The sequence below is a fragment of the Lysinibacillus sp. CNPSo 3705 genome (genome assembly GCF_028674935.1).
Taxonomy (GTDB): Bacteria; Bacillota; Bacilli; order Bacillales_A; family Planococcaceae; genus Lysinibacillus.
On sequence record NZ_JAQZSD010000018.1, the window covers coordinates 57,672 to 115,342 of the forward strand.

General features: G+C 37.3%; 57 protein-coding genes and 1 pseudogene (2 of these 58 cut by a window edge). 43 read left to right on the forward strand and 15 right to left on the reverse strand.

Going from position 1 to position 57,671, the window contains the following annotated elements:
- The 6 genes from cobA to rnz all read left to right on the forward strand — a co-directional run.
- On the forward strand, positions 1 to 600 hold the 3' portion of the coding sequence (gene cobA / locus PVA17_RS10055; RefSeq protein ID WP_274067607.1) for a uroporphyrinogen-III C-methyltransferase. 168 nt of this gene lie to the left of the window's left edge; only the last 600 of its 768 coding nucleotides appear in the window; the start codon falls outside the window, past its left edge; the stop codon is at positions 598 to 600.
- Between the two features lie 32 nt (positions 601 to 632).
- A complete protein-coding gene (locus tag PVA17_RS10060) occupies positions 633 to 1,193 on the forward strand; it encodes a nitroreductase family protein (protein ID WP_132359962.1) in 561 nt (186 codons plus the stop codon).
- 14 nt (positions 1,194 to 1,207) lie between these two features.
- A complete protein-coding gene (locus PVA17_RS10065; RefSeq protein ID WP_274067608.1) occupies positions 1,208 to 1,744 on the forward strand; it encodes a cob(I)yrinic acid a,c-diamide adenosyltransferase in 537 nt (178 codons plus the stop codon).
- Between the two features lie 264 nt (positions 1,745 to 2,008).
- Positions 2,009 to 3,508, forward strand: coding sequence for a cobyric acid synthase (locus PVA17_RS10070; RefSeq protein ID WP_274067609.1), 1,500 nt, complete (start codon positions 2,009 to 2,011; stop codon positions 3,506 to 3,508).
- Positions 3,505 to 4,341 carry a class I SAM-dependent methyltransferase gene (locus PVA17_RS10075; protein WP_132359956.1) on the forward strand — a complete coding sequence of 279 codons (837 nt, stop codon included), beginning with the start codon at positions 3,505 to 3,507 and terminating at the stop codon, positions 4,339 to 4,341. The genes PVA17_RS10070 and PVA17_RS10075 overlap by 4 nt, the downstream gene beginning before the upstream one ends.
- A gap of 99 nt (positions 4,342 to 4,440) precedes the next feature.
- Positions 4,441 to 5,373: a ribonuclease Z gene (rnz, locus tag PVA17_RS10080; protein ID WP_132359954.1), complete on the forward strand. Its 933-nt coding sequence runs from the start codon at positions 4,441 to 4,443 to the stop codon at positions 5,371 to 5,373.
- A gap of 161 nt (positions 5,374 to 5,534) precedes the next feature.
- Here the strand turns inward: rnz and PVA17_RS10085 are convergent, their stop codons facing one another.
- Entirely contained in the window at positions 5,535 to 6,068 is a 534-nt protein-coding gene (locus PVA17_RS10085; RefSeq protein ID WP_132359952.1) for a TetR/AcrR family transcriptional regulator, read from the reverse strand.
- 169 nt (positions 6,069 to 6,237) lie between these two features.
- On the opposite strand from PVA17_RS10085, the pseudogene PVA17_RS10090 reads away from it, so the two are divergent.
- From PVA17_RS10090 to PVA17_RS10120, 7 genes and pseudogenes are all read left to right on the forward strand, one after another.
- Positions 6,238 to 7,402, forward strand: a pseudogene (locus tag PVA17_RS10090) (MFS transporter).
- A gap of 176 nt (positions 7,403 to 7,578) precedes the next feature.
- A complete protein-coding gene (locus PVA17_RS10095; protein WP_274067610.1) occupies positions 7,579 to 8,127 on the forward strand; it encodes a DUF6434 domain-containing protein in 549 nt (182 codons plus the stop codon).
- 217 nt (positions 8,128 to 8,344) lie between these two features.
- Positions 8,345 to 8,575, forward strand: coding sequence for an acyl-phosphate glycerol 3-phosphate acyltransferase (locus tag PVA17_RS10100; RefSeq protein ID WP_132359946.1), 231 nt, complete (start codon positions 8,345 to 8,347; stop codon positions 8,573 to 8,575).
- A 564-nt stretch (positions 8,576 to 9,139) separates the two neighbouring features.
- The gene (gene cdaS / locus PVA17_RS10105; protein WP_274067611.1) at positions 9,140 to 9,760 is read left to right on the forward strand and encodes a sporulation-specific diadenylate cyclase CdaS; all 621 of its coding nucleotides are present in this window, start codon (positions 9,140 to 9,142) and stop codon (positions 9,758 to 9,760) included.
- A gap of 98 nt (positions 9,761 to 9,858) precedes the next feature.
- Positions 9,859 to 10,302, forward strand: a complete 444-nt coding sequence (locus tag PVA17_RS10110; protein WP_274067612.1) for a MarR family winged helix-turn-helix transcriptional regulator — start codon at positions 9,859 to 9,861, stop codon at positions 10,300 to 10,302.
- Positions 10,303 to 10,354: 52 nt separating this feature from the next.
- Complete coding sequence (locus PVA17_RS10115; RefSeq protein WP_132359941.1) at positions 10,355 to 11,296, forward strand: ring-cleaving dioxygenase; 942 nt, start codon at positions 10,355 to 10,357, stop codon at positions 11,294 to 11,296.
- Positions 11,297 to 11,311: 15 nt separating this feature from the next.
- Positions 11,312 to 12,370, forward strand: coding sequence for an LLM class flavin-dependent oxidoreductase (locus PVA17_RS10120; protein ID WP_274067613.1), 1,059 nt, complete (start codon positions 11,312 to 11,314; stop codon positions 12,368 to 12,370).
- Positions 12,371 to 12,891: 521 nt separating this feature from the next.
- Here the strand turns inward: PVA17_RS10120 and PVA17_RS10125 are convergent.
- On the reverse strand, positions 12,892 to 13,917 hold the full coding sequence (locus PVA17_RS10125; RefSeq protein ID WP_274067614.1) for a DUF2332 domain-containing protein: 1,026 nt from the start codon (positions 13,915 to 13,917) through the stop codon (positions 12,892 to 12,894).
- 412 nt (positions 13,918 to 14,329) lie between these two features.
- Between PVA17_RS10125 and PVA17_RS10130 the strand changes: the two genes are divergently transcribed.
- From PVA17_RS10130 to PVA17_RS10150, 5 genes are all read left to right on the forward strand, one after another.
- Complete coding sequence (locus tag PVA17_RS10130) at positions 14,330 to 14,941, forward strand: hypothetical protein (RefSeq protein ID WP_274067615.1); 612 nt, start codon at positions 14,330 to 14,332, stop codon at positions 14,939 to 14,941.
- Positions 14,942 to 14,962: 21 nt separating this feature from the next.
- Complete coding sequence (locus PVA17_RS10135; RefSeq protein ID WP_402932196.1) at positions 14,963 to 15,634, forward strand: response regulator transcription factor; 672 nt, start codon at positions 14,963 to 14,965, stop codon at positions 15,632 to 15,634.
- Positions 15,635 to 15,716: 82 nt separating this feature from the next.
- Entirely contained in the window at positions 15,717 to 16,640 is a 924-nt protein-coding gene (locus PVA17_RS10140; RefSeq protein ID WP_132359933.1) for an ABC transporter ATP-binding protein, read from the forward strand.
- Entirely contained in the window at positions 16,633 to 17,415 is a 783-nt protein-coding gene (locus PVA17_RS10145) for a hypothetical protein (protein WP_274067617.1), read from the forward strand. Before PVA17_RS10140 ends, PVA17_RS10145 begins: the two co-directional genes overlap by 8 nt.
- Before the next feature lie 23 nt (positions 17,416 to 17,438).
- Positions 17,439 to 18,317, forward strand: coding sequence for a sensor histidine kinase (locus PVA17_RS10150; RefSeq protein WP_274067618.1), 879 nt, complete (start codon positions 17,439 to 17,441; stop codon positions 18,315 to 18,317).
- A gap of 713 nt (positions 18,318 to 19,030) precedes the next feature.
- Here the strand turns inward: PVA17_RS10150 and PVA17_RS10155 are convergent.
- The 6 genes from PVA17_RS10155 to PVA17_RS10180 form a co-directional block, all read right to left on the reverse strand.
- Entirely contained in the window at positions 19,031 to 19,990 is a 960-nt protein-coding gene (locus PVA17_RS10155; protein ID WP_274067619.1) for a DUF2167 domain-containing protein, read from the reverse strand.
- A gap of 27 nt (positions 19,991 to 20,017) precedes the next feature.
- The gene (locus PVA17_RS10160) at positions 20,018 to 20,227 is read right to left on the reverse strand and encodes a hypothetical protein (RefSeq protein ID WP_248716291.1); all 210 of its coding nucleotides are present in this window, start codon (positions 20,225 to 20,227) and stop codon (positions 20,018 to 20,020) included.
- Between the two features lie 912 nt (positions 20,228 to 21,139).
- Positions 21,140 to 21,472, reverse strand: a complete 333-nt coding sequence (locus PVA17_RS10165; protein ID WP_274067620.1) for a hypothetical protein — start codon at positions 21,470 to 21,472, stop codon at positions 21,140 to 21,142.
- Between the two features lie 893 nt (positions 21,473 to 22,365).
- Positions 22,366 to 23,376, reverse strand: a complete 1,011-nt coding sequence (gene namA, locus PVA17_RS10170; RefSeq protein WP_274067621.1) for an NADPH dehydrogenase NamA — start codon at positions 23,374 to 23,376, stop codon at positions 22,366 to 22,368.
- A 46-nt stretch (positions 23,377 to 23,422) separates the two neighbouring features.
- A complete protein-coding gene (gene proC, locus PVA17_RS10175) occupies positions 23,423 to 24,229 on the reverse strand; it encodes a pyrroline-5-carboxylate reductase (protein ID WP_274067622.1) in 807 nt (268 codons plus the stop codon).
- Between the two features lie 23 nt (positions 24,230 to 24,252).
- Positions 24,253 to 24,432, reverse strand: coding sequence for a hypothetical protein (locus PVA17_RS10180; protein WP_274067623.1), 180 nt, complete (start codon positions 24,430 to 24,432; stop codon positions 24,253 to 24,255).
- Between the two features lie 295 nt (positions 24,433 to 24,727).
- Between PVA17_RS10180 and PVA17_RS10185 the strand changes: the two genes are divergently transcribed.
- The 10 genes from PVA17_RS10185 (at position 24,728) to PVA17_RS10230 (ending at position 35,551) form a co-directional block, all read left to right on the forward strand.
- Entirely contained in the window at positions 24,728 to 25,675 is a 948-nt protein-coding gene (locus PVA17_RS10185) for an MBL fold metallo-hydrolase (RefSeq protein ID WP_274067624.1), read from the forward strand.
- Between the two features lie 8 nt (positions 25,676 to 25,683).
- Positions 25,684 to 26,439 carry an SDR family NAD(P)-dependent oxidoreductase gene (locus tag PVA17_RS10190; protein ID WP_483308016.1) on the forward strand — a complete coding sequence of 252 codons (756 nt, stop codon included), beginning with the start codon at positions 25,684 to 25,686 and terminating at the stop codon, positions 26,437 to 26,439.
- A gap of 248 nt (positions 26,440 to 26,687) precedes the next feature.
- Positions 26,688 to 27,143, forward strand: a complete 456-nt coding sequence (locus PVA17_RS10195; protein WP_274067625.1) for a MarR family winged helix-turn-helix transcriptional regulator — start codon at positions 26,688 to 26,690, stop codon at positions 27,141 to 27,143.
- Positions 27,130 to 28,470: a serine hydrolase domain-containing protein gene (locus PVA17_RS10200; protein ID WP_274067626.1), complete on the forward strand. Its 1,341-nt coding sequence runs from the start codon at positions 27,130 to 27,132 to the stop codon at positions 28,468 to 28,470. The genes PVA17_RS10195 and PVA17_RS10200 overlap by 14 nt, the downstream gene beginning before the upstream one ends.
- Before the next feature lie 662 nt (positions 28,471 to 29,132).
- Complete coding sequence (locus PVA17_RS10205) at positions 29,133 to 30,326, forward strand: argininosuccinate synthase (protein ID WP_274067627.1); 1,194 nt, start codon at positions 29,133 to 29,135, stop codon at positions 30,324 to 30,326.
- 82 nt (positions 30,327 to 30,408) lie between these two features.
- Positions 30,409 to 31,782, forward strand: a complete 1,374-nt coding sequence (gene argH, locus PVA17_RS10210) for an argininosuccinate lyase (protein ID WP_274067628.1) — start codon at positions 30,409 to 30,411, stop codon at positions 31,780 to 31,782.
- Positions 31,783 to 31,994: 212 nt separating this feature from the next.
- Entirely contained in the window at positions 31,995 to 32,372 is a 378-nt protein-coding gene (locus PVA17_RS10215; RefSeq protein WP_274067629.1) for a carboxymuconolactone decarboxylase family protein, read from the forward strand.
- A 412-nt stretch (positions 32,373 to 32,784) separates the two neighbouring features.
- Positions 32,785 to 33,162: a GntR family transcriptional regulator gene (locus PVA17_RS10220; RefSeq protein WP_274067630.1), complete on the forward strand. Its 378-nt coding sequence runs from the start codon at positions 32,785 to 32,787 to the stop codon at positions 33,160 to 33,162.
- A gap of 7 nt (positions 33,163 to 33,169) precedes the next feature.
- Entirely contained in the window at positions 33,170 to 34,249 is a 1,080-nt protein-coding gene (locus PVA17_RS10225; RefSeq protein WP_274067631.1) for a DUF1648 domain-containing protein, read from the forward strand.
- A 12-nt stretch (positions 34,250 to 34,261) separates the two neighbouring features.
- Positions 34,262 to 35,551, forward strand: a complete 1,290-nt coding sequence (locus PVA17_RS10230) for an alpha/beta hydrolase (RefSeq protein WP_274067632.1) — start codon at positions 34,262 to 34,264, stop codon at positions 35,549 to 35,551.
- Positions 35,552 to 35,931: 380 nt separating this feature from the next.
- On the opposite strand, the gene PVA17_RS10235 is transcribed toward PVA17_RS10230, so the two are convergent.
- Positions 35,932 to 36,513, reverse strand: coding sequence for an AAA family ATPase (locus PVA17_RS10235; RefSeq protein WP_274067633.1), 582 nt, complete (start codon positions 36,511 to 36,513; stop codon positions 35,932 to 35,934).
- 326 nt (positions 36,514 to 36,839) lie between these two features.
- Here PVA17_RS10235 and PVA17_RS10240 point away from each other — a divergent pair, with 326 nt between their 5' ends.
- The 7 genes from PVA17_RS10240 (at position 36,840) to PVA17_RS10270 (ending at position 43,603) form a co-directional block, all read left to right on the forward strand.
- Positions 36,840 to 37,694, forward strand: a complete 855-nt coding sequence (locus PVA17_RS10240) for a MerR family transcriptional regulator (RefSeq protein WP_132359897.1) — start codon at positions 36,840 to 36,842, stop codon at positions 37,692 to 37,694.
- Between the two features lie 87 nt (positions 37,695 to 37,781).
- Positions 37,782 to 38,882, forward strand: coding sequence for a C45 family autoproteolytic acyltransferase/hydrolase (locus PVA17_RS10245; protein WP_274067634.1), 1,101 nt, complete (start codon positions 37,782 to 37,784; stop codon positions 38,880 to 38,882).
- Positions 38,883 to 39,544: 662 nt separating this feature from the next.
- Positions 39,545 to 41,191: a sensor domain-containing diguanylate cyclase gene (locus PVA17_RS10250; protein ID WP_274067635.1), complete on the forward strand. Its 1,647-nt coding sequence runs from the start codon at positions 39,545 to 39,547 to the stop codon at positions 41,189 to 41,191.
- A 216-nt stretch (positions 41,192 to 41,407) separates the two neighbouring features.
- On the forward strand, positions 41,408 to 42,193 hold the full coding sequence (locus PVA17_RS10255; protein ID WP_274067636.1) for a nucleotidyltransferase domain-containing protein: 786 nt from the start codon (positions 41,408 to 41,410) through the stop codon (positions 42,191 to 42,193).
- 90 nt (positions 42,194 to 42,283) lie between these two features.
- Entirely contained in the window at positions 42,284 to 42,436 is a 153-nt protein-coding gene (locus tag PVA17_RS10260) for a YpzG family protein (protein ID WP_082172689.1), read from the forward strand.
- Between the two features lie 268 nt (positions 42,437 to 42,704).
- Positions 42,705 to 43,229 (forward strand): GNAT family N-acetyltransferase, encoded by a 525-nt coding sequence (locus tag PVA17_RS10265; protein WP_142507042.1) that lies wholly within the window; start codon positions 42,705 to 42,707, stop codon positions 43,227 to 43,229.
- A 14-nt stretch (positions 43,230 to 43,243) separates the two neighbouring features.
- The gene (locus PVA17_RS10270) at positions 43,244 to 43,603 is read left to right on the forward strand and encodes a cupin domain-containing protein (RefSeq protein ID WP_274067637.1); all 360 of its coding nucleotides are present in this window, start codon (positions 43,244 to 43,246) and stop codon (positions 43,601 to 43,603) included.
- Between the two features lie 25 nt (positions 43,604 to 43,628).
- Here PVA17_RS10270 and PVA17_RS10275 read toward each other — a convergent pair whose 3' ends face one another.
- On the reverse strand, positions 43,629 to 44,093 hold the full coding sequence (locus PVA17_RS10275; RefSeq protein ID WP_483308017.1) for a GNAT family N-acetyltransferase: 465 nt from the start codon (positions 44,091 to 44,093) through the stop codon (positions 43,629 to 43,631).
- 90 nt (positions 44,094 to 44,183) lie between these two features.
- Here PVA17_RS10275 and PVA17_RS10280 point away from each other — a divergent pair, with 90 nt between their 5' ends.
- Positions 44,184 to 44,612: an NUDIX hydrolase gene (locus tag PVA17_RS10280; protein ID WP_274067639.1), complete on the forward strand. Its 429-nt coding sequence runs from the start codon at positions 44,184 to 44,186 to the stop codon at positions 44,610 to 44,612.
- A gap of 81 nt (positions 44,613 to 44,693) precedes the next feature.
- Here the strand turns inward: PVA17_RS10280 and PVA17_RS10285 are convergent, their stop codons facing one another.
- Together PVA17_RS10285 and PVA17_RS10290 are read right to left on the reverse strand one after the other, a co-directional pair.
- Positions 44,694 to 45,860, reverse strand: coding sequence for an aminotransferase class I/II-fold pyridoxal phosphate-dependent enzyme (locus PVA17_RS10285; protein ID WP_274067640.1), 1,167 nt, complete (start codon positions 45,858 to 45,860; stop codon positions 44,694 to 44,696).
- Entirely contained in the window at positions 45,844 to 46,977 is a 1,134-nt protein-coding gene (locus PVA17_RS10290) for a methionine biosynthesis PLP-dependent protein (protein ID WP_274067641.1), read from the reverse strand. The genes PVA17_RS10285 and PVA17_RS10290 overlap by 17 nt, the downstream gene beginning before the upstream one ends.
- A gap of 192 nt (positions 46,978 to 47,169) precedes the next feature.
- On the opposite strand from PVA17_RS10290, the gene PVA17_RS10295 reads away from it, so the two are divergent.
- Positions 47,170 to 47,472, forward strand: coding sequence for a Rossmann-fold NAD(P)-binding domain-containing protein (locus PVA17_RS10295; RefSeq protein WP_274067642.1), 303 nt, complete (start codon positions 47,170 to 47,172; stop codon positions 47,470 to 47,472).
- Positions 47,473 to 47,771: 299 nt separating this feature from the next.
- Here the strand turns inward: PVA17_RS10295 and mscL are convergent, their stop codons facing one another.
- A complete protein-coding gene (gene mscL / locus PVA17_RS10300; protein WP_274067643.1) occupies positions 47,772 to 48,161 on the reverse strand; it encodes a large conductance mechanosensitive channel protein MscL in 390 nt (129 codons plus the stop codon).
- 168 nt (positions 48,162 to 48,329) lie between these two features.
- Between mscL and PVA17_RS10305 the strand changes: the two genes are divergently transcribed.
- Positions 48,330 to 49,025: a lytic transglycosylase domain-containing protein gene (locus tag PVA17_RS10305; RefSeq protein WP_132359867.1), complete on the forward strand. Its 696-nt coding sequence runs from the start codon at positions 48,330 to 48,332 to the stop codon at positions 49,023 to 49,025.
- 306 nt (positions 49,026 to 49,331) lie between these two features.
- Here PVA17_RS10305 and PVA17_RS10310 read toward each other — a convergent pair whose 3' ends face one another.
- The gene (locus PVA17_RS10310; RefSeq protein WP_132359865.1) at positions 49,332 to 49,589 is read right to left on the reverse strand and encodes a GlsB/YeaQ/YmgE family stress response membrane protein; all 258 of its coding nucleotides are present in this window, start codon (positions 49,587 to 49,589) and stop codon (positions 49,332 to 49,334) included.
- Between the two features lie 194 nt (positions 49,590 to 49,783).
- Positions 49,784 to 50,329, reverse strand: coding sequence for a cysteine hydrolase family protein (locus tag PVA17_RS10315; RefSeq protein ID WP_132359863.1), 546 nt, complete (start codon positions 50,327 to 50,329; stop codon positions 49,784 to 49,786).
- A gap of 408 nt (positions 50,330 to 50,737) precedes the next feature.
- Between PVA17_RS10315 and PVA17_RS10320 the strand changes: the two genes are divergently transcribed.
- From PVA17_RS10320 to ilvN, 5 genes are all read left to right on the forward strand, one after another.
- Positions 50,738 to 51,913 carry an amino acid deaminase/aldolase gene (locus PVA17_RS10320; RefSeq protein WP_132359861.1) on the forward strand — a complete coding sequence of 392 codons (1,176 nt, stop codon included), beginning with the start codon at positions 50,738 to 50,740 and terminating at the stop codon, positions 51,911 to 51,913.
- A complete protein-coding gene (locus tag PVA17_RS10325) occupies positions 51,901 to 53,223 on the forward strand; it encodes a D-arabinono-1,4-lactone oxidase (RefSeq protein WP_132359859.1) in 1,323 nt (440 codons plus the stop codon). The genes PVA17_RS10320 and PVA17_RS10325 overlap by 13 nt, the downstream gene beginning before the upstream one ends.
- Positions 53,224 to 53,588: 365 nt before the next feature.
- Positions 53,589 to 55,259 carry a dihydroxy-acid dehydratase gene (ilvD, locus tag PVA17_RS10330; RefSeq protein ID WP_132359857.1) on the forward strand — a complete coding sequence of 557 codons (1,671 nt, stop codon included), beginning with the start codon at positions 53,589 to 53,591 and terminating at the stop codon, positions 55,257 to 55,259.
- Between the two features lie 568 nt (positions 55,260 to 55,827).
- Positions 55,828 to 57,594: a biosynthetic-type acetolactate synthase large subunit gene (gene ilvB / locus PVA17_RS10335; protein ID WP_274067644.1), complete on the forward strand. Its 1,767-nt coding sequence runs from the start codon at positions 55,828 to 55,830 to the stop codon at positions 57,592 to 57,594.
- Positions 57,591 to 57,671, forward strand: partial view of an acetolactate synthase small subunit gene (gene ilvN, locus PVA17_RS10340; RefSeq protein ID WP_132359853.1) — the 5' end (the start) only. The gene runs 435 nt beyond the window's last position; only the first 81 of its 516 coding nucleotides appear in the window; it begins with the start codon at positions 57,591 to 57,593; its stop codon lies beyond the right edge, outside the window. The genes ilvB and ilvN overlap by 4 nt, the downstream gene beginning before the upstream one ends.

Consider the following 57,671-nt stretch of genomic DNA (forward strand, 5'->3'; position numbering starts at 1 on the left):
GGTAAATTACCTGGGAAGCATCACTTCATTCAAGATGAGATTCATACATTACTTGTCGAAAAAGCGCATGAAGGCAAGATTGTCACACGTTTAAAAGGTGGCGATCCATTTGTTTTTGGTCGTGGTGCAGAAGAAGCGGAAATTTTAAAAAATCATGGTATTGCTTATGAAATTGTACCAGGTATTACAGCTGGAATTGCTGCCCCAGCATATGCTGGCATCCCTGTAACACACCGAGATTTTGCGACAAGTTTTGCGCTTGTAACAGGTCATGGTCGTGAGGAAAAAGGACAGGACTTTTTAAATTGGCCCGCACTTGCAACAGGCATCGATACAGTTGCCTTTTATATGAGTGTTGGTAATATTGCTTATATTTCTAGAAAGCTCATCGAAAATGGTCGCAAGGCAACTACTCCAGTCGCCGTTATTGAATGGGGAACAACAGAGCAACAGCGTACCATCACAGGTCAGCTTGATGAAATAGCTAGCATTATTGAACGAGAAGGCTATCATAATCCTTCCATGATTGTCGTTGGTGAAGTCGTCAATGTACGCGAGAAAATTCAATGGTTTGAGGAACAGGGACTAGCCTTTACATAAAAACGTATTTAAGCATAAGGAGGAATTACATCATGACAGTAATCGAGGCATTAAAAAATCGTCGTGCGATTCGCAATTACACGACACAGCCTGTTGAAAAAGAAAAGATCGAGAAAATTTTACAAGCTGCAACTTATGCTCCAAATGACCGTATGCGTGAGCCTTGGCATTTTTATGTTATTCAAGATGATGCGATGAAACGCTACGAGGAAATGGCGAATGCCTATTTGCAAGAGCGATTCCCAACAAAACCAAATTTAGTAGAAAGCTCGTTAAAAGTTGTTCAAACAACGCCTGTGGCCATTGTTGTGACAGCAGATATTGTAGAGGACGATGCTGATGCGACAGCAGATAATGTTTTTGCCGTATGTAGTGCTATTATGTCTATGTGGCTTGCTGCAGAAGAGCTTGGGCTAGGTTTTGTATGGCGTACACGTGGTGTAGGACTTGTTCATGATCCACGAATGCATGCATTCATTGGCGCGAGTGAATCACAAAAGGTAGTAGGAACGATCTTTATTGGCTACCCAGAAGAACAGGAGCTTAAAGACAAGAAACGTACCTCATTTGAAGAAAAAACAACATGGCTTTAAGGGAGGCATGAAAAATGGCTAGAAAAGGCTTGTTTTTAGTGTACACGGGTGAAGGGAAAGGCAAAACAACTGCTTCTCTTGGTGTCACATTGCGAGCAGTTGGTCGAGGCCTGAATGTACGCTATATGCAATTTATTAAATCACCAGAGCGTACATACGGAGAGCAAATTGCTCTTCGTAAGCTTGGCGTAGAAATGGAGCAATTGGGAATCGGCTTCACTTGGACAAAAACACCAGACGAGCATCGTGCTGCATTAGCAAAAGCATGGGAAAAAACAAAGGCTGCCTTGCAAGACGACAATATCGATGTACTCGTATTAGACGAGCTCAACAATGCGCTGGCTATTACAAAATTTCCAATCGATGATGTGCTCCCATTAGCCGAAGTCATTGAAGCCATTCAGCAGCGTCCATCTACAATGCATTTAGTCGTAACAGGACGTAGCGCGAATCCAGCGCTAATTGCAATGGCCGATTTAGTATCAACAATCGATGCGACAAAGCATTATTATGATGAAGGCATTCCAGCTGTAAAAGGTCTTGAATTCTAATTAGAGATTCTCACTTTTGTGAGAATACCTGTGGAACGTGGCAATACTCGCGCTTCGGCGGAAATACCCACAGAACGGGGGAGAATACCGGAAGCAAGCTGATCCCCGGTATCAAGGTGATCTTCGCACGTTTGTGAAAATGCTCGCAGAACGTATCAGAATATTCTCGCTTTGAAGTAAATATACACGAAAGCAAGAAAAACACACGCGCAAGGACCCTGACTTGCTCCCCTGCTTCAACTATAAAAAAGGAGGGAAAAGACTATGCCAGCAAAATCTATCATGGTTCAAGGGACGGCATCTGATGTAGGGAAAAGTATGATTTGTACTGCGCTATGCCGTATTTTCTCTGATGATGGGCTAAAGGTAGTACCGTTTAAATCACAAAATATGGCCCTTAATTCGTTCGTAACTCAAGACGGCGGAGAAATTGGCCGGGCACAGGGTGTACAAGCAGAGGCAGCACGAGTTGTCGCAACTACGGATATGAATCCTATATTGCTAAAACCAAAGCAGGATATGGTATCGGAAGTAATTGTTCATGGCAAGCATTTTTTAAATATGGACGCCAAAAGCTATCGCAATCAATTCGTCCAAGAAGCGATGCCGATCGTTGAAAAATCAGTACGAACTTTACAAAATACATATGATGTCATTGTCCTTGAAGGTGCGGGTAGCCCTGCAGAAATTAATTTGAAAGACCGTGATATAGCAAATATGCGCATGGCTCATCTAGCAGATGCAGCGGTTGTGCTAGTGGCTGATATCGATCGAGGTGGCGTATTTGCATCGATCATTGGCACACTCGCATTACTGGACGATGCAGAACGTGCACGTGTGAAAGGGCTGATTATAAATAAATTTAGAGGGCTACGAGAATTACTCGATGATGGCATTGAATGGGTAGAACGTGAAACGGGGATACCTGTCCTTGGCGTAATACCATATGTAGATGTCAATATTGAGGCTGAAGACTCGCTAGCATTATCTTCATTGCGCTTTAAAAAGCCAAAGCAAGGAGAGTTTGGCGTGGATGTGGCAATGATTCGACTGCCGCGCATTTCAAATTTTACGGATGTTGATCCATTTTTTGACGAGCCAGAGGTTGGTGTGCGTTTAATTGGCAATGTCAATGAGCTTGGTACGCCCGACTTACTTATACTACCTGGAACAAAAAGTACAATCGATGATTTAGCGTGGCTAAAGGAACAAGGCTTCGATCATGCGATAGCAAATTTACGCGCACGGGGGACAAAGATTATTGGCATTTGCGGTGGCTTCCAAATGCTCGGTGAAACATTACTTGACCCAGATGCAGTAGAAGGTAATGGGGATTCAGCGCGAGGTCTAGAATTATTACCGATGGAAACGGTTTTTGTCGGTGATAAAAAAACAGTGCAAATGACAGGAACAAGAGGCCAGGATACGTTTACTGGCTATGAAATTCATCTTGGACGTACGAAAATTTTACGTGAGGAAGCATCCCCATTTTTACAGCTTGCAGATGGGCGAGAAGATGGTGCAGTAAGTGCTGATGAGCAAGTGATCGGAACATATTTCCATGGTTTATTCCATAATCGCACTTTTACACGACAGCTTGTCAATGACATTCGCATGAAAAAGGGGCTCACTGCTTTAGCAAGTGATGTGAAAAGTGACGCAGAACGTAGAGAGGACGCTTACAATATGCTTGCAAAGCATGTGCGTGCTAATCTCGATATGAAAAAAGTATACGAAATTATGGATATAGAGGTACCTGTATGACAAGAAAAGGACCATTAGCTATTAATTATGAGGCGTTATGGCAGGAAGGTATGAAGGACTGGCATGGTCAAATGCCAGAAAGAATGGTCAATGATCAATTAGAGGAGCAGTTTTGGGCGCAGTCAATCGCACGTAAAAAGGCCGGACAAACTGACCCTTATGCTGCAAAAATTTTTCAAGAAATTAAAAAAAGTGTTCAATCTGAGGACTCGGTATTGGAAATTGGTCCAGGTTGGGGGAATTATACGTTTCCACTAGCTGATCATGTGCGAAAGCTAACATGTGTAGATAGCTCAGAAAGTATTCTTAGTTATTTAAAAAATTGCATGGAGGATAAGCAACACGTTTCCTATATTCATGCAAAATGGGAGAACCTTGCTGAAGATGAAATAGATGCGCACGATATAGTCATAGGTGTTAATTGCTTTTATCGTATGTATGAAATCAAATCAGCACTTTACCATATGAATCGTCTAGCTAAAAAGCGTGCAATTATTGGCATGACAACAGGGCCGATTCAACCTCACTATGAAATTTTATACGAAAAGTATGGCTACGATATTAAATTTCCACGAAGAGATTATATAGAATTTTTAAATTTGCTCTATGAAATGGATATTTATGCAGAGTGCAAAATCATTCCTTTAGAACGAGTGTATGAATATGAAAGCTATGAGCAGCTTATCACAACACAAAGTAAAAAAATAATAAATAACACTTTTAATAGAGAGCATGTTGAAGAATCGATCTTGCCGTTTATGGAGAAAAAGAACGGGCGTTATTATTATCGTCATGATTTCCATGCAGCACTCGTATCATGGGAGCCGAAATAATTATGAAACCTTTGGACAAAACTAGTGACCAAAGGTTTTTTTTATTGGAAGCGATAGGGTACAATAAAGCGATATAGAAATAGAAGTGAGGTGGCATATGTGCAACTACATTTTTTAGGAACAGGCGCAGGAATGCCTTCAAAGGAACGAAATACAAGTGCCCTAATGGTAAAGCTATTGGATGAAGTGGGGGAAATGTGGCTTTTTGATTGTGGGGAGGCGACCCAACATCAAATTTTGCATACATCATTAAAGCCACGTAAAGTAACGAAAATATTTATTACACATTTACACGGTGACCATATTTTTGGATTACCTGGCTTTTTAAGCTCTCGTTCATTTCAAGGCGGGGATGAGCCATTAACGATATTTGGCCCACAAGGTTTGCAGCAATGGATTGAGCAAACTTTAGCCTTGTCAAAGACGCATTTAACATATTCATTACAATTTGTGGAAGTTCATGAAGGTATTATTTATGAAGATGAACATTTTACAGTAAGTGCAAATGAATTGCGACATGTAGTTCCATGCTATGGCTACCGTATTGAGCAGAAGGATTTGCCTGGCGAACTATTAATGGAAAAAGCACAGGCTCTTGGTGTGCCAAAAGGTCCTTTGCTAGGACAATTAAAAGCAGGGAAAGATATTGAGCTAGCGGATGGCACCGTTGTATATGCGAAAGATGTTGTCGCCCCATCTAAAAAAGGCTTTACGCTTACTATTTTAGGAGATACTAAATACTGTCCAGAGGCTGTTTCATTAGCTAATGGAGCAGATATTGTGATTCATGAAGCGACCTTTGATGGTACTACGACAGATTTAGCAGCGAACTACGGACACTCTACAAATGTCGAAGCAGCCAAGGTGGCACAACAGGCAGGAGCGAACTATTTATTGCTAAACCATTTAAGTGCTCGCTTTTTACCACATGATTTACCAAAATTTTTAGCAGATGCACAGGAGGTTTTCCCACAAACCATCCTGACATCCGATCAATCTGTATTCTCTTGGAATAACAACAAATTAACTTAAGCAAAAACCGAAAGTACCCTTTAGATGACGTTTCATTTAAAGGGTACTTTTATCGTTATTCAGCGCATGTATTTCTGTGTGAAAGCGAAGCGTCAGCAAAAAAGTTTTCATAGCGAAATACACCCAATATTTTAAATTCAGCCATTTATTAGTACGACTAATTAACGATATAATTCGATAATTTGACTTGCTATATATTCGGAGCTAAAGTGAACCCCGTTTCTGAGCCACCACATGATAATGCCAAGTATTGAGGATGCGAGAATATCCATAGATAGAGTTGTATTAGCTCCTTCACTTTTACGTTGGATGACAATCAAATCCTTTAATGTCCTATGCATTTTTTTAATGAAACCAGGGTGCTCAAATAAAACAGCTAAAATTTTTCTGTGCTTATAAAAGTAATCTAAAAATGTAATTAATTGTTCTTGATTATTTAAATTATCAATTTGTAAAGAAGGAGAGATCTCCGACAACAAGTCGTCGAACATATCGTAAACTACTTGCTTTAATAAATCATTAATATCTATAAAATGTAAATAAAATGTTGCTCGATTTAGCTCTGCACGTTGGGCTATTTTTTGTACTGTAAGTTTCGAAATATCTGGGTTTTCGATTAATATATCTACGACAGCTTCTTTAAATACCCGTTTAGAGCGAATAGCTCGTGGGTCTTGCTTTTTGTGTGTGGTCAATTTAATTCTCCTTTATCTATTAAATACAAATTTAATGAATAGTATTTTTAACTTTGTTGTTTAATTGACAGTTCTTAAAAAATTGTAAATAGGAATCAAAAAATAAACGTGTTATTATCTATTTTATTGACATAGTGTTAATAAAACAAGTAGAAAGAGGAAGAATGTCATGTCGGAATCGATCAATAAAAAAGTGCTATTAACAGTTTTAATTTTTGGGTGTTTTTTATCTACACTAAATCAAACGCTGTTAAACGTTGCATTAAGTAATTTAATGGACGTATTTTCTGTTTCTGCGACAACCGTTCAGTGGTTAGCTACTGGTTTTATGTTAGTAAACGGGGTGCTAGTCCCTATTACAGCATACTTAATGAAACGCTTCTCAACAGCGTTGGTTATTTATCGGCATCATTCCATTTGTCGTGATTATTTTATTTATGGCAATGAAATATTTAATGAATGTTTCAGAAACCTCAAAGGAAAAGTTAGATGGTATCAGTGTTATTTTATCAACAATTGGCTTTGGTCTTATTTTGTATGGTTTTAGTAATGCAGGAAGCCATGGCTGGGATGATAAAGTTGTAATAAGTACTATACTTGTAGGGATACTGACTACGGCAATGTTTTGTCTTCGTCAAATGAAATCATCTGATCCACTTCTTAACTTATCCGTTTTTAACAATAAATTATTTACACTCACGTCTATCATCAACATTATTGTTACAATGATGATGTATGCGGATATGATTTTATTACCAATATATTTACAAAACGGAAGAGGGTTTACAGCTTTAGATGCTGGTTTATTATTATTACCGGGTGCACTTGTAAATGCCTTTATGTCTCCAGTGACAGGAAAAATGTATGACCGCTTTGGAGCAAAGCCGTTATTTATTATCGGTTTGATTTTTGTCATTCCGTCAATGTGGGTTGTAACGGATTTATCAGCAACAACAACCTATAGCTTTATCATGATACGTACTATTTTCCTACGTATAGGGTTAAGTTTTATCACAATGCCATTAAATACAGCTGGTTTAAATGCCTTACCGAAGAAACTTGTTACACATGGTACAGCAGTGAATAATACATTACGTCAAATCGCAGGCGCAATTGGATCTGCTGTCGTTATTACAATTTTCACAGCACAAACGACAAACCATGCGAAAACATTGCTAGTAGAAACACCAAATGCTACGGCTGAAGGTATTCGTACACTTGCTTCAATTTTAGGTTCAAGTGATGCCTATTATTTCATGACAATCTTAGTGATCATCGCATTTGTGTTAACTCTATTTGTGCCAGCTAAAAATAAGTTTAAACAACAAGCATAATGATTAAGCATTCAAAGAACATTTTAAGAGCCTTACTACAATAAACTGTAGCAAGGCTCTATGTTTTTACAATTGGCTGTTTTCGTAATGTTTGTTGCTCTTTTTAATAAAAATTTGCTTACATTTACGAGCAAATGTTCTATAATATGGATGTGTACATATAAGGAGTGTTATGCATGAGACCTATTCTTACAAAAGAAATTAGTAGTCAAGATTTTTTGAATTTTTATTGGTTAAAAGAAGAATTGCAATTATTTTGTAGAGATAATGGCATAAGCGCGTCGGGCTCTAAGATTGAGATTTCTGATAGAATTGAAACTTTTCTTCGGACAGGAAAGATAAAAAAACCACAAAGAAATTCAAAAGCTAGTGAATTAAGTCTTGATACAGTCATTACGGAAAATCATCGTTGTAGTCAAGATGTGAGAGCATTTTTCAAGAAGGTAATTCCAAAGTTTCATTTTTCTACCTATATCCAAAACTACATTAAAAACAATATTGGAAAAACGTATCGTGATGTTGTGGACGCTTGGTATGAAGAAGAAAAACGCAAAAAAGACCCATCACACCAGAAAAAAATTCCACCTCAGTTTGAATACAATCAATTCATTCGTGACTTTTTCTCTGATTCAAAAAATAAAGGGAAAAGTCGTGCAGCAGCAATTGAAGCTTGGCATAAAATTAAGAAACTCCCTGGAAGTAACAAATATATACCTGAAAATTAAGTTGAGATAATTTTCAACGAGTGGAATTAGCATGCAAACTAGCGAAACTAATACGTCATTCTCTATTAGTAGGTAATTTAAGAAAACAGACCATATAATTAAGTAGTCTCTGCCTTTCAAGTTAGTAATAGTTAGAATGGAAATTTGGAATATAGAAGAATTATAATGCGATTAATAGTTAATTTTTGTATAATTGATTAAAGGGGAGTGGTTTTATATGAATCAGCAAAAGATGCCACCAGCACTATTGCGTTTAATCGTTATTTTTCCCAATGTGCTGAGCTATTTATTATTATTTGGACTAATTATGTTTGTTATCTCCAATTATGACACATTAAAAGCGACGGACAACTTAACGGTTTGGCTTATTTTTATTGTAGTGCTTGCACCGGCCGCTGCCTACACAACATTTAGTATCGTCAAGAAAATTCGTTCTGGACAAATGTAAGCAATAACAACACGTGTATTCTTTAGTTTATCTAATGGATACACGTGTTTTTTTTTTGAAGTCTTTATTGTCATATTGTTAAAGTTATTACTGATAGTAGAAGTCAAAACTCTAAATCCTCCAATTTAGAAAATGGCCCCCACAATTATTTGGGAAAAAATAAGAATACCGTTTAATTTACGATATTTGTGAAAAAAGTGTGGCTCATTATCCTCTGGAAAATTGTGGCAAGGAATTGCGATGTTATGAGAGAATCCAAGTAGTACTAATACGGAAAAACGGATTTACATCCATTATCTCTATAAATAAAGATTATAAAAAAATTTATCAGTAGAAGATTAGTGTGCGTATTCAATTACAATTTGAATACGCTTTTTAACTTGAAAGAAAACAGCCATACTGTTACCTGCTTCTTTATTACGCTTCACTTGGCGTGAAAAGGATGGATTAATCTACAACTTATGTAGTGTGTATGTTGAATTCAAGGCGAATAAAATAATTACATAGAGAGAAACTAAAAATACAAGTTTTTTCATGTTAAATTTGAAAAGCGGGGTGTTTTTTATGGATCCAACAAATTGCGATTTTTCACCAATGAAACAAACATTAAAGGAAGAGCTTTTGCAGGTCATACACTCATTACAGCAAAGTGTAGAAGCTATGGATACGGATACAAACTGTCTTCTTGGGAATTTTGAAAAAATAAAAGAGAAATTTGTAACGATTGAAATGAAGGCTGCTACGTTTTATTTGAATTGCTATCTTTCGCCGTTTACTGAAAAATATCCTGAGCTTTCGCATAGCGTACAAAATATGTCTAAAAGAAGACACGGCGGACTAATTGTTATTGAACGAGAAGATTCAGTATCATCTTTTATACAGCCTGGTATTCATATTGGTGCAGAAGTAACGCATTCCTTATTAGAATCTATTTTTTTCCCTGGAAATCCACTTCATGATGGCGCCGTTTTAATAAGCCAAAATCTAATTAAATCAGCAGCAAATGTACTGCCACTGTCAGAGAGATATACGGGGGAAAAGAAATTAGGCACAAGGCATCGAGCAGCATTAGGGTTAAGTGAAGTAAGTGATGCGCTTGTCATGATAGTGTCTGAAGAAACAGGGAGAATTTCCTTTGCCTTTAAAGGAAACTTATATCCAATTACGACGCATGGCATTATATAGTGTGAGCTTCACACTGAAAAATATTTTGAATTCGAGATATTTTTCTTGCTTGTACATCACTTGCGTGGTAAAGTGACAAATGAGAGGGGGAGGAAGCGATGCGAAAACATACGCTCGGAACAGTGACGTGGATTCGGATGATGCGCTTTACAAATCAAAGTAATCAGCTATCCAATGAGTTTTTAAAGCGCTTTGGTTTAACGACTGCACAATTTGATGTCCTAATCCAAATTAAGACATATGCACCGTTAACGCAATCCCAATTAGCAGAGAAAGTGATAGTGACGCAAGGTGGTATGTCTAGGATGCTTGCTCGTCTTGAAAAAGATGGACTTATTGAACGCAAGCAAAATTGGAAGACCAAAACAATCTCACTAACAGCTAAAGGCGAGCAGATGATTGATATGGCAACACCAAGTCAGCTACAATTTCAATCTTCATTTTTTGAAGAAGTATTAACAGAAGAAGAACTGAAAACTTTAAATACACTAATGTCGAAAATAGAGAAGCATAGTCGTAATAAAAAATTACCACCAGCGTGATTTTTTTACACTATCACTTGCTTAGTCAAGTGAAAACAAGGAGGAAACATTCATGAACAAATTAAGTGGACATCATCATATATCAATGCTAACAAAAAACGGTAAACGTAATAATGATTTTTACACAAAACTTCTCGGCTTACGTCGTGTAAAGAAATCAGTAAACCAAGATTCGCCTTCCATGTATCACTTGTTTTATGGAGACTTAACTGGAGCACCAGGTACAGAATTAACATTTTTTGAAATGCCAGTAGCAGGTCGGACAGTGCGCGGAACAAATGCCATTACACGTATTGGATTACTAGTGCCAAGCTATGACAGTCTGCAATATTGGAAAAATCGTTTTCAAAAGTTAAAGATTGAGCATAGTGAAATAACAACTTATGCAGGGAAAGATGCATTGTTTTTTGAGGATCATGAAGGGTTAAGAATGGTGCTGTTAAACAATCATGGTCATGAAACACCAGCTCATTGGCAACCATGGGACGGCTCTGATATCCCTGCAGAACATCGTATTTTAGGGATGGGTACAGTTGAAATGACAGTTCGTTACTTGCAACGGACAGTAAGCTTATTAAAAGAGCTATTTAATTACACAGTTGTAACAGAAAGTGAAAAAGAAGCAGTATTGCAATCGATTCCTGGTGAAGTGCTTGGAGAAATCGTCGTTCAAGAATTAGAAGGGCCAAGTGAGAAACCTGGACGTGGTAGTATTCACCATCTTGCACTACGTGTTGGAACAGTGGAGGAATTGCAACAGTGGGATCTCAAAATTAAGGAGCAGGGCTTTGATAGTACTGGCATTGTGGATCGTTATTATTTCCAAAGTCTTTATTTTAGAGATCGTAATGGCATTTTATTTGAAATGGCAACAGATGGCCCAGGATTTACAGTTGATTCGGCAATAGAGGATCTTGGCAAAGAACTTGATCTTCCACCATTTTTAGAAGAAAGACGTGCAGAAATCGAAGCTATTTTAGAGCCGCTAGATTAAGGAGAGATATTCATCATGGATAAATACCGTATTGATCAATCGAAAGGCATCGAATTTGGCCTATATTCATTAGGGGATCATATTCCAAATCCATTAACCGGTGAACGTATTTCAGCTCAACAACGAATCCAAGAGCTAATTGAAGCAAGTCAGCTTGCAGAACAAGCGGGTATTGATGTCTTTGCTGTTGGCGAAAGTCATCAATCGTACTTTACGACACAGGCACACACAGTTGTTTTAGGAGCAATTGCACACGCTACATCAAAAATTAAATTAGCAAGCTCTGCAACAGTCCTTAGTGTCTCTGATCCTGTACGCGTATATGAAGATTTTGCAACGATTGATCTAATTTCAGATGGACGTGCAGAAATAGTTGCAGGGCGTGGCTCTCGTGTTGGAGCATATCAATTACTAGGCGTGGATTTAAAGGATTATGAAGAAATTTTTGAAGAAAAATTAGCGTTACTGAAAAAAATAAATGACAACGAGCTGGTCACTTGGGAAGGACAATTCCGTGCACCTCTTCACAATGCACAAATTTTGCCACAACCTAAAAATGGGTCGTTACCAATTTGGCGAGCTGTTGGTGGACCACCTGCAAGTGCCATTAAAGCAGGCTATATGGGCATTCCGATGATGCTAACGACATTAGGTGGTCCCGCTGTTAACTTTAAGCCATCAGTTGATGCCTACAGGGAGGCAGCCGAGAGAAATGGCTTTGATCCGAAAGAGTTACCGATTGCTACAACAAGCCTATTCCACGTTGCACATACGACGGAAGACGCACTACAAGGGATGTATCCCCATTTAAATGGTGGATTCCAAGCAATTCGCGGCGCAGGTTATCCAAAGCAACAATTTGCGGAAGCACCGAATACAAAAGATGCCTTAATGGTCGGAAGTACGGAGCAAATTATTGAAAAATTACTGTATCAATACGAGCTCTATGGTATGCAACGATTTATGGCACAAATTGATTTTGGCGGTGTGCCATTCGATAAATTAATGAAAAATATTGAAATTATCGGGAACGATATTTTACCAGCAATTAGAAAATATACTGCAAAAAAATAGAAGTGATATACTATAAGATACTTGCTTAATAAAGCGGTTGATTGGAGTGTAGGCTGGGCGACTCCTTGGGGATCAGCAATAGAGGAACGAAGGCTAAAAGCATCACATCCTGTGATAACGCCTTCGTGACCAACATCTTGCTGCTGTCGCTACGTTGCACTCACGCTTTCGCGCAAAAAACATCTGTTGGCCCGAGACCCTACAGCGGAGCGAAGCGGCTCATCGGACGCCCCTAGGAAGCTCTGCTCTGCAAAAAAGCGAAGTGTCAGCGGCAAATGTTTTCTGTAGAGAAAGCGAAGCGGCAGCAACAAATGTTTTTTCTGTGCGAAAGCGAAGCGGCAGCAACAAATGTTTTTTCTGTGCGAAAGCGAAGCGGCAGCAACAAATGTTTTTGCCCAGCCGGAACGGAAATCACCCCCTCGTTTTACCGAGAAAACTTAATTTCATTGATTTAATAGTTTTTAATCAACATGACGTTGCATGAGAGAAAAATCTCATGTAGCGTTTTTTCGTGGCAACTTTTATTTTTGGTTGGCCCACTTGAACCATCGAGCATGACCATCAGGGCGTTCCATTATTCGGATAGATTCTATTTCACCTTGATCCATAAAATCTTGATGCAGTTGTATATCAAATAAATTGTTATAACAATGATAGAGAGGGCGTTCCATGCTGATCTCTTTTAATTGTTCAATTAGTTCAAGGCGTAACTCCATTGGGATTTGATTGGCCACATGCGTATGATAAACAACTAATTGCGCATCTTGATTAACATCTCTACTAATTTCTTTTATCAGTTTGAAAGCATCTCCTTTTATCAGTTCTAAATCAAGTTCTTTTAAAATAGGGAGTGCTTGATGTAATAAAAGTCTACGTTCTTGATGCTCAGGCCAAATTAATGCTTGGAGCCATCGAAGCTCTTCCTCATTATGAATATCAATCGGATTTAAATCGATCCCAATACGTTTACAAACAACAGGAGCATTTGTAATGGAAGCTGGAAGCGGTTCTCCGCGATTTTCTGAGGACAAAACGAAAGCGCTGTTTGAATGGTTTATATGAAGCTGTTGATTATAGCAGTAATTATATTGATCCATCCCAAGTTGAAGTCCTGCACTTGCCCCGATTTCTATTAAGGCTAAAGGTTTTTGATGGCGTTCATAAATTTCTGTCATCATCGGATAAAGGTAAGTACAACGGCGAATCTCATTAGTCTGAACTAGTTTTTCTTGAAATAAAGTCTTTAATTCATCTAAATGGGATAAGACGAACGCTTTAAAAACAGGATACACTTCATTTATTGGCTTTGGTGTTGTCGTTAAGGATGGATAAAAATTAACTAAATCGTCTTTGGTTGATGATAGTAAATACTGAACGCCAGCTAATAATAAATTAGGTACAGGTTGTCCTTTAGGGATAAATGCGGCAACTGTTAATATTTCATCATCATCGGCAATCTTATTGGCTAAATATTCATATAGTGGACTTGAATTTTCACATTCATTTTTGGCAAAAGTACGGAATTGCTTACTTAATTTAGCTAACATACGATTTTCCCCCTTTGTTAAAAGTAAACGAGCTAATTTTAGTTTATTATTGTCGGATAATTTAGTAAATTAAATATAGTTAATGAAGTTGATTAAAAAGATTAATCTTTCAGCGGGTGTTCAAATATCCGCTTAAACATACGGACGCAATTATGCCTAGGCATAAACGATTGAAAGAGGTAAGCGTTTGGATTATAAATGGATACAGTCTTTTGTAGCTGCCGCTAAAACTTGTAATTTTCGAGTAGCCACAGAAGAACTTCATTTATCGTAGCTAAGTATTACAGTTCATATGCATCAGTAAGAACAATAGGGTGATAGTTAATAAAATTATTTAATGTTTATTAACATGAATTCCCATATAATATTAATAGGAATATTTTAACTTTTTTCTACAAAGAAGGTAAAGCCATTGGCGGATGTCAGGAATCGAAAAGGAGAAGAGACGGAAAGAAAAAGCGAAGCGACGGAAGTTCCGAGCATAACGACGGAAGGAAAAGGCGAAGCGACGGAAAGAAAAGGCGAAGCGACGGAAGACCCGAGCAGAACGACGGAAGGAAAAGAAGGCGACGGAAAGTCCGCGCAAAACGACGGAAAGAACAGAAGAAGCGACGGAAGGCCCGAGCAGAACGACGGAAGGAAAAGAAGGCGACGGAATGCTCGAACAGAACGACGGATGGAAAAGGCGAAGCGACGGATGGAAAAGAAGGCGACGGAAGGCCCGAGCAGAACGACGGAAAGAAAAGACGAAGCGACGGAAGGCCCGGGCAGAACGACGGAAGGAAAAGGCGAAGCGACGGAAGACCCGAGCAGAGCGACGGATGGGAAAGAAGGCGACTGTAGTCCCGAGCAGAATGAGGGAAAGAAAAGGCGAAGCGACGGAAGACCCGAGCAGAACGACGGAAAGTCCGGGCAGAACGACGGATGGAAAAGGGTCCTGCTGCTGACACTACGCTTTCGCGCAAAAACTATTTGTAGGCCTAAGCGCAAAGCCGATTCTGGACGCAATTATGCCGAGTCATAATTTATTAAAGGTGTGGTTGTATTGAGAATTTTAATGGTTGAGGATCATGAAGATGTAAATGCAATGTTAACAGAATTGTTTGAGCAGGCAGATTATCAGGTAACAAGTGTGATGGATGGAATAGAAGGACATCGAGCATTTCTACAAAATGAATTTGATATTGTGCTTCTTGATATTATGCTTCCCTATAAAAGTGGTGATGAATTATTAAAAGAAATTCGCGCTATTTCGGATGTACCTGTTGTTATGATTTCAGCAAAAGATTTAGTGTCAACAAAAATTGATTTGCTTCGTTTAGGAGCGGACGATTATATTACGAAACCTTTTGATCTTGGTGAGGTTCTCGCTCGTATTGAATCGATATTACGTCGTGTTAAAAAAGCTACACCAATGAAGCAGCTGCAATACAAGGATATAGTGCTGGATGATGTCGCTAAGCGGGTTACAGTGGGTGGTGAGGAGGTCTTACTAACTGCAAAGGAATATTTACTGCTAGAATTGTTTATGGCAAATCAAGAAAAAGTATTCACGAAAGCAAATTTATACGAATCCATTTGGCAAGAAGAATATTTAGGAGATGAACATATTATTAAAATTCATATTAGTAATCTTCGACATAAATTGAAGACAAAAAATCCACAAGCAGATTATATCGAGACGCTTCGTGGTCTTGGCTATCGTTTACGTCCATAAATCATCCGTAATCTATACGTCATCTTTACTTTATCTATACCTTTCATGAGTAATCTATGAATATGAAAGGGAGGTGCTTAATATGGGAGAAACCATATTAAAAACAAATCAATTAACGAAAACATATAAAAAGCATACAGTACTTCACGACGTATCAATCGAATTAAAAGAAGGACGTATTTATGGGCTTATTGGTGAAAACGGTGCGGGAAAAACAACCTTAATGAAGATTGTTTCAGGGATTAGTTTTCAAACAGAAGGTTCATTTGAGTTATTTGGGAAATCATCTGACAAGGAAATACAGCAGCAACGAAAAAGGATTGCCAGTATGATTGAACAACCAGCGATTAGCCCTGATATGACCGCAAAAGGAAACCTTAAATATCATCGTTTAATGCGGGGGATTCCGAATGAGGAGCTAGAAGATGAAATACTGCAATTGGTTGGATTGACGAGTACAAACAATAAGAAAGCTAAGCATTTTTCACTCGGCATGAAACAACGTTTAGGCATTGCTATTGCGTTATTAACTAATCCAGAGCTATTGATTTTAGATGAGCCAGTGAATGGGTTAGATCCTATAGGTGTTGTTGAAATTCGTCAGCTTTTAACACGTCTTTGTGAAGAGCGACAGATGACGATTTTAATTTCGAGTCATAATTTACCAGAACTTTATCAAACAACAACTGATTATATCATTATTCATAAAGGGAAAATTATGAAACAAATGACGCAACAACAGCTCGACGAAGAATGTAGACATTATATTCGCATTGGTTGTACAGCTCCCGAACAATGTGCACATGTATTAGAAACAATTCTTAAAACACAAAATTTTCAAGTCATGCCAAATAAAACGATTAAATTGTATGATTTCTTAGAGAATCTTGGGGACGTATCAACCGCCTTATTTGAAAATGGGATAACACTTACGGAATTTAGTCTACAAGGAGACACATTAGAGAACTACTTCCTTACGTTAATTGGAGGTGAGCGCCATGTTTAATTTAGTACGTGCTTACCTCTATAAAACAACTAAATCCAAAATATTTTGGGTCTTACTGGCTCTTACAACATGTTCTGCAACAGCAATGTTTAGTATTGCTTATGGTATAGGCAATAACTCAATAAATGAAAGCATCAGCAACGTTGGTTTTTTACTATCTGATATGAATACGATGTCAATAGTAGGAGCAGTACTTGCCACTACACTTATTTGTTCAGATTTTGATACAAAAAATATCCATCATCCGATTATAAGCGGCTTTGCAAGAATCCAAATAGTCATAAGTAAAGCGATTGTTTTTTGGATCTTACTTATTGTTCTTGTAAGCCCTTATATCATCGTGACAATAATTGGTTTATCCATGGACAGCACGTTTAGTATGGGCGGGAAAGCAGCAGGTTTTTTAAGCATTCTAACGGCGACTACTAGTGGCAGCTTTGCCGATTACGTAACAATAATGAGCACTATGACAATAGTCTATCTTGCGCAGTTAACGACTTGTATTTTACTGGCGTTTGCCTTCAGAAAATCGGTGCTTGTAGTAGCTGCGTATTACATGATGTCCATGTTCTTTGGGCAAGTTGCTAGTTTTCAGGATTCATTTAAGATGGTAGATAAAGTATTGTCCTTCACACCCTATTCAGCGGAGTATCTTGCGATTAATGTAAGCATGAGTAAAGGTGATTTAATTTCGGCCGTCTCCATTTGTGTCGTATTTATAGTAGTCATTTTATATGTAACATTCATGACATTTAGAAAAGTAGAAATCAAGTAAGGAGATGGTAGGGGATGTGGATTGTGGCAATTGTAATCATTGTAGGATTACTATTTTATATTTTTTATATACAAAGGCAACTACAATTGATGAACATTCAATTGTCACAACGTCTACATGAGCAATATACACAGCCAATTAGCGTAGAGCTATTAAACAAAGAAATAAATCAACTAGTGGCAAATATAAATCGCATATTAATAGAATCACAAAAATCAAGGTCGTATATTAAGCGGGAAGAAAAATACTATAAGGAAATGATTTCAAACATTTCGCATGATTTTCGTACGCCACTCACTGCGATAAAGGGCTATCAACAAATGCTTTTAAAAGAACCCTTAACAGAAAAGCAGCTTGCAAAGCTTGAAATCGCACAAAAACATGTTGGAAGACTAGAGCAATTATTAGCAACATTTTTCGAATATTCCTATTTGCATAGTAATGAAGATAAGCCCAAAAAAGATCGTATTAATATTTCAAACATAGTATTTGAAGAGATTGCTGGTGCCTTTGTACAATTTGAACAAAAAGGAATAGCCGTCAACTTACCAAATTTTGAGCCGCTCATTATTCACTCTGATGAAGAAATGCTTTTACGCATTGTACAAAACTTAGTACGAAATAGTATCATGCATGCGCAAGGGGATGTAACGATCAAGATGTGGTTAGAAGAAGAACATGCATATATCTGTTTTCAAAATCCGATTGATGAAAATAGTCAACTAAATCCTAACCAGCTCTTTGATCGATTTTATACAACAGACAATTCCAGACGTAAAAATACTGGACTAGGGTTATCTATTGTCAGGCTGCTAGCAGAAAAATTAGGTGGAAGTGCAACAGCCAAAATAGAAGATGGCATGATTGAGTTTTTAGTGTGTTTAAAAAAGGATTTGAAATAGAAATAGCCATGCAGCTTAGTGCATCTTGGCAATAAGCCATTCTTCCACTTTAATCAGCGATGTTCGTGGTTCTATCAGCGATACTTATACTTTTATCAGCGATGTTCAGGGTTCAATCAGCGATACTTGAACTTTAATCAGCGATGTTCGAGGTTCAATCAGCGATACTTGAACTTTAATCAGCGATGTTCGAGGTTCAATCAGCGATTCTTATACTCTTATCAGCGATGTTCAGGGTTCTATAAGCGATTCTTGCACTTTAATCAGCGATGTTCGAGGTTCAATCAGCGATACTTCCGCTTTAATCAGCGATGTTCAGGGTTCTATCAGCGATTTTTGCACTTTAATCAGCGATGTTCAAGGTTCTATTAGCGATTCTTATACTTTAATCAGCGATGTTCAGGGTTCAATCAGCGATACTTGAACTTTAATCAGCGATGTTCGAGGTTCTATCAGCGATACTTGCAATTTAATCAGCGATGTTCAGGGTTCTATTAGCGATTCTTATACTTTAATCAGCGATGTTCGGGGTCCCAACAGCGATACTTGCATTTCTATCAGCAATTTTTTAGCTGGAAAAACAATGTTATAACTGTTGTATGGATATAAAACCATTGATAAAAAGCCCCTCCTAAGCACTCAGTTATCGTGCTAGGAGGGGCTTTTATTATTCTTATTTTTGGAACAAGGCATTAACCATTCCTTAGTAGTTATTACTCATGTGAATTAACCTTGCTGCGTTCACTTGCCTGGTCTTGTGCCGGTTGTTCCGACTGTTCCTGTTGCTCCAATTGTGTCGGTTGCTGCTCTGACTGCTCATTCTTCAATCCTAGTTTTTTGCGAATAAAGGCCCAAATCGCGCCTACAGCCAGCACAAGCACGATCCAAAATTTCTTCAATAGTGGGAGAATTATAGCAAAAAAGCCCACTTTTTTGGCAACCGCTAGACCCGCGCCTCCAAGAATTAATCCAGTCAAGCCGAATTCAGCTACCTTATCGGTCTTGCTGTCAAAATCCTCATACCGTTGTCCTTTCTTTAGGTTAAACTGCGACAGGATTTTGTTGTTAAACACTATACGATCCTTCTTCAAATTCTCCGGATCTGAGACGAGTATCGCCGAGATATAGCCTTCACGCGATAGAAGTCTAACATTGTAGTTAATAACGCCGTTGTTTTGATTATCATGTGCCAATAAAGACCATGACAAACTGTGTAAGTCGTTGTCGTAGAACGGAGGAACATCCCATTTGTCAACGAATAACTGATTTTCAGGACTTAATTCTTTATTCATTTCTTTCGTGCCTTCTTTGTAGCTTTCCAGCAAGGCGTCAGCATCGATATCTTTTTTTTCGTCATCTTTTATATGTCCAGATTTTGTATATTCGAAATAAACAGCCCAATTCTGTTTTTCATCCTTTGGGAAAACCACACCGATTTCTTCCCCGTTCAGTTCCATTCCGCTCTGCGTTATGTACTTTTTCGTATTTTCGGCATCAAGAAAAATAAAATCGCTACCTAATTGAAGTTCCGCTAAATTGGTTCCCACATCGACTTTCTGTCCACCTTCTACCCAATTCAGCTCCTCTTCGGCGTATGCGGGAACCGTACACGCCATCAAAATAAGTGTCATAACAGTTACTGATTTTAATAGTTTTGCAATAAACGATTTCAAAAATAGCTTCCTCCCAAATCTGTGTTCTTACGCTGCGGACGACTTGTCCTTATTTCCTTTAAATAAATGAATGCCTACTAGGACAGCGCCGATACCTGCAAAAGCAATTTCTACAAAGGTTTCGCCTCCGCCAAAAATTTTGCCAAAAACGGTAAATAGTTTGAATTGAATACCGAATTGCGGCAGTATGAATGCCCCTAACCCTAAAATTAAAAAAATAATACCAGTACGTAACATAACTAACCCTCCCCTTAATAATGGAAAATACTTTTGTAGATTATCATATAACCCAAAATGTGGCAACGATGTAAATAGTCATAAGTCTTCTGTAGTAATTATGAATCATTGGAAATGAAAGGATATTTCTAATGATTAGGGATTTTCTATATAAAAACGATTTACCAATGTAACGAATATTTAAGGATATTGAATTGTGCGGGCATAATTCAATATCCGGTCACATTATCTGTCCGAAAGCGAAGCGGCAGCACAGTTACGCCAATGCAAAATTGTTACCAAATTTTCGGGGTTGTTAGACAATAATTCGTTTTTATTGCTTTGTCTTTATGTTAACCTATTTTTAATTATAGTTATCGCACAAGACAGAAACTGGTAATATGAGGATGCCTAAAATATGCGATTGAATTTCATCAGTCATACACGGTTTAGTAGAAGTAAAGGGGGAAACAAAAAATGAAATACCTAACTCAGTCGATTTTTAAAAATGAAAATGGCAGAAAAATAAATTTCTAGAAACTGATCCAGGCAAGAATAAATCAAAAAGTCTTGGCTGACTATTTTACATCGTTGGTGCTAAAGTAAGAACTGAGAAAAAATAAAATATTTAGTATGACATAAATAATGAGAAATGGAGTATTATTGAGAAAATAAAATCCTAGTCAAAGAAATGTTTTTTAGGACAATACATAAGATTCAAGAAGATAAAGTTCAGTTTGCTTAGTAAATGCAAATGCAGTTGTGAAAATATCGAAGCATTATTGTACGAAACAACTTACAACACCATTTTTAATATAATGGAAATTATTAATGGTTATTCAAAAGATGATTTACAGTTAGATATTATTGAAAAAGATAGTAAAAATTCTTAAAAGGAAAATCTTCAGTTATATGATGCTTGTGTAAATTTCATCAAAGCTTTTTTTGTGTTCTTGCGTACGTAGATAGGTATAGGGGTATAAATTCTTGAAAATAAAAGTGATGTGTTATAATAGGGGTAAGAAAAAGACCGTATGGCGCTTGTAACACAACGGTCAAGTAACAAAACAAACGCTTCAAGAGCGATTGGCAAAACGAAAGTAAAAGCACTTTAACCCTGCTTAGGTTTTTCGCTACAATTCCTTCCATAGTTGATTCTGCATGATTGGTTGTATCTTCTGAACAACCAATCATGCAGGTAACAAGACCTGTAATTAAAAGCATAGAAATAACTAATTTTTTTTCATTTTTAGTTGAGTTTTTCAAATATGAATAAGGCTCCTTTCTATTTTATTGACTCATTAACTAGTCTTATATACTATCTTCAAAAGGAAGGAAAACTCTACAGAACAATCTTAACGATTCCTTAAAAGTTTTCATCCTATTATGTTGCGTCTAATTTATCACAAAATTTTGATTTTTACATCAAAAGCTCCTTTAAAATGACACTATACTTTTGCTCTAAAACTCATCAATTTCTAATCTATGCTCAGATAGTGCGAGGTTTCTTAGAGAATATATTGATTTTACTAAATTAGATGAACGTAGTATGAACTCTTACCAGGTTACAAATAATTGCTAAGAAATGCGTGAATATGTAGTACTACTTCCTTGTCCTAACTTTGCGCTAGGTGTTCTCTTAACACAATATAGTTGAATACAAAAATTCAAAAGGTAACCTTAATGACTTTCTGAATAAAGATATTTTGTTTGAAAATTCTTGGAAGGGAAACTTCTGAGATTAATGAAATTGTATTTGACGATGTTCCAGGAAAAAGAGATTTTATATCGTTTTTTTTCGATAGCAATAGGTATATTCCGTCGAAAATGAGGGTGATGATGCTAACACATTGTTGAGGCAAAAGATAGAAGGATAGATTACTCGGATGACTTTGAGAACTTTGTTTTGTTTCATACCCATTAATATTTTCTCGTGCAGAATTAGATTGGTAAAAGAGTATACTGTCAGCGAGGTAGTAGGGATTTTCACCAATCGTCAATGGAGAAGTCATAACGGCAGATGGTGCAGAGACGATAGTGAAGGCAATTGATGAAGAAATTAAACAAAATCCTGTTTATTAACATGAAAACAGCTTGTTAGCATAAAGCAACAAGCTGTTTTTTTATATGTTGATGAATAGTCGCTATATCGCTATTTTTCACCAACCACGTACGTATTGCACTGGAGGTTTAACTTCTTCTCTTAAATCTTTAGCAGCATGAAGTGGCCAATAGGGCTCGCGCAGAAGAACACGCGCTAGGAAGATTAAGTCAGCACGATTATTTTGTAAAATTTCCTCTGCTTGAATAGCTGTCGTAATGAGGCCGACTGCTCCAGTTGGAATATCAGCACCATGCTTAATCGCTTCAGCATGCGTTACTTGGTAGCCTGGAAAAACATTAATATGGGCTTGCACGACGCCACCTGTAGAAACATCCACTAAATCGACTCCCTGTGATTTCATCCAACGGCTGAAGACAATGAAATCATCCATTGTTGTACCATCTTCTGCATAGTCCTCAGCGGAAACGCGTACAAGTAAAGGGCCATCCCAAACACTTCGAATAGCATCGATGACTTGACGTAATAATCGATAACGATTTTCTTGAGAGCCACCGTATTGGTCATTGCGTTTATTCGTTGCTGGTGATAAAAATTCACTTATTAAGTAGCCATGTGCTCCATGGATTTCAAGAACGTCAAAGCCTGCTTTAGCTGCCCGGACAGCTGCTTGTGTAAATGCTTCTACAACATATTCAATGTCTTCTAGTGTCATTTCAGTTGGCGTTTTAAAAGCATCGCTAAATGCAATAGCTGATGGGGCAAATATTTCTCCATCTACAGTTGCTTTACGTCCAGCGTGTGCCAGCTGTATGCCAGCTTTTGCTCCGTATACTTTCATTCCTTGAACTAATTGACTTAAACCTTCAATATGAGCGTCATTCCAAATACCAAGATCGTTACTAGAAATACGACCCTCTGGTACAACACTTGTAGCTTCGACAATAATTAAACCAACTTGACCAGCAGCCCGCGTTGCATAATGTACTTGGTGGAAAGGTGTGACAAGTCCATCATCCTGTGCCGAGTACATACACATCGGCGCCATCACTACACGGTTTTTTAAAGTGATATTTTGCAATTGATAAGGTTCGAATAATTTAGCCAATTTAAAGCCCCCTAATCCCTAGTGATATACTTTATTTTGGCATACATTATTTACTATTTGCAAGTAATCGAGATCGAGCTTCAGCTTCTTTAATGCATGCTTCAATGGCTTCATTAAATTGATATTGCTCAAGAGCTTTAATTCCAGCTTCTGTTGTACCGCCCGGACTGGTTACTTTTTGGCGTAATACATCAGGCTCATCGACGGATTGCTTCAGCATTTCTGCAGTACCAGCAAGTGTTTGTGTCATTAATAGTCGTACTGTATCCTTCGAGAGACCGACCTTTGTACCAACCCGTTCAAATGCCTCCATTAAATAATAAATATATGCTGGCCCACTCCCGGAAAGGGCAGTTACAGCATGTAATTGATCCTCATCTACCTCAATAACTGAACCAATCGCCTCTAAAAGCTGTAAGAAAAGAGCGCGTTGTTCTGCTGTTACTTCGTCATTAAAGGCAATCCCGCTCGCAGACATCCCAATAGTCGCAGAAGTATTAGGCATAACGCGTGCGACTGGACGAGCACCTAAATGTTCTGTAATAGTAGTAATGGCAATACCAGCTAAAATAGAAAGTACGGCTGATTGCTCTGTAATTTTAGGCTTTAGCTCACGCATCGCTACAACGGCATCTTTTGGTTTCATCGCTAGAATGACTAAATCAGCCTGCTGATAAATAGCATCATCAAAATTGCTATTTACATTATATGTGTCGTGTAAAAATTGTAAGCGTTCCTTGTCTGTGCGATTGGTGACGTAAATTTCTTGTGCTGTAAATACCTTTTGTTTAATCCAGCCTTGAATCAATGCCTCTGCCATAGAGCCTGCACCAATAAATAGTATTTTTTTCATGATAAAACCTCCAGTTCTCGAAATCAATTTCGCCTTGGCGCAATTGTAGCTGCCGCTTCGCTTTCGCTACAGAAGACATTTGTAGCTGCCGCTTCTTTCGCTACCCAAATATCTGCTGAAATGAAGATAAAAAAAAGCGCTCCCGTCCTTATAAAGAAGGACGAAAACGCTGTTGTTTCCGCGGTACCACCTTTGTTTGCCAATTGGCACAACTCATAGCCCTTTTATCGCAAGGGAAACGGTTATGTTTTCATAACTGCTCAGAAGTAGGTTCGGTAATGGGAGCGGGTGATGTGTCACTTTCAGCAAATGTAACACTCTCTAAGACACCTTCACCAATTACGTACTTGGCTTCATCAACGCACGATAATAATTAGATTATTCAAAATTATATTAATAATACGTCAACCTGTCAACAGGAGGGTGACGAAAAGAAGAAAAACTTGTAAAATAGAATGAATAGGTATTCACTAGTTGCATTAAAGGGGGAAACAGCTTTTGTCTATACACAAAATAGAAATACCAACACCCTATGAAGTAGGAGATGTGAATGCATTTGTTGTAAAAGGAGATGCATTGACCATTTTTGATGTTGGTCCAAAAACAATGGAAGCCTATGAAGCACTTAAAAGGGGTATTCGAGCAATGGGCTTTGATATGCGAGATATTGAACAGGTTGTGTTAACCCATCATCATCCAGACCATGCAGGTTGGGTGGATGCCTTTCCGAACGCAGAAATTTTAGGGCATGCATATAATGATAAATGGCTTCGTCATGACGAGGATTTTTTACGTTACCATGTGCAGTTTTACAGTGAGCGCTTATTTGAGCACGGAGTTCCTCAACAATATATCCAGCCGAGTGTCCATGTCCGCCGTGAAATAGAGCTTGTAGGTGAACGCCCTTTAACACAAATACTTAACGATGGAGATGAAGTGCCAGGACATCCAGGATTAAAGGCTATTGAAACTTTAGGACACGCACAAAGTCACTTAATATTCTGGGATGAAAAAACTCATGATGTAATAGGTGGAGATTTATTGCTTGCAAAAATAACGCCAAACCCATTAATTGAGCCACCACTAGACCGTACATTAGGACGTACTAAATCGTTACTACAATATAATGAATCACTAGAAATTTTACGTCGATTACCCGTAAAAAAGATGTATACAGGACATGGTGCTGAGCTAGAGAATATTCCTGATTTAATTGATAAACGACTAGAACGGCAGCATCAGCAATCTTTGAAGGTTTGTGAATTATTTGGAGATGAACCATTAACTGCTGTACAAGTAACGAAGCGCTTTTACCCAGCTGTTTTTCAGCGTCAGTTTGGTCTGACGTTGTCCAAAACGCTCGGCTATTTAGATTACTTAGAGGCTAACAATTTCATTACATCAACTAAAACGGAAGAAGGTATCTATTTATTTCAAAGGAAGTAGGTTTAAATATGAACATGAATAAAAAGACCATCTTCGTTACAGGTGCAACAAGTGGTGTAGGATTGAAAATTACAGAATTATTAGTAGCACAGGGTCATACAGTTTATGCAACAGGACGCAATGCGGTTGCATTAAAAGCATTAGAACGCATAGGCGCCAATGTGATCCAAGCAGATTTAATTAATTTAGCTACAATCGATGAAGTATGCGCACAACTACCGCCTCTTGATGTAGCTATTTTATCTGCAGGGGTAGGTAAATTTGGCAATGCAACAGACTTAGCAGATGAAGCGATTAGACAAATGGTAGAGCTAAATGTCAGTGTACCGATGTATTTAGCAAAACGTCTAGCAGAACCTATGATACAACGTCAGCAAGGTCAATTAATCTTCATCGGCTCACAGGCAGGAAAGGTAGCGACACCTAAGGCTAGTGTTTATGCTGCTACAAAGCATGCGATTGTCGGTTTTACAAATGGGCTTCGCATGGAACTTGCTCCGTATAATGTTAAAGTTACGGCGATACATCCAGGTCCAATCGATACACCATTTTTAGATAAGGCGAGTGATGAAAGTGGCTATCGCGAGTCTTTAGGAAGATTTTTACTTACAGCTGAAGAAGTGGCACAAGCTACAGTAAAAACGATTGAACGACCAGTTCGAGAGGTTAATTTACCAAGGGTCATGGGGTTAACAAGCAAGCTGTATGCAATGGCACCTGCAACTGTTGAATTTTTAGGTAAGTCATTTTTCAATAAAAAATAGGTTAGTCAATTATGCCTCAGCAGAATTGTAACTGTCGCTACTGAAAATAATTACTGAAAGAAGTTAAACTGTAAACGTACTCAAGTTGAGTGTTTACAGTTTTTTTATGGACCTTCATTTGCATCGGACGCCCTCTGGGAAATCAACCACATGTAATAATGATGAAATTTCTAAAAACACCCATTTGTTGACAATACATTTCATTTAGATTAACATTTAAGTTAACTAAAATATTAAGGCTGGTAAAGATGACTGAAAATATAAAACAAATTGTCGATGACATTAATCAATATACTTATGAAATGAATGTAAAATTAGCGAAGGCTCAAGAAGCTCTATTTAAAGATGATTTATCGATGAAACAAACGATGGTAATTGATTATGTACACAAGCATAAAAAATGTACAATGGGTGAAATTGCGCACTATATGGAAATCTCTCCAAGTGCTGTGAGTCAAATAGTAGCGAGACTTGAAAAAGAAAACTACCTTAAACGCGATATTAACCCAAATAATCGCAGGGAAGTGGTTGTTCTGTTAGCTGAAAACGGAGAGGCATATTATCATCGGGATGAACAAATTAATAAGCTTATTCTTGATAAAATTTATAGTAAAATGCCTGTGGAAAATTTAGAACAATTGCGTAGTTTAATCCAGCGCTTATATCAAATTGTTGAGGAGGAAATTGAAAATGGATTGGAATAAAGTAAAAAAACAGCTTGAAAATACGTTTAATGGTACTGTTTTACTTGCACAAGATGAGACAATTATATTGCAAGGTGCCTATGGCGAAGCTTCAATAGAAACACACGCGCCCATGGGACTTCATCAACGTTTTAACTTAGCTTCTGTATCGAAGCCGATTACAGCATTGGGAATTTTACTTTTAGTACAAGATAAGAAAATAACATTTGATGATGATATTAGCCAATGGTTTGATAATTTACCTTATACAAATATTACTGTGCGCCACTTATTACACCATACATCAGGTTTGCCTGATTATATGGCATTGTTTTCAAATTGGGATGAAACAACAGCTGCCACAAATGAAGATGTTCTGCAGCTATTAATTCAATATGCACCACCTCGACTATTTGTAGCAGGTGAGAGAATGGAATACTGCAATACAGGTTATGTCCTATTAGCTCTTTTAATCGAGCGTGTGGCGAATAAAAGTTTTACTGAATTTATGGATGAAGCTATATTTAAACCTTTAAATATGATGCATACAACTGTAACGTCCACTACTTTTACAAAACAATTTACGAATGAAATTGCGCATGGCTACGTGTTTGATGTGTATTCCGGGCAATATGTGGACCCTTCAGAATTTGATGAAACGAAAAGTACTACTTGTTTAAATTATATAACTGGCGATGGCGGAATCTATTCAACAGTAGAGGACTTATGGAAATTAGGGCGTTCTGTTATTCAAGCACAACTTTGGGATGAAGCTTTACTTGAGCAAGCCTTTACGCCCTCAGCTCTTACCGCAGAGCAACCTTTTTCTTATGGTATGGGCTGGATTATTTATGAGGATGAACAACTGGGGAAATGTGTATGGCACAGCGGTGGATGGCCTGGGTATGCCACTACATTTAAAATTTATCCACAATCTAAGACAATCTTTGTATTTTTACGCAGTAAAGAACAAGAAGTGGATTATGAAATAGCTATTGGTGAAGCGATTGAAAAAGCAGTAAAAACACATGAATTCCATTTACCGAAAAAGCCTGAACAATATAAAGCTGTGCATTTACCAGTCGAAATTTTACAGAGCTATGAAGGTAAATATCAACTCCAAGAACAACCTGAACATACAGTGGAAATAGCGTTACAAGAGGACAATCGCTTATACATTTTCCTACCTGCTACAATGCCACTTGAGTTACATGCGATAAAAGAAGATGAATTTTTCTTACGCAGTTTAGGCATTCTCGTAACGATAAAGCATGATATATTAACAGTGAATAATGATGGTCAAAAAACGATCGCTAAAAAAATAACCGACCACGTGCTTAAAGGTTAATAAAATGTTTTTGTAGATTAATAAGAACAAATAAAACCGTTGTGCATAATGAATTCACAGATTGTAGATGTTAGCTTTTTTAGTTTCTATAAAACTGAATTGTAGTCTTAACAATGAGTACTTTGTGAAGAGGTACTGAACAATCGAGTTTCGTTTTCCAACTAAACTACACATAAATTAATATTTATCTTTTAGTTGTCATGAGAACTCATTTTACACAATGGGTTCTTTTTAATAGCGTTTAAAAACAAAGAATTATAAAAGACATGCAAGATAAGTGAAGCGTTTAGTTGGAATGAAGGATGGGCGACTTCTCGGGATCAGCTTCACATATGAGACCTTGAAGCGAGCAACGCAAGTGAAGCGGCCCCATCTGGAAATCAACTCCCCGTATTGCAGAACAGCCATTTACTATCCCGAAATTAATACTATATACATTCATGTTGCGCGTAAAAAATCGTTTTTTTCGAGAAAAACTATTCATAGTTTGTACAAGCGCTTAAAGTGTTGTAATGACACACTTTTTACAATAAACATAAAAGTCTATAAATTTATAAAAATACACTTGTTTTTATTTTTATAACATGATACTATTCGTGTATAAAGTTTTAAATGAATGTATAAACATACATATCTAATAGATTAATTGGAGGCGCGTTTTTATGGCGAATAAAAAAGTAGTATTAGCATATTCAGGAGGTCTTGATACTTCTGTAGCAATTCCGTGGTTAAAAGAACAAGGCTGGGACGTTATTGCAGTTTGTCTTGATGTTGGTGAAGGGAAAGACCTTGAGTTTGTAAAAAATAAAGCTCTTCAAGTAGGAGCAATTGACTCATATATGGTAGATGTGAAGGATGAATTCGCTGAAGAATATGCATTAATCTCATTACAAGCTCATACTTGGTATGAACAAAAATATCCACTAGTATCGGCACTTTCTCGTCCATTAATTTCTAAAAAACTAGTGGAAATTGCAAACCAAGTGGGTGCGGACGCAGTAGCTCATGGTTGCACAGGTAAAGGTAATGACCAAGTTCGTTTCGAAGTTTCTATCAAAGCGTTAAATCCAGACTTGGAAGTTTTAGCACCTGTACGTGAATGGGGCTGGAGCCGTGATGAGGAAATCGAATATGCAATGAAACATGATGTACCGATTCCTGCAACATTAGATTCACCATTCTCAATCGACCAAAACTTATGGGGCCGTGCAAATGAAGCGGGTGTAATGGAAGATCCATGGGTATCTCCACCAGAAGAAGCATACGGTTTAACAGTTTCTGTGGAAAACGCTCCAGATGAAGCGGAATACGTAGAAATTGAATTCGTTGCAGGTAAACCAGTATCGTTAAACGGTAAAGAAATGAAGCTTGCCGATTTAATTCAAGAGCTAAACGCAGTAGCTGGAGCACACGGTGTTGGTCGTATCGATCACGTTGAAAACCGTTTAGTTGGTATTAAATCCCGTGAAGTATATGAAATTCCAGGAGCAAAAGTTCTATTAACGGCTCATAAGGAACTTGAAGACTTAACGCTTGTAAAAGAGTTAGCACACTTCAAGCCAGTCATTGAGAAAAAATTATCTGAATTAATTTATGATGGCTTATGGTTCTCTCCATTACGTGTAGCACTGGAATCATTCCTTGCTGAATCACAAAAGTTTGTCAACGGAACGGTGCGCGTGAAGCTTTACAAAGGTCATGCAATTGTGGAAGGACGTAAATCTCCAAATTCACTTTATAGTGAAAAGCTAGCAACATATTCAAAAGAAGATCAATTCAACCATGCTTCAGCAGTAGGCTTCATCGAATTATGGGGTCTGCCAACAGTGGTTAACTCTTCAGTAAATAAAAAATAATCTTTTGACAGCAGGGTGTAGTGTAGCATTAAACGCTGTACTACACCTTTTTCAAAAAGAGTTAAGGAAAAGGTGAGCTGTTATGACAAAACTTTGGGGCGGGCGTTTCCAAAAATCAGCAGAAGCATGGGTGGACGAGTTCGGCGCATCGATTGGCTTTGACCAACAGCTTGTTCTAGAAGACCTTGAAAGTAGCGTAGCACATGTTACGATGCTTGGCGCAACAGGAATTTTACCAGCAGCTGACGTAGAGACCATTCTCGGTGGCCTTGCACAATTACAAGAAAAAGCAATAGCAGGTGAGCTTGAATTTACAGTTGCTAATGAAGATATCCACTTAAATTTGGAAAAAATGCTCATTGATTTAATTGGTCCTGTAGGTGGTAAGCTGCACACTGGCCGTAGCCGAAATGACCAAGTAGCAACGGATATGCATATTTTCTTGAAAAAGCGTGTGAAGGAAACAATCGGTTTAATTGAGATATTCCAAAAGACGTTGCTTGAAAAGGCTGAGGAGCATGTAGAAACAATTGCTCCAGGCTATACTCATTTACAACGTGCGCAACCAATCTCATTTGCCCATCATTTGATGGCCTATTTCTGGATGTTAGAGCGTGATAAACAACGCTTTACGGAGTCGCTTAAGCGTATTGATATTCTGCCTTTAGGTGCAGGTGCCATGGCAGGTACTACTTTCCCAATCGATCGCTTAAAATCCGCGGAGCTTTTAGGCTTCAGCGAAGTTTATGCGAACTCGATGGATGCAGTAAGTGACCGTGATTTTATCGTTGAATTTTTAAGTAATTCATCATTATTAATGGCGCATTTATCTCGGTTTGCAGAGGAAATTATTTTGTGGTCGACAGATGAATTTAAATTTATCGAATTAGATGATGCCTTCTCAACAGGTTCTTCTATTATGCCACAAAAGAAAAATCCTGATATGGCGGAGTTAATCCGTGGAAAAACGGGACGCGTTTACGGTAACTTAATGGGCTTATTAACGGTTCTGAAAGGAACACCGTTAACATACAACAAAGATATGCAGGAAGATAAAGAAGGTATGTTTGATACAGTTCAGACAATTCTTGGTTCATTAAAAATCTTTGAAGGTATGATTCGCACAATGACTGTCAATACTGAGCGTTTGCACCAGGCAGTACACGCTGACTTCTCCAATGCTACGGAGCTTGCAGATTATCTAGCGACAAAAGGTATGCCTTTCCGTGAAGCACATGAAGTGACAGGAAAACTTGTATTCACATGTATTCAACAGGGCATCTACTTATTAGATTTACCGCTTGCAGACATGAAAAAAGAAAGTGAGCTTATCGAAGCGGATATTTACGATGTATTAGCACCTGAAGCTGCTGTTCGTCGTCGTCATTCTTTAGGTGGAACAGGATTTGATCAAGTACTTACCCAAATTGAAAAGGCAAAAGCCTGTCTCGCGTAACTATAACTTAGCGTGCATGTCCTTGTGACTTTTGCATAGATATTCATTAAAGCTGTCCAGTGAGGCACTATGAAAAAACATTTTCCTTTTTCGTTAGAGCCAGAGGGTGACACGAAAAAGAGACCCTTACATAGGTGAAGGACAATCCCCAATTCTGGAGACGCGGAATTGGGGTTTTTGTGTAAAGAAATAACAATGGGGGGATTGTCAAAATGAATGAGCGTTTTACAAAGGGGTTAGAAACAATTAAACAGTATGTAACAAAGGAAGAAGCGGCACGAATGATTGAGGCAGATGTACTAGCTGACATAGCACCAGATTTACGCAAAATGATTATTGAATTTGCCTATGGTGATGTTTATTCACGACCAGGGCTAGATGCAAAGAGCCGTGCACTTGTTGTCATTACAGCGGTAGTAACTCAAGGTGCTGCCCCACAAACAAAAACCCATATTAAACGTGGTCTACATGCAGGTTTGACACAGACAGAAATTGTGGAAGCATTATTACAATTAGTACCATACATTGGTTTTCCGCGTGTCCAAAATGCTTTAACCATTGCACAACAAATCTTTCAAGAAGAAGCTTAGGAGTTTTAATTTTATAACATTGCATATTACATGAATAAACATTTACGAAACGGTTCATATTAAGAGCGGAATCACTTATTAATCTAAAATGATTGGGAGGATGTAGAATGAGTAGTCAAACACCCAAAGACCAGGAATCTCAGGAAAGTCCGCCACAACTGTATAGGGTGAGCTTCTAAAATCTTATGGAATCAGTGAGGCAGAGGATATTCTGTTTTGCTGTATCTTAAGAAGAAGCAAAAACCGATACAGATCAAATCAAATAGAAATAAGTGTTCATGGGATCCAGAATTTTTCTGGGTCCTTTTTTATTGCGCATTTTAGAGAGAAATTGACTTTTGTAGAAATCTGTATTACTCTGTGTATAACAGATTTCTGTTTGGTGATAAGCGATACAGATGGGAGGGGTAAAATGAATATTCATTTAGATCCAAGCAGTGAATTACAGCTCTATAAACAATTAGCGAATCAGTTAATTGAGCTGATTGCTAAAGGAAAGCTAAAAAATGGTGATACTTTACCTTCAGTTCGTTCAATGGCTACAGATTTAGGGATTAATGTCAGCACGGTTAGTAAGAGCTATCATGAACTTGAAGAAAAAGGTTTAATCGAATTAAAGCCGAAAGCAAAGGCGATCATTATTGGTGGTCAAAAAAAAGAACTGCAAGAGGCGGAAGTTGAAAAAGTAGAAAATGCATTAAAACTAATTATGGCAGAGGCCATTGCACGGGGTCTCGAAAAAGATCAAATGACAAGTTTGTTTCATCGAATTTTAAAACAATGGAAGTAGGGGAAATATGCTTTTTATATTAAGCATCTTTATCTTTGTAGGTGTATTGGAAACTGTAACACCATATTTAGCGAGAAAAACAACTGTCTTTGGTGTATCTATTCCAGAACCTTATGTGCAACATCAACAATTACTTATTTTTAAAAAGCATTACAGCATGATGGTCGGGAGCATAGTAGTTGCATGTTTTATAGGTCAAATTTTACTACTGTTTACGTTCATTCAAGAAGAGCAATTTGTTTTATTATCCTTTGTTTTGCTGTATGTCGTGCTTCTCATAGCAGCTGGACTTTATATGTTTTATCATATAAAAACAAAAAAACTAAAAAAACAAGAAAATTGGGAAGCGCATGTAAAAACTGTTTATGTGATGGATTTATCTTTTCGAGATCGAGATGAAGTACTTTCACCTACATTTTTCGCATTACCGATTATTATCACTTTAGCATTGATTACTTTTACCTATATGAATTACAATGCCATCCCAGATGTTTTTGCTACCCATTGGAATGCAGCAGGTGAGGTAGACGGTAGGACTGAAAAAACATGGCTAGCAGTTATTGTAATGCCACTTATTTTACTAGGGATACAAATTAGCTTTTTCATCATCAGTATCGGTATGAAAAGTGCCAAAATACAATTGAGTGCACAAGCAAAAGAAGCTTCAGCAAATCGAGAGCTTAACCAGCGTAAATATGGTAGCTGGTACTTAGCTGCGATTAATTATAGTATGACATTTGTTCTTGTTGTTTTACATTACACGACAGTTATTTTAAAAAATCAAACAGCTCCTTACTTTTTCCCGCTTTTTATTGTTTTTATGTTCGTCTCTTTAGGGGGACTTATCCTGTTAATTTGGAAGTTAAGTAACAGTAATGAGCGCTTTGATGATTTACAGACAAACGAAACAGCTGCAGACGATGATCGATACTGGAAATGGGGGATTGTTTACATCAATAAAAATGATCCTTCACTATTAGTGCAAAAGAAATACGGCGTTGGTTGGACTGTGAATTTAGCGAATAAATGGAGCTATATCATTTTACTTGTAATATTTTTACCGATCTTATTAGTCATTTTCATTTAGAGGGAGGATTTTATGAAAAAACTATTATTTTTTTGTTGTACACTTTTATTATTAGCAGCATGCGCACAAAAGGAGGACAACACAAAAGGTAAAGAGATAAAGGAGGACAATAAAATGAATGAACAGCTAGTAGGTAAATGGGAAGGGAATATTAAAACGCCAAACGGAGCGCTTCCGATTATCGTCGATTTGCAGAAAGATAGTGGGACATTATCAGTACCAGCGCAAGGATTATCCAATTATCCATTTAAAAGCATCAAATACGATGGTGATCAAGTGAGTGTTTCGATTAATTTAAGTGGCTCGGCTGTTGTCATTAACGGAACATTAAAAGATGGGCAAATTACAGCAACGTTTCAACAAAATGGTGGCAAATTCCCACTTGTCTTAAAGCCATTTAAAGAACAACCAGTTACGTATGAAACGTCTAAGATTCCTGTTAAAGATGGTGCGTTAACAGTGGCTCTTCAAAAGGCAAGCAAGGAGCCATCTCCAGTTGCACTTATTATCGCAGGCTCTGGTCCAACTGATAAGGATGGAAATTCAGCAATAGCTGGTAAAAATGATAGCTTAAAAATGATAGCGGAAGGGTTAGCAAAAGACGGTATTACTACTGTTCGCTATGATAAACGTGGACTTGGCGATAATCAGTCCCTTTTAACTAAGGAAGAGGATATTACGATTGACCAATACGTAGATGACGCAGTTCAAGTGATTAATACCCTTTTAGCCGATAAAGCGTATTCGAGTGTTCATATTATTGGACATAGCGAAGGCTCACTGATCGGTTTACTAGCAGCACAAAAAACAAAAGTAGAGTCCTTTGTTTCTATAGCAGGTTCTGGTAGACCAGCTGATGAAATTTTGTTAGAGCAATTAAAAGGTCAATTATCGCCAGAGCTTCTAAAAGAATCAACAGATGCTCTTGCATCCTTGAAAAAAGGCGAGCTAGTGAAGAACGTTTCTCCAGATTTACAGTCACTCTTCCGTTCTTCAGTTCAACCATATATGATTTCATGGTTAAAATATAATCCTGCAAATGAGTTAGCGAAAGTCAATAGCCGAGTTTTAATACTTCAAGGAACAACCGATTTACAAGTAGTTACAACGGATGCGGAAGCGTTAAAAAAAGGTAAGCCAGATGCCAAGCTTGTATATATGGACGGCATGAATCATGTGTTAAAAAATGCCCCAGCAGATCGTACGAAAAATGCAGCAACCTATTCAGACCCATCATTACCACTTCATAAAGAATTACTGCCAGCCATTCAGCAGTTTATTATGAATGGAGGTAGAGACTGAGCTATCCACGGTAGAAAGGTGAATACTTGCGCGAAGTGGAGAAATACATTCGGGAAAAAAGTAATGCTCTTAATTAGTATTTAAGCATAACTGAAACATGTAGAAATTTAAGCGCATTAATTGTTGCTGCACAATTAGCGTGTCGATTTTTATTTCAGGAGTAAGTATAGAGGCGGGACAGAACTCGATTATTTTGAAAAATAGCGAAAATGAATAATAACTTTTCCGCCTCAAATATTCTTTCCTAAATCAAAAAAATGTTAGACCCATTGTATCTTGGTCTAACATTTTTTCTTTTTGTCCCAGCCTCTTGCTTTCATTTTAATAGGATAGAATTGATATAACTCAATGTTAGAACTTTTCAATATATAAAATCCTCATTAGATAATTATTTTATCAATCTTTGAATAAAGTAGTTCATAAACTTTGTTATCAAAGACAGTAGTATCAACATCTATAAATTCAAAATCGAGTCCTTCAATACTGAACTCATTATTAAATTCACCATCATATTCTAGCAACATTTTTTTATATTCTTCATAGTTTGTTGGATATATGTGTCCAGGATGTCTTTCACCTGAAGCATCTCTTGCAATTGCTCGTTCAAATAGTATCTGCTTATCAGCAAAACAGCGTATAATAATAGGTATATAAGTATGTCTATCTTTTAAATCATTTATTTTTTTTGCTAATATCTTAAAGTTAATTTGGTTACTTTCTAATATAAAGCTACTTCCTGTTTCAAGTAATTTATCTGTAAAAAAGTAAAGTAATTGATAACTTGTGCTGCCTAATTTTGTACACCAGTCTCTATCACGCCATCCTATATTATCAAATAATAATTCTTTAATAGTATCTCTGCTAATTAATGGGAAAGTGTAATTAGAAGCAATTCCTTTAGCAATAGAAGTTTTACCCGCACCACAAGGACCAAAGATAATTAATAGAAATTTTTTTTTCATAACTTAAAATCTCCTTTTTAATTTCAAACACTTCTTGATATATGCATAACAAACTTATTGTAATCTTTCAAAATTCTAGGATAATATAACGTATTAAAATGATTAAACAAAACTAAATTGTTATTTATAACTACTTTATTACTTTAAGAGGCTTAACGACGCATTCTCTCAATTTCCTCTAACTTTTTTAAAATAGTTTTTCCAACTAACAAAATAAGCTTACTCTGTTCAATTCAAGCACGATGTATTAAACTTTATGAAACAAACAGGTGTTTCTTAAAAGTACGATGAATCGAAATCAACTAAATTAAAAAGAAGGTTTTATTATGTATAGCATTGGGAAATTTTCGAAACTGTGTAATGTTCCTGTAAAAACGATTCGTTATTATAGCGATCTTGGGTTACTCGAACCATCCTTGATAGAAGAAGTGACGGGCTATCGTTATTATGATTACGATAAAATGAAAGAACTAAATACTATACAGGTACTTAAACATTGCCATTTTTCATTAAACGAAATTGAACAGATTATTAAAGGGAAAAGTGATAAGCAAGATTTAGAGATAAGATTAAATAAAAAAGTTCAGGAATTAGAGCACCAACAAAAAGTAATCGCTGAACAACTTCAAAATATTGTCCAAGTGAAACATTCAATTAGGAACACTGAGACGTTTAATCCAAAGTCAAAGCCAATATTATCAAGTTGTTACATAGAAGAACGTCCAAACATACAGGTGTTTTCTATCCGTGAAAAGATACATATTATAGAAATGGATAAGCTAGTACAAAAATTATTTGAACGAATATATGCGTATCAATTTGAGATAGAGGGGGCGCTTGTTGCAATTTTTCACGAAAGAGAAAGGAACCAAAATATAGCAGATGTTGAACTACTGTTACCAGTAAAAGCAACTCAACAAGGGGAGTATACTAAAGTAATATCAGAAGGCAAGTATGCTTGTATAAATGTAACGGGACCGTATTCAGAGTTACATTTTGGCTATAGTCGCTTGCAGGAATGGCTGACTGAGCAATCCCTTCAGGCAGAAGGGACATTTATGGAGCAGTACATAATAGGTTTAATCCCAACTGAAGTTGTAAATCCAATTAATATTAAACCAAATATTGAGCTACATCCAAATGATTTTTTGACAAAAGTATTTGTGAAACTAAGAAACTAGCTAAACTCTCCAGTAGCTGGAGACTTTATTCTGTATTTAGCAAGGTAAGAAATGTCTTGCAACTTAAATATAGAATGGGGTATATCGATGAAAACAAATACAGGACAGTTTGCATTTCTTAAAGGTAGTTCATATGAGATTGGACAACATCAAGCGCGAGAGTTTCAAAAGAATCCTTTTGCAAAATCGCTATTCTTTACGGAAAATTTAACTGCTGACAACGCTTATTTAGAAATGAAAGCACAAATAGAGCAGTATTGCCCAGGTTTAAATAAAGAATTAGAAGGCTTTGCAGAAGGCTTTGGCTATGCGCCTGAACAACTAAATTTTTATCAAAATGCATGGTTAATACCTGGGGGATGTAGTTTAGGGGCTATTTTACCTGGAAAAATGGCAGATGGTAAAACATATGTTTTAAGAAATTATGATTTATCGCCTGATATTTCGGATATGCGCTTATGTACTACTCGTGTTGAGGGGAAATATGCTCATACAGGATTTTCAGTTTCGACATTCGGTCGAAGTGAAGGTTTAAATGAGAAGGGACTATGTGTTGCATATGCATCTTGTGGCATGCCCATTGGCAAATATCCTGGTATGAGACCACCAGTAGTACCTGGATTACAGTTTATGGTTATTGTTAGAGCGCTGTTAGAAAATTGCAGAAATGTAGAAGAAGCAATTTATATGGTTAACACTATGCCAGTAGGAACGAATATGAATTTACTTATTGCTGATGCGGATGGCGATGCAGCTTTGATTGGAACATATGACGGAATAAAAGAGGTTAAACGTGCAGAACTAGATTATCTTATTGCAACTAACCACGGACTATTTTCCACAATACAAGAAATGGAGCCTGGCAAGCTCGAGCATTCTCAATTAAGATACAATATTTTAGAGGAGAAATTTAAAGAAAGTGGAAAAAGATCTATAGATGAAATCCAAGAACTTCTTTTAACAGAGTTCCCTAATGGATTGTCTGTCCATAATTACAAAGAAGGCTTTGGAACAGTACATTCAATTTTGTTTAACCTTACTGATTTGCAAATGGAATTTTCATTTGGCTCACCATTACAAAATCAGTTAAATAAGATAGACGTTGGTGAGAATTTTGCGAAAACACAAACATCTGTTGAATTTAATAATAAAAGCTATGAAGCAGAGTTTTGGAAAATCATAAAATAATAAACAGCAAAAAAACGTTTCTTGATTTTTATAAATGTGCAACATTATAACAATTTATTTAAAAAGCTGAACTAATTCGGATTAGTTCAGCTTATATTTGTGAGGTCTTAAATTTGAGAAGGGTTAAGCGTAGATGAAAAAGAGTGGGATGGTAGTGATATTTTCTACTTTAATAACTGGTACGGTAATTTAATTATTACTGAAGCTGTTTACAATGTTTTAAATGAATCCAACACTCAAAACGTTAGGTTTATTAACTTAAGGGAATTTAGTAATGATTATAGAAGGAGTTTGAAATGAAGAGATTAATTTTTATGATAAGCCCAATAGTATTAATGGATCTATTAATAGTGGAAACTAGTTATGTAATATAAATAGTCTTTGATATGCCACTTTTACACGGCTATACCTCTTTGACAATAGTGCCATTGTTGCGGCTATATTAATATAATCTCCAAATTTTGTTGCAATAAATTTTATATACTGATTAATTATTCCTCTGCATAATTGTAGCTGTCTCTTTGCTTTCGCTACCAAAACATTTTCTGAAAAAGTTAAATTTATCACTGCCGTAATTTCAAGGTTGTGGTATTTTTAATGAATAAATTACTATTTATTGCCCATTTTAAGGAAATGTTTAGATTAATTTGGAGGTTAGTGTTTTGAGGGTTTTAAAAAAATTTCCACAGCCAAACACAATAAAAGGTCAGCTTCATCGAGCGCTTGTATGGATCACTTTTATTACTGGTCTTTGTATTTTTATTCCAACGCTTTATATTGAATATCGACAAACCATTCAACATCAAAATGAAGAAATGAAACATTATTTGAATGCTCAATCCTATTTTTTTGAAAGCTGGTTAGCAGAGCGATCCAGTGATATACATACAATAGCTAATTTTGATTTTGTCAAGGACTATAATTTTCAAAAATCACAAAAATTTTTTCAAGATTTTAAAGAAAAAACAAATTTCACAGACTTAATATTCGTCAATAAAGAGGGCATCGTGCAAGTTGATACAGTTACTGAATACAGTAAAAATGGTGTTAGCGTGGATGTTAATGACCGAAAGTATTTTCAAGTTGCTAAAAAAACGAAACAACCATACATAACAGATATTTTAATAAGTAAAGTTACAAAGCAGCCTATTATTGCATTTGCTTCACCGATTCTTAATGCACAGCAACAATTCAATGGTGTAGTTTTTGGCGCAGTAAATTTAGATATCATCAATCAATTGCTGCAAGAATCGAGAGTAGGCTTTTTAGGTCATGCTTATATTATTGACCAAGAAGGTACTATGCTCTCTGAATTTAACAATAAACAACAACGGTCTTCAGGAAATTATTTAGTTGATGACCATATCCTAAACGCAGCTTTAAAAAATAAAACAAGCGGCCTCAAGCTTTATAAAGACGCGAATAATAAGTGGGTTCTTGCTAAAAGTAAGCCTATAAATGGAGGGAAATGGTTTGTTATATCAGAAATTGGTCTGCTTGAGGCCTATAAACCATTAATCAATAGAATTTTATGGATAACCATTTGTTTAGTAGTAGGGTCATTTTTTATGATAAAAATGATGTTACATCTCTCTAAAAGAATTGAAGAACCTATCCAGCAGCTTCTAACAGGTGTGAGAAAGGTAGAACAAGGTTTTTATGAATATCAAATAAATGACCAACAGCTGACACCATACGCGCAAGAATTTCAGGAGCTTTGTGCGTCCTTCAATGAAATGAGCGACAAAGTGAGAAAAGATACTATTTTACTGAAAGAATTATCGATTACCTGTCAATTGACGAAGCTGTATAATCGTCGTTATTTGATTGAGCAGGGGGAGCTTGTCTTTCAGAAATGTGTAGAAGAACAACACCATTGTTCATGTATAGCGATTGACATTGATTTTTTCAAAAAGGTTAATGATACCTATGGACATTTAATCGGTGATGAAGTGCTAAAGCATGTCGCAAACATTATTACAAATTCTGTGCGAAAAATCGATATTGTTACAAGGTATGGGGGAGAGGAGTTTGTCATTTTATCTCCAAATACTACGCTAGAGAGTGCGGTGAAAATTGCGGAAAGAGTTCGGCAACATGTTGAAGATCATCCCTATACTGCGGATTTTGAGATCAATGTGACAGTGAGTATTGGCATTGCAGGATACGGTGATTCTGAAAATGTTTCAACATTTTACGAGCTACTTGACAAGGCGGATCAAGCACTTTATATTGCAAAGGAAAGCGGTCGAAACCAACTTAGGATATGTGATAAAACAGGTATAATTGATACAAGACAAATGCTTTAACTTCTTTAAGCGATATTTTTTTGTACCGAAAGCGTAGCGACAGGTACAGAGTCTACCACACCATGTTCTTTCGCATAAGAAACATCTGTTGCTGTCGCTACGTTAGCACTGCGCTTTCGCACAAGAAGCATTTGCAGGCTAAAGCACAAAGCCGGTATCGGAGCCAATTATGCCGAGGCATAATTGATAAAACTAAATTAGGAAAGTGGTATTTATATGAAGGAAATTATACTAAGTAAATTAAAAGAAATTGAAAATGAGTATCAAGTGAAAATTTTATATGCTGTAGAATCTGGTAGTCGTGCTTGGGGATTTCCATCTAAGGATAGTGATTATGATGTTCGTTTCATATATATACATCAACCTCAGTGGTATCTTTCAATCGACCCTCAAGGAATTGGCGCAAAGAGGGATGTTATAGAAGTACCAATCAATGATTTGTTGGATATTAGTGGATGGGAAATAACAAAAGCACTAAGGTTATTTCGCAAAAGTAATCCACCTCTTTTAGAATGGTTACGAAGCAATATTATTTATGACCAACAATATTCATTTATTGACAATGTACGATCATTAGAAAGAGAAGTATTTTATCCAAATGCAAGCTTATATCACTATTTAAATATGGCGAAAAACAATTATCGTGAGTATTTACAGAGCTCAGAAGTAAAAATAAAAAAATATTTCTATGTCCTAAGACCAATCTTAGCATGTAAATGGATCGAACAAAAAAATACGGTTCCACCAATTGATTTTCAGGAATTGTTAAATGAAATAATTTCTGAGGGCCCTTTAAAAACGGAAATTCAGCAACTTTTACAGAGAAAAATGGCAGGTGATGAACTAAAGATGGAGCCGCGAATTGACAGTATCAATGAATATTTAGATAAAGAAATACTGCATATTGAGACATACTGTAAAAATCTTCATGTTAAAGTCGATGATCCTACACAAAAATTAGATGCGTTATTTAGAAGCACATTGCAAGAAGTTTGGGGATAATGGTGATGGGAAATTGAATAATTATTAATTGTAAGGTCATACTAAAAAAGGTTTCACTTATGAAGTCTATATTGATGAGGAGGATGGCAAATGAGTAGGTTCGAACAATTAGACCCAAAATCTCAGAAAATCCACCGCAACTGGTCAAGGATTAAACGCTCAAAATCTCAAGTAAATGGTGAAACGGAGATTACCCTCCATAACCGTATATTGAGAAGTGAAGCAAAAGCCCGTCAGTTTTAATCAGCTAGAAAAGTAAGTGTCATCAAGCCCAGAAAATATTCTGGGTTTTTTATTTTCTTGAAATTGTAAATTTATCCAACTATTATTTTATATATAGTCTTTAACACAAATAATGAGGGAGTCATTTTTATTATGAAGATAACGTCCTATACTAATACGGTTAATTTTCTCCAATATACGAATGTTTAAACTAAGGGTGTAAATTCTCAAACAGCAAAAAAGAACAGGATGCTATAACAATCGGAACAGTAAAAAGGAGAGGGGATTAATGACAGAAAATATCAAAATTAGGGTTGCTTCTCAAGAAGATGCTGAAGCCTTGTTGGAAATTCAGAAAGAAGTTTTAGCAGAAGAAACTTACTTAATCACGACAATAGATGAATTTCAGCGAACGGTAGATGAGCAAAGAGAATGGATACAAGCGAAAATAACAAATGAACGAGAAACAATTTTTATCGCACAATATCAAGGGAAAATAGTTGGGTGGCTTGTATTTCAATCGCCGCAAAGAAAACGATTAGCACATACAGGTACATTTGGTATGATGGTGCTTAATAAATATCGTGGTCTTGGGATTGGCAAACGCTTAATCGAAAAGCTACTAGAATGGGCAGAGCACAACCCTTATATCGAAAAAATTAGTCTTGGTGTATTTTCAACGAACGAAAGGGCTATTGCGCTCTATAAAAAGATGGGATTTGTTGAAGAAGGAAGAAAAATAAATGAAATTAAGCTACAAGACAATGAATATATAGATGATATTTTAATGTACAAGATAGTAGTAAAAATTTGAAGGGAAATCCTTACATGAAAAAATATAATTTCACACAAAAATTGGCTAACCAAATTACTAATTATCAATCGATAGATGCTTTTTATAGGAAAATCATGAAAACAGAGGAGCCTACAAATATTGGCTTCATGTATATAGAGCCTGGTGGTGTCGTTGGGATGCATAAGGCGCCTGTACCGCAGTTATTTATTGTAATTCAAGGTGAAGGATGGGTTTGTGGTGAGGATCAAGAGAAAGTATTTATAAAAACTGGAGAAGGTGTTCTTTGGCAAACAGGCGAAGCACATGAGTCTGGCAGTAATTCAGGGTTAACAGCACTTGTCATCCAATCAGAGCAAATTAATCTAGCAAAAGATGACGTAAAAAATGTGTAACGGGGTAAGTTAAAGCTCCGTTACACTAAGTTATATTTAACCCTAGTTTAACTGTTTTTAATAAATGACCATCAAATAGCTCATCAAACTCCTCCAATTTCTTGAAGCCCTTCGCTTGATAAAAGTTCATGCCCTTTGTGTTTTCCTTTTCTACACAAACTAAAAGTGATGTTAAATCTGGAAGCATTTTGATCCCTTCCTGTAATAGGGCTGTACCAATTCCTGTGCCCTGAATTTCTGGAAGTAAATAGATGGAGTAAAGTGTTGCTTCACCCTCTACAACATTTGAAAAATTTGCAAAGCCTACTAGTGATTCTTCAAGTATAGCAACTAAAAATAGACTTTTTTCTAAACGACTTAGTAATTGATCACTACTATAAGCAGCTTGTAAAAAACGATTTTGAATTTCAATTGGGATAATTCCCTTGTATGTTTGATGCCAACTCTTTTTGGCAATTTCTTGTACAGAAATGATGTCATTCTTTTGCATATGCCGTATAATTGATATCAATACTTTTCACCTGCAATTCCAATTTTTCTATTTATTGTAACATTAAATGACGCGAAAGGAGATGACTTCATGCAAGTTGTTGAAAAGGCATTTGGCTATATTACGAGAGAGCATGAGGGTCAGTTACAAGTGCTAGTATTTGAGCAAAATACAGAAGGAGCAGGAATTCAAATTCCTAAAGGCACGGTAGAGGAAGGGGAAACGCCACTAGAGGCAGTAACGCGAGAGATGTTTGAAGAAACAGGTTTATCTTTTTTAGAAGTAAAGGGGTTAATTGCCCAGGATTATTTTAATCATCATTCAGGGCTATTACAAAAACGCTATTTTTATCATTTAACGGCAAATGAACATCGAGATTCCTGGAAGCATTGTCCGACAGGTGTAAACGAAGCAGGCTTAGAATTTTCATTTTACTGGATAACTAATGAACAAGAAGTAACTTTGGTGAAGGGACATGGAGATTATTTGTATAGAGTGTTGGCTCGTGTGAACAACTGATTGTTAAACATAAACATTTAGAAGGAACATTTAATGAATAAAACCGCGTTTCCGTAAATCGAAAACGCGGTTGTTTTGTGGTTATAAAACCTTTGCGCCAACTACCTCTAATGCTTGAGCGAAATCGGCGATTAGATCGTCAACATGCTCAAGTCCTACTGAGAAACGTAAAAGTCCATCAGTAATACCACGTTTTGCACGCTCCTCAGGCTCCATTGCAGCATGACTCATTTTAGCAGGGTAGGATAAAATGGATTCAACGCCACCAAGAGAGACAGCGAAAACTGGAATTTTCATCGCCTCTACTAGCGCTTTTGCAGCTCCATAGCTTGGTAGGCGGAAGGATAGTACTGCACCTGCACTCGTGGACTGACTATGATGAATTTCATAGCCAGGATGTGATGCAAGTCCCGGATAGTAAACTTGCTCGACAACGGGATTTGTAGCTAAAAACTCTGCAATCTTTTGTGCCGATTCAGCAGAACGACTAAAACGCACATCGGTTGTTTTAATATTTTGCAATAGAGTAAAGCAGTCCTGTACACCTAATATATTGCCAAATGAATTTTGGATAAAGTACAGATCCTGACCTAGCTTCTCGTCAGCTGTTACTGTCAATCCCGCGATAATATCAGAGTGCCCTGATAAAAACTTTGTCGCACTATGAATAACAACATCGACACCTAGCTCAAGTGGACGTTGGTGTAAGGGTGTCATAAATGTATTGTCTAAAAAAGTTAAGCAATTATACTGCTTGGCAAGTGCTACGACTCCGCGAATATCTGTGATGCCAAGTGTTGGATTTGACGGTGTTTCCATATAGAGTAGCTTTGTAGCTGGTGTTATGGCTGCTTCTACTGCTGCTAAATCTGTGAAATCAACGAAAGTATGAGAAATACCAAAGCGTGGTAACACCTTAGAGACGAAGCGGTATGTTCCGCCATATACATCCTCCGTAATGACAAGATGATCTCCCTGAGATAATAGCATTAATGCTGCAGATACAGCAGCAATCCCAGAAGAAAATGCATGGGCACGTACGCCGCCTTCTAGCTCAGCTACTGCTTTTTCTAATGCATCCCGCGTAGGGTTGCCAGAACGTGCATAATCATATTCGCCGAATTCATCGATACTCTCCTGATGGAAAGTAGATGATACATACATAGGCACATTGACTGCACCTTTTTTATTTTCATAGCCGTCACGGACACCTGCGTGAATTAGACTTGTCTCAATATGCTGCTTCATTTTTAACCTCTTTTCTAAGGGTACCGAATACTTGTTTTAAATCTGCAATTAAATCTTCAGCCTCTTCAATGCCAACAGAAAATCGTAGTAATCGGTCACATACACCACGTTCAATACGCTCCTCATAAGGCATGTCCGCATGTGTTTGAGTAGCTGGATATGTAATAAAGCTTTCAACACCACCAAGGCTTTCAGCAAAAGTAATTAGCTTCAAGTTTCGAAGGAATGGGTCAATCCACGCCGCCTTTGCCAAGCGGAATGAAAGCATGCCACCTTTTCCTGTGTATAGCACGTCTGTTACAAGCTCTTCTTCCTCTAAATATGAGGCAATTGCTTTGGCGTTCGCATCATGCTGCTTTAATCGAAGATGCATCGTTTTTAATCCACGAATAAGTAACCAGGAATCCATTGCACCTAAAACCATGCCGCTACCATTATGAATAAAGCCAATACGTTCGGCTAATGCAGCACCTTTTGCGACAACTAAACCAGCTAATACATCATTATGTCCACCAATATATTTAGTAGCCGAATGAATGACAATGTCTGCGCCTAGTTCGATTGGACGTTGGAAATATGGTGTATAAAACGTATTGTCGACAATTAACCAAGCTCCATGCTTGTGAGCTAATTCTGCATATACTTGCAAATCAAATTCCTGCATAAGTGGATTTGTTGGCGTTTCTATAAATAGAGCACGCGTATTGTCGTTGATTAATGCTTCTACCTGTTCAACGGATTCAAATTTTGAGTAGACAGGCTTAATATTGTATGTGTCCTCAAAGAAATTAAAAAGTCGGTATGTACCACCATATAAATCATCAGGCACCACTAATTCATCACCAGGCTTAAACAAGGATAGAACTAATTGAATAGCTGCCATCCCAGAGCTACAGGCAAAGCCCGCATCTCCGCCCTCTAAATCGGCAATTCCTGCTTCTAATAGAGCACGAGTTGGATTTTTTGTACGCGTATAATCAAAACCAGTGGATTCACCGATACCAGTATGTTTATAAGCTGTCGATAAATGGATAGGTGGGCTGACAGCGCCAGTTCTAGGGTCACTTAAATTCCCAAGTTGTACAAGTTTTGTTTCAATACTTCTGCTGTTTGTCATGTCGTCACTCTTTTCTTCATCATAATAAAAGGGGAGTAGTCTATTACTTCTTTTCCCCATATTCTCAATAATTGTTACCAATTTAACATGTATACTAAAGAAGAACAAGATAATTTCAGAAAATTAGCGAGATTGTTTATATTAAATCATCTAGGAATAGTAGGAAATGTGAACGGAAGGAAGAAAGAAACGATGAAACATTGCTTAGTAATAGGCGGAACAGGAATGCTAAAGGATGTTTCTTTATGGCTTATACAGCAAGGAAATCATGTAACCGTTATCGGGAGACAACAAAAGAAAATGCAAAATTTGAAAAATGAAGCGAACTATTCTTTGAAATTGTCACCGTTACTAGTTGATTATACGAACTATAATAGCTTTAGAACGGCGTTAATAGAGTCTCAAGAAACACATGGTTCGTTTGATTGTGTTATTGCTTGGCTTCATGGCTCTGATATAAGAGGTCTGGGAGTCGCTTTTTCGAGCAATTCCTAACACGAAGAATGTGATTTTATACCATATTAAAGGGAGTAGTTCTTACGTAAATAATGAACGTACAAAAAATAATATCCCTTCTAATATAACTTATAGAGTGGTAAAACTTGGGTTTATCATTGAAGACAATAACTCTTCAAGATGGCTAACAAATAGTGAAATTGCCCAAGGAATTATTGATGCAATAGAACATACTAGAAAAACATGTTGGCGTTTTTGAACCATGGAATTTACGCCCTTAAAGAAAAAAGAATCTGTCTATTACCTCTGAAAAGTAGTGGCAATTAGACAGATTCTTTTTAAGCTTGCTCTTTTTTTAATAAATCACGAATTTCTTTTAGAAGCTCTTCTTTAGCATCTAATTCTGGTGCTGGTTCTTCCACAACAGCCTCTTCTTTTTTACTAGTTAGCTTAGTCATAATTCGTAATGCCATGAAAATTGCAAATGCGATTATTAAAAAGTCAAGAATTGACTGTAAAAATACGCCTAATTTTACTTGAGCGTCACCTGAGCCATACATAAAGCTTTTTGTTAAATCAATACCACCAGTTAAGACACCGACTAATGGCATAATGATATTTTCAACTAAAGAGGTAACAATTTTACCGAAAGCACCACCAATTACAACTGCTACTGCTAGATCGACAATATTACCTTTCATAGCAAATTCTTTAAAGTCTTTCCACAAAATCAATTCCTCCTATTATTATCCATATAAAATAATTGAATTATATTTTACTATATTTTCCCCTCCCTTTTCAACTATTAAAGTAGTGGTAATTATATACCGAAAAATCTGCTATATAATCAAAAATTTTGTTAATATAGAAATAGAATAAAAGATTAGGTGTGACATATGGCGAAAAAAAACAAGAAAAAACCAATGCTATCGCCTTCCGCTCAATTGGGCATGATAGCTTTATTAATACCAATAGCGATAACTGTTTGTGTTTTCGCTTTTTTTGCATGGAAGGAGCTACAAACATTACCTATATTTGAAAAATTAGCGCGAGAAAAAGCACTAGAAGAAATTCAACAAAATTTCGATATGAAAATTCCAGAGCAATATATTCCAATCTATGTAGCAGCAGAAGAGAAATACGGCGTACCTTGGACTTTACTTGCTGCCCATCATCGAATTGAAACACGATTTTCCTCAATGAAGTCGCTTGTTTCACCAGCTGGGGCAGAGGGGCCGATGCAATTTATGCCTTGTACTTTTGTCGGCTGGCAACACCCTTCCTGCTCGGGGTTAGGAAAAGGGGATATATCGAAGGCTGAATTAATAAATCCAGAAACCATAAAAAAATATGGTGGATATGGCGTAGATGCCAATGGAGACGGCATAGCAGATCCTTATGATATTGAGGACGCTATATTCAGTGCTGCGAATTATTTATCGAAAAATGGTGCAGCAGATGGCCATATAAAGCAAGCTGTTTTTAAGTACAATCATAGCGATGAGTATGTTAAAAAGGTATTACATTATTTCAATTTGTATAATGACTACCATGATGAGCTAAAGGAAGCAGTCGTTTATAAAGAAAAGTAAAAAAAACGCAAAATATAGGCGGTGATTTCCGTTTCTACATGGCACTTCATGGGGGCATCCGATGAACCATTCACTCACGATGCTCGCATGGTCTTTTGGCCAATATGATGTTGGTCACGAAGGATGTAATGGTTTTAGGCTTTGTTCCTCTAATCGCTAAGAAGTAGCCCCTGCCTACCACAGCTCCTGTTATGTAAGTTAAAAAAGAGAAATTCAATAAACATGCGCAAACTCATGTAAAACTTATTTTCTTGATCAAAAATATATGTAAAGAGCCATCAAAAATGATGGCTCTTTATTACATATTTAGGTTGCCTTACGCATACTTTTTAGAATAATGCTTACGATGAAGATCAGAACGACCGCACCGATTAATGCTGGGAATACGTAAAAGTTACTAACTCGCCAACCCCAGTTGCCAAGAATCATACTACCGATCCAAGAACCCACAACACCTGCAACAATATTTCCGATGATGCCGCCAGGTACATCTTTACCTAAAATTACGCCAGCTAACCAACCTAATACTCCGCCGATGATTAAATACCAAATGAAGCTAATCATTTTTTTCATCTCCTTAAAATTAAGATATAATGGCGATTGCTTAGTTATGCCCTGAATGAAGTAAATTAACCGCATCTCGCTTCGTTAGTAATTATTACAAATTCACGATAATGTTTATCATTCAGCAATGTTTTTTGTACCGTAGCAGCACATACAGAAGATTCCCGTTTCTGAAGGTGGAAGGCGAAAATGAATTACTTAACTAATGTTGCGCCTAATGTCTGTTCAAAGTGACGTAATGCCCATTCATGACCTGCAGCATCAAAACTTGCAACACCATCTGCATAAACAACTGTTGAAATGCCCAAATTATAAGCATCAACTGCTGTATGTAAAATACAAATATCAGTACAAACGCCAACTAAATGAATTTCTTTGATGCCTCGCTCATTCAATAAAATTGATAAATTGGTTCCGGCAAAAGCGCTATAGCGGGTTTTATCGAGCCACAAAACTTTTTCCTTGTGAAGCTTATAAATTTCGCCAACTTGCCCAAATAAATGACGTCCTTTAGTGCCGCGAATATTATGAGGGGGAAATAGCTTTGTTTCAGGATGGAACGGATCATCTTCCTCATGTAAATCATTCGCAAAAACGACAAATTCGTTTTCAGTCATAAATTTTTGAATTAAGGATGAAATTTTGTTATCTAATGCTTGACCGGGCTCTCCACAAGTTAGTTTTCCATCAGAAGCGACAAAATCATACGTATAATCAATAACTAATAAAGCCTTTTTCAACCTTTTCACTCTCCCTATAGGTATAATTTCACTTTTATCATGCCATATTTGGGCCTGTTTGTCAGAAAAATGATTATTATTTAATATTACGAATAGTTTGAAAATTGATTTTTCTGAGAGTATAATGTGAAAAAAGGAGAGTGGTCTATATGAATATGACAGCTATGAAACGTTTAAATCGCCAAGGATTACTGATTGCAGGCATACATCTGCTAGTATTGTTAAATTTAGCAGCGGATTTCATATTTTCCTCGTAATCTCTTAACATAATAGAAAGGTGAGTTAAATGCTTGTCCATTATTAAAACAACCGTGAAGGCAAATTTGATTATATGTCCACGGTTGTTTTTTATTGTTTTAATATAATTTTTAAATATTAAAGACAAAGTACAAATAAAGGAATGATAGCATGACCACTAGATTTAATCACGCGTTTCATGAACTAGAACGTCCATTTGCTTGGTTGGATTTTGATGCATTGGATCACAATATTTCAACTGTACACAATGCTTGTGGACAGAAAAATATACGTATCGCTACGAAATCGGTTCGTTCTGTGGAGATATTACGTTATTTACAAAAGAATGTACCCAATGTGACGGGATTGATGACGTTTACAGCGGCAGAAACAATATTTTTACTGCAACAGCATTTTGATGATTTATTAATAGGATATCCGGTGCTGGAGGTAGCTGCTGTTCGTCAGTTATTACGTTTCGTAAAGGCGGGAAAAACGGTGACCTTTATGGTGGATAAGCGGGAACATGTCAGATTTTTGGCGGAGCTAGGGCAACAGCTAGGTGTCCGCGTGCAAGTATGTATTGATATTAATGTATCTAACGATTTTAAGTTGCTTTATTTTGGTACAAAACGTTCTTCGCTTCATTCACTTGAGTCACTTACACCATTCCTCGACTATATTAAAAATCAAGAATTTATTAAGGTGGTTGGAGCGATGGGTTATGAGGCTCAAATTGCAGGAGTCGGTAATCGTCCAGTCAATGCTGTTAAAGGGAAATTTATTGAAGTAATGCAATTGCAAGCTAAAAAACAGGTTACCCAGTTTCGTAGATTAGCCATTGCGCATATAAAAGCGTATTTTCCAAGCTTGCACTTTGTGAATGGTGGTGGTTCAGGAAGTATGGCATACACGGCACAACAGAAGGAAATAACAGAAATTACGGTTGGCTCTGCATTTTATGCGCCAGCTTTGTTTGATCAATTTACGCATCTACAGCTGGAAAAGGCAGCTGGATTTGCTTTAAGTGTAACAAGAAAGCCAGAAAGAAATATTGTTGTTTGTCATGGTGGAGGTTATACGGCGTCTGGGGCAATTAGTGCTGATCGTTTACCGGTATTCTATGAGCCGACCTTTTTTTCATATCTTAGTTTAGAAGGAGCAGGAGAAGTTCAAACACCCGTTAAGGTAACGCGTAAAACAGTTAATATAGGAGACACGCTTTATTTTCGACATGCGAAGGCTGGTGAACTTTGTGAAAGATTTCAAGAACTACATGGAATTAGAGGGGACAAGTATGTAGGAGCTTATACAACCTATAGGGGGAATGGACAATGTTTTCTATAGATAAGTGGAAAAATGGGGAGAAATGGACAAACTGGGCTGGTAATGTTATCTCTTATCCATCTGAGATGTACTTGCCTCGCTCTATTGAAGAGGTTACAAATATCGTGAAGCATGCACGTGAATTAGGAAAAACGATTCGTGTCACAGGTGCAGCCCACTCCTTTAGCGCTGTTGCGATGCCTGAACATATAGCTCTTTCTTTACATAATATGCGTGGGCTCATAGCTGTAAATGAGGAGAAGCAAGAGGCGACACTTTGGGCTGGAACGTATTTATATGAAATAGGCCCATTGCTTGCAAAGCATGGGTTTGCCCTAATCAATATGGGGGATATTCAAGAGCAAACGATTGCTGGAGCAGTGTCAACGGGTACCCATGGAACAGGTGTAACACTCGGTTCGTTATCCTCAGCTGTAACAAGATGGGGATTTGTAGATGGTACAGGTACTTATAGGGAGCATACGAGAGGAATGGATGATTTATCTGAAGCTTTGCATGTTTCACTTGGTATGCTTGGTGTGCTTGTGAAAATAACGATTAAGGTGATACCTCTTTATAGCTTACATTATGTGAGCACAAAGGATACTTTAGCAAATGGGCTGGCGATGTTTGCTGAAGATATACGACTGCATCGCCATGTTGAGTGGTTTTATTTCCCTGGTAGCGAAACCATTCAAGTGAAGCGCATGAACGCTAAAGCGCCTGTTTATCAGAGTAATTGGAATAAGAGAATCGAAACATTGAAGCTTCAAATAGTAGAGAACGGTGCTTTTTTCGCTATGTCTGAACTTTGTAAATGGAAGCCTGCGTTAAGTGGCACTATGAGTAAATTAGCAGCAGCCAATGTTGTGAAGGGGGAGAAAACGGGGATAAGCTATGAAATTTATCCATCTCCACGTAGCGTGAAGTTCCAAGAAAGTGAATATGCTATTCCGTTAGCACAATTTGGTGCATGTATAGAAGAGATAAACGCAACCTTTAAAAGTGGGATTTTTAATGTGCATTTTCCGATAGAATGTCGGACAACGGCAGGAGAAGCTGGTTTTTTAAGTCCTACCCAAGGACAAGAATCAGCGTTTATTGCCTTCCATATGTATAAAGGAATGCAGGAAGATCCTTATTTTGAATGGGTCCATACGATGATGAAGAAATATAAAGGACGACCGCATTGGGGGAAACTAAGTCATTTAACGGCTAAATATGTCTACGAACTATACCCAAATATCGAGAAATTTTTAGCCATTCGAAGACAATATGATCCTGATCATGTGTTTTTGACAAGGTACTTAAGAAAAATATTTACGTTATAAGCGCTATCTTGTTAAAAAGCTGTCCAACCACTTTTGGAGGATTTGACAACGTTATTGATAGATTATTTAAAAAAATAAAATTTGAACAAAATGTCAAAATATTCTTCAAAGCGAGATAAAAATGACACTTAATCAGCATGAAAACGATTTCAAATTTTATGTATTATTTAAATTGTTCAAACAATTCTAAAAATACTGTTGACTAGACCTTTTTTTCGTACTATGATTACAACAATTTAAAACGTTCGTTACAGCAGTTAGTAATCTTCTAACAGATTAACATATACGTAAAAATGGAATAGACAGAACATTTCGTATATAACAACGAACATAGCAATAAATGAGGTAAATGAGGGGCGTTTAAAATGAGAAGTGACATGATTAAAGTAGGCGTAGATCGTGCGCCACATCGAAGTCTTTTATATGCAACAGGCAAAGTAAAAGCGAAAGATTTAGGTAAGCCATTTATTGGTGTTTGTAATTCATATATCGACATTATACCAGGTCACGTTCATTTACGTACATTTGCTGATGTAGTCAAAGAGGCCATCATTGAAGCGGGTGGTATTCCATTCGAATTTAATACAATCGGTGTAGATGATGGTATTGCAATGGGTCACATTGGGATGCGTTATTCTTTACCGAGTCGTGAAATTATCGCAGATTCTGCTGAAACTGTTATTAATGCACACTGGTTCGATGGCGTATTTTATATTCCTAACTGTGACAAAATTACACCGGGAATGTTAATGGCAGCAGTTCGTACTAATGTACCGTCCATTTTCGTATCTGGTGGTCCAATGGAGGCAGGAACTTCTGTTACTGGCAAGCAATTGTCGTTAACATCCGTTTTTGAAGGTGTAGGGGCTCATAAATCAGGCAAAATGTCAGCTGAAGAGCTGTTAGATATTGAAAACAATGCATGCCCAACATGTGGTTCATGTTCAGGGATGTTTACTGCAAACTCTATGAACTGCTTAATGGAAATGCTAGGGGTAGCTTTACCAGGTAATGGAACAATCGTAGCTACTTCTGAAGAGCGCCATAAGCTTATTAAAGAAGCTGCTAAACAATTAGTCCGTATGATTAAAGAGGACATCAAACCTCGTGACATTATTACTAAAGAAGCAATTGATGATGCATTTGCACTTGATATGGCGATGGGGGGCTCGACAAATACAGTCCTTCATACATTAGCAATCGCTAATGAAGCTGAAATCGATTATAACATTGAAGATATAAATAAAGTGGCAGAACGTGTGCCATATCTAGCGAAAATCATGCCTGCTTCAGATATTTCAATGGATGATATTAATAAAGCAGGTGGCGTTAGCGCCATTATTAATGAATTAGCATCTATCCCAGGTGCCATTCACCCAGATCGACCAACAGTTGCAGGCGTAACAATAGGTGAGCTTGTAAAAGATTATCATATTACAAATGCTGAAGTTATTCGTACGAAAGACAATCCATATAGCCCAGTTGGTGGTTTATCAGTGTTATTTGGTAATATTGCGCCAGATGGTTCTGTTATTAAAGTAGGAGCTGTAGACCCTTCTATTAAAGTATTCAGAGGCGAAGCAATTGTCTTTGATTCACAAGAAGCCGCACAAGAAAATATTGATAACGGGACAGTTAAAGAGGGCCATGTAGTCGTCATTCGCTACGAAGGACCAAAAGGTGGCCCAGGGATGCCTGAAATGCTTGCACCAACGTCTGCGATTCAAGGACGCGGTCTTGGCACAAAAGTTGCGTTAATTACAGATGGACGTTTCTCAGGTGCATCTCGTGGTATTTCAATCGGCCATATTTCACCAGAGGCAGCAGAAGGCGGTCCAATCGCTTTAGTAGAGAATGGTGACATTATTACGATTGATCTACCAAATCGTACTATCAATTTAGAAGTTTCAGGTGAAATATTAGCTGAACGTCGTACAAAACTACCGGAATTTGAACCGAAAATTAAGCGCGGTTGGCTAGCGAGATATTCAAAATTAGTAACAAGCGCCTCTACAGGTGGCGTTATGAAAATTTAACTTCTTTCAGAAGTTAAAGCCTCCGGCGGATGTCATGGAATCGGAAAGGAGTTCTTTGTGCAAGCACAAAGCCGATTCCAGACGCAATTATGCCAAGGCACAATTGATAAAGATAAAGCGTTGATGAGGTTAAAGGTTCTAGAGCCTTGTATTACCAGAGAGCCGGTCGTGCTGGAAGCCGGCAATACAACTAGATCCGACATCCCCTCTGAGTGAGCTATTAAACGCGTGTTCGCCATTAGATAGCTCCGGGCATAATCGAAAGTGCTCGTTATTAATGAATAAATAATTTATGACACCGTATTGGATGCGAAAGATTTCGCGTTGGTGCATAAATGCTACTATTTATTCACGAGGTAGCAATTATTTGCTATAAAAAAGGGTGGTACCATGGAAAGTCTTTTTCATCCCTACGTAAGGTAATTCTTTGCGTGTGGAGAAAAAGGCTTTTTATTTTTTTAGGACTTAAAACAGCCTGTCATCTCTTTTCAAGGAGATAGCCGGTTTGTAATATTTCAATGATGCACATGACTGATGTGAAATTGAATGATAAGAAGGAGGCATATTGATGAGCACGAACGTTTCTATCAATGAGAAAGAAGAATTAGCAACAACGGCAAAAGCTGAACAAACCTATCAAGCGAAAGATGGTGCTGACGTATTAGTGCAAGCACTGCATGAACAAGGTGTTGAAATTGTTTTTGGTTACCCAGGTGGAGCGGTATTACCAATCTATGATGCGATGTATAAAAATCCAATTCGTCATATTTTAACTAGACATGAACAAGGTGCAATCCATGCAGCGGAAGGTTATGCGCGTGTTTCCAATAAAACAGGTGTTGTTATTGCGACAAGCGGTCCAGGGGCAACAAACTTAGTAACTGGTATAGCTGATGCAATGATTGATTCCATCCCATTAGTTGTATTCACTGGTCAAGTTTCAACTTCTGTGATTGGTACAGATGCTTTCCAAGAAGCGGACATTATGGGCATTACGACACCCATTACGAAACACAATTACCAGGTACAGGATGTTAATGATATCCCGCGTATTGTTAAAGAGGCTTTCCATATTGCCAGCACTGGTCGGAAGGGTCCTGTTGTAGTGGATTTCCCGAAAAACGTTTCTCAAATGCTATTTGATGTGGAGAATCCACCACAGGCTCCTGATGAAATCTATTTACCGGGTTATCAGCCAACATACAAACCGAATTATTTACAAGTTCAAAAGGCTATTCAGGCGATTTCACTGGCTAAAAATCCAATCATTTTAGCTGGAGCTGGTGTCCTCTTTGCAGATGCTAAAGAAGAGTTAACAGCATTCGCTGAAAAGTATCGAATTCCAGTAGCAAACACGCTATTAGGACTAGGTTCAATTCATGGAGACCATGAATTATTCATAGGTATGGCAGGAATGCATGGAACTGCAACAGCGAACACAGCTATTACAAAATCAGATTTACTGTTGAATATCGGAGCTCGCTTTGATGACCGTTTAACTGGTAATTTAGCAACATTTGCTCCAAATGCAACAATTATACACATCGATATTGATCCAGCGGAAATTGGAAAAAACGTGCCGACAGATATTCCAATCGTTGCAGATGCCAAAGAAGCATTAAAAGCATTATTGAAAAAGGACTTTGATGGTCCTAATACAACTGAATGGCTAGCGTACTTAAATAACCATGCCAAAGAATATCCATTATGGTACAGCAAGGAACCAGGGGACAAAGAGATTTTACCGCAGGAAGCACTAGAGCTTGTGCATAAAATTACTGAAGGTGACGCAATTGTCACTACAGATGTTGGCCAGCATCAAATGTGGGCTGCGCAATATTATCGCTTAAACAATGATCACGGATGGGTAACGTCTGGTGGACTTGGTACGATGGGCTTCGGCTTCCCAGCTGCAATTGGCGCCCAGTTTGCGAAGCCAGACAAAAAAGTTGTTTCCATTGTAGGTGATGCAGGATTCCAAATGACTGCGCAAGAGCTTTCCATACTACAAGAATTCAACTTACCGGTAAAAGTAGTGATTTTAAATAATAGCTGTCTAGGAATGGTACGCCAATGGCAAGAAACATTTTATGAGGAGCGTTATTCATCTTCCTTAATGCCGATCCAACCAGATTTTGTTAAATTAGCGGATGCATATGGTCTTAAAGGCTACCGAATAAACACAATCGATGAAGCGGAAAGTATTTTCCGTGAGGCACTACTTTCCGATGAGCCAGTATTAATTGATTGTCGTGTAAAACAGAGCCAATGTGTTTATCCAATGGTAGCACCAGGCAAAGGCCTACATGAAATGATTGGGGTGAAAAAGAATTGAAACGAGTAATTACAGTAACAGTGATTAACCAAAGCGGTGTGTTAAATCGTGTAACAGGCTTACTTATGAAGCGTCAA

Coding starts and splice junctions, on each gene's coding strand:
- PVA17_RS10060 (WP_132359962.1), top strand. CDS start 633: ATGACAGTAATCGAGGCATTAAAAAATCGTCGTGCGATTCGCAATTAC.
- PVA17_RS10320 (WP_132359861.1), top strand. CDS start 50,738: ATGACCACTAGATTTAATCACGCGTTTCATGAACTAGAACGTCCATTT.
- PVA17_RS10140 (WP_132359933.1), top strand. CDS start 15,717: ATGGGAGAAACCATATTAAAAACAAATCAATTAACGAAAACATATAAA.
- PVA17_RS10225 (WP_274067631.1), top strand. CDS start 33,170: ATGCTTTTTATATTAAGCATCTTTATCTTTGTAGGTGTATTGGAAACT.
- PVA17_RS10245 (WP_274067634.1), top strand. CDS start 37,782: ATGAAAACAAATACAGGACAGTTTGCATTTCTTAAAGGTAGTTCATAT.
- PVA17_RS10215 (WP_274067629.1), top strand. CDS start 31,995: ATGAATGAGCGTTTTACAAAGGGGTTAGAAACAATTAAACAGTATGTA.
- PVA17_RS10095 (WP_274067610.1), top strand. CDS start 7,579: ATGAGACCTATTCTTACAAAAGAAATTAGTAGTCAAGATTTTTTGAAT.
- PVA17_RS10290 (WP_274067641.1), bottom strand. CDS start 46,977: ATGACAAACAGCAGAAGTATTGAAACAAAACTTGTACAACTTGGGAAT.
- PVA17_RS10260 (WP_082172689.1), top strand. CDS start 42,284: ATGAGTAGGTTCGAACAATTAGACCCAAAATCTCAGAAAATCCACCGC.
- PVA17_RS10115 (WP_132359941.1), top strand. CDS start 10,355: ATGAACAAATTAAGTGGACATCATCATATATCAATGCTAACAAAAAAC.
- PVA17_RS10275 (WP_483308017.1), bottom strand. CDS start 44,093: ATGCAAAAGAATGACATCATTTCTGTACAAGAAATTGCCAAAAAGAGT.
- PVA17_RS10270 (WP_274067637.1), top strand. CDS start 43,244: ATGAAAAAATATAATTTCACACAAAAATTGGCTAACCAAATTACTAAT.
- PVA17_RS10075 (WP_132359956.1), top strand. CDS start 3,505: ATGACAAGAAAAGGACCATTAGCTATTAATTATGAGGCGTTATGGCAG.
- cdaS (WP_274067611.1), top strand. CDS start 9,140: ATGGATCCAACAAATTGCGATTTTTCACCAATGAAACAAACATTAAAG.
- PVA17_RS10190 (WP_483308016.1), top strand. CDS start 25,684: ATGAACATGAATAAAAAGACCATCTTCGTTACAGGTGCAACAAGTGGT.
- PVA17_RS10310 (WP_132359865.1), bottom strand. CDS start 49,589: ATGATTAGCTTCATTTGGTATTTAATCATCGGCGGAGTATTAGGTTGG.
- PVA17_RS10285 (WP_274067640.1), bottom strand. CDS start 45,860: ATGAAGCAGCATATTGAGACAAGTCTAATTCACGCAGGTGTCCGTGAC.
- PVA17_RS10240 (WP_132359897.1), top strand. CDS start 36,840: ATGTATAGCATTGGGAAATTTTCGAAACTGTGTAATGTTCCTGTAAAA.
- PVA17_RS10145 (WP_274067617.1), top strand. CDS start 16,633: ATGTTTAATTTAGTACGTGCTTACCTCTATAAAACAACTAAATCCAAA.
- argH (WP_274067628.1), top strand. CDS start 30,409: ATGACAAAACTTTGGGGCGGGCGTTTCCAAAAATCAGCAGAAGCATGG.
- PVA17_RS10065 (WP_274067608.1), top strand. CDS start 1,208: ATGGCTAGAAAAGGCTTGTTTTTAGTGTACACGGGTGAAGGGAAAGGC.
- PVA17_RS10070 (WP_274067609.1), top strand. CDS start 2,009: ATGCCAGCAAAATCTATCATGGTTCAAGGGACGGCATCTGATGTAGGG.
- PVA17_RS10125 (WP_274067614.1), bottom strand. CDS start 13,917: ATGTTAGCTAAATTAAGTAAGCAATTCCGTACTTTTGCCAAAAATGAA.
- PVA17_RS10235 (WP_274067633.1), bottom strand. CDS start 36,513: ATGAAAAAAAAATTTCTATTAATTATCTTTGGTCCTTGTGGTGCGGGT.
- PVA17_RS10265 (WP_142507042.1), top strand. CDS start 42,705: ATGACAGAAAATATCAAAATTAGGGTTGCTTCTCAAGAAGATGCTGAA.
- ilvD (WP_132359857.1), top strand. CDS start 53,589: ATGAGAAGTGACATGATTAAAGTAGGCGTAGATCGTGCGCCACATCGA.
- PVA17_RS10305 (WP_132359867.1), top strand. CDS start 48,330: ATGGCGAAAAAAAACAAGAAAAAACCAATGCTATCGCCTTCCGCTCAA.
- PVA17_RS10295 (WP_274067642.1), top strand. CDS start 47,170: ATGAAACATTGCTTAGTAATAGGCGGAACAGGAATGCTAAAGGATGTT.
- PVA17_RS10205 (WP_274067627.1), top strand. CDS start 29,133: ATGGCGAATAAAAAAGTAGTATTAGCATATTCAGGAGGTCTTGATACT.
- PVA17_RS10280 (WP_274067639.1), top strand. CDS start 44,184: ATGCAAGTTGTTGAAAAGGCATTTGGCTATATTACGAGAGAGCATGAG.
- PVA17_RS10255 (WP_274067636.1), top strand. CDS start 41,408: ATGAAGGAAATTATACTAAGTAAATTAAAAGAAATTGAAAATGAGTAT.
- PVA17_RS10110 (WP_274067612.1), top strand. CDS start 9,859: ATGCGAAAACATACGCTCGGAACAGTGACGTGGATTCGGATGATGCGC.
- PVA17_RS10200 (WP_274067626.1), top strand. CDS start 27,130: ATGGATTGGAATAAAGTAAAAAAACAGCTTGAAAATACGTTTAATGGT.
- PVA17_RS10195 (WP_274067625.1), top strand. CDS start 26,688: ATGACTGAAAATATAAAACAAATTGTCGATGACATTAATCAATATACT.
- PVA17_RS10160 (WP_248716291.1), bottom strand. CDS start 20,227: ATGTTACGTACTGGTATTATTTTTTTAATTTTAGGGTTAGGGGCATTC.
- PVA17_RS10230 (WP_274067632.1), top strand. CDS start 34,262: ATGAAAAAACTATTATTTTTTTGTTGTACACTTTTATTATTAGCAGCA.
- PVA17_RS10120 (WP_274067613.1), top strand. CDS start 11,312: ATGGATAAATACCGTATTGATCAATCGAAAGGCATCGAATTTGGCCTA.
- PVA17_RS10100 (WP_132359946.1), top strand. CDS start 8,345: ATGAATCAGCAAAAGATGCCACCAGCACTATTGCGTTTAATCGTTATT.
- PVA17_RS10220 (WP_274067630.1), top strand. CDS start 32,785: ATGAATATTCATTTAGATCCAAGCAGTGAATTACAGCTCTATAAACAA.
- proC (WP_274067622.1), bottom strand. CDS start 24,229: ATGAAAAAAATACTATTTATTGGTGCAGGCTCTATGGCAGAGGCATTG.
- PVA17_RS10325 (WP_132359859.1), top strand. CDS start 51,901: ATGTTTTCTATAGATAAGTGGAAAAATGGGGAGAAATGGACAAACTGG.
- ilvB (WP_274067644.1), top strand. CDS start 55,828: ATGAGCACGAACGTTTCTATCAATGAGAAAGAAGAATTAGCAACAACG.